At 48.5% G+C, this 57,671-nt stretch carries 52 protein-coding genes, 3 rRNA genes and 1 riboswitch (1 of these 56 running past the window's edge); of the genes, 51 read left to right on the plus strand and 4 right to left on the minus strand.

What is annotated here, in order from left to right; all coding sequences use genetic code 11:
- The 6 genes from dnaA (at window position 1) to gyrB (ending at window position 6,320) form a co-directional block, all read left to right on the plus strand.
- On the plus strand, window positions 1-1,347 hold the full coding sequence (gene dnaA / locus NST83_RS00005; protein WP_137060982.1) for a chromosomal replication initiator protein DnaA: 1,347 nt from the start codon (window positions 1-3) through the stop codon (window positions 1,345-1,347).
- Window positions 1,348-1,533: 186 nt separating this feature from the next.
- Complete coding sequence (dnaN, locus tag NST83_RS00010; protein ID WP_342416138.1) at window positions 1,534-2,676, plus strand: DNA polymerase III subunit beta; 1,143 nt, start codon at window positions 1,534-1,536, stop codon at window positions 2,674-2,676.
- A 46-nt stretch (window positions 2,677-2,722) separates the two neighbouring features.
- Window positions 2,723-2,941 carry a S4 domain-containing protein YaaA gene (yaaA, locus tag NST83_RS00015; RefSeq protein WP_014279009.1) on the plus strand — a complete coding sequence of 73 codons (219 nt, stop codon included), beginning with the start codon at window positions 2,723-2,725 and terminating at the stop codon, window positions 2,939-2,941.
- Between the two features lie 54 nt (window positions 2,942-2,995).
- Complete coding sequence (recF, locus tag NST83_RS00020) at window positions 2,996-4,111, plus strand: DNA replication/repair protein RecF (RefSeq protein ID WP_342416139.1); 1,116 nt, start codon at window positions 2,996-2,998, stop codon at window positions 4,109-4,111.
- 16 nt (window positions 4,112-4,127) lie between these two features.
- The gene (locus tag NST83_RS00025) at window positions 4,128-4,379 is read left to right on the plus strand and encodes an extracellular matrix/biofilm biosynthesis regulator RemA family protein (RefSeq protein WP_007433255.1); all 252 of its coding nucleotides are present in this window, start codon (window positions 4,128-4,130) and stop codon (window positions 4,377-4,379) included.
- A 30-nt stretch (window positions 4,380-4,409) separates the two neighbouring features.
- A complete protein-coding gene (gyrB, locus tag NST83_RS00030) occupies window positions 4,410-6,320 on the plus strand; it encodes a DNA topoisomerase (ATP-hydrolyzing) subunit B (protein ID WP_342416140.1) in 1,911 nt (636 codons plus the stop codon).
- A 107-nt stretch (window positions 6,321-6,427) separates the two neighbouring features.
- On the opposite strand, the gene NST83_RS00035 is transcribed toward gyrB, so the two are convergent.
- Entirely contained in the window at window positions 6,428-7,255 is an 828-nt protein-coding gene (locus NST83_RS00035) for a YheC/YheD family protein (RefSeq protein WP_342416141.1), read from the minus strand.
- A 467-nt stretch (window positions 7,256-7,722) separates the two neighbouring features.
- On the opposite strand from NST83_RS00035, the gene gyrA reads away from it, so the two are divergent.
- The 6 genes from gyrA to NST83_RS00065 all read left to right on the plus strand — a co-directional run bounded on the left by gyrA (window position 7,723) and on the right by NST83_RS00065 (window position 17,709).
- Entirely contained in the window at window positions 7,723-10,299 is a 2,577-nt protein-coding gene (gyrA, locus tag NST83_RS00040) for a DNA gyrase subunit A (RefSeq protein WP_342416142.1), read from the plus strand.
- A 215-nt stretch (window positions 10,300-10,514) separates the two neighbouring features.
- A complete protein-coding gene (locus tag NST83_RS00045) occupies window positions 10,515-11,603 on the plus strand; it encodes an HD-GYP domain-containing protein (RefSeq protein WP_342416143.1) in 1,089 nt (362 codons plus the stop codon).
- Between the two features lie 366 nt (window positions 11,604-11,969).
- Window positions 11,970-13,527 (plus strand): 16S ribosomal RNA (locus tag NST83_RS00050).
- A 339-nt stretch (window positions 13,528-13,866) separates the two neighbouring features.
- A 23S ribosomal RNA gene (locus NST83_RS00055) occupies window positions 13,867-16,796 on the plus strand.
- A 147-nt stretch (window positions 16,797-16,943) separates the two neighbouring features.
- Window positions 16,944-17,060, plus strand: a 5S ribosomal RNA gene (gene rrf, locus NST83_RS00060).
- The 16S, 23S and 5S rRNA genes sit together here, the layout of an rRNA operon.
- 229 nt (window positions 17,061-17,289) lie before the next feature.
- A complete protein-coding gene (locus NST83_RS00065; RefSeq protein WP_025682455.1) occupies window positions 17,290-17,709 on the plus strand; it encodes a hypothetical protein in 420 nt (139 codons plus the stop codon).
- 392 nt (window positions 17,710-18,101) lie between these two features.
- On the opposite strand, the gene NST83_RS00070 is transcribed toward NST83_RS00065, so the two are convergent.
- Window positions 18,102-18,626 carry a hypothetical protein gene (locus NST83_RS00070; protein ID WP_137061079.1) on the minus strand — a complete coding sequence of 175 codons (525 nt, stop codon included), beginning with the start codon at window positions 18,624-18,626 and terminating at the stop codon, window positions 18,102-18,104.
- Window positions 18,627-19,029: 403 nt separating this feature from the next.
- Here NST83_RS00070 and NST83_RS00075 point away from each other — a divergent pair, with 403 nt between their 5' ends.
- The 10 genes from NST83_RS00075 (at window position 19,030) to rsmI (ending at window position 26,953) form a co-directional block, all read left to right on the plus strand.
- Window positions 19,030-19,215 (plus strand): sigma factor G inhibitor Gin, encoded by a 186-nt coding sequence (locus tag NST83_RS00075; protein WP_137061080.1) that lies wholly within the window; start codon window positions 19,030-19,032, stop codon window positions 19,213-19,215.
- Window positions 19,216-19,360: 145 nt separating this feature from the next.
- A complete protein-coding gene (locus NST83_RS00080) occupies window positions 19,361-20,944 on the plus strand; it encodes an amino acid decarboxylase (RefSeq protein ID WP_342416144.1) in 1,584 nt (527 codons plus the stop codon).
- A 101-nt stretch (window positions 20,945-21,045) separates the two neighbouring features.
- Window positions 21,046-21,693: a dTMP kinase gene (gene tmk, locus NST83_RS00085; RefSeq protein WP_137061082.1), complete on the plus strand. Its 648-nt coding sequence runs from the start codon at window positions 21,046-21,048 to the stop codon at window positions 21,691-21,693.
- A gap of 74 nt (window positions 21,694-21,767) precedes the next feature.
- Window positions 21,768-22,097, plus strand: coding sequence for a cyclic-di-AMP receptor (locus NST83_RS00090; protein ID WP_007427998.1), 330 nt, complete (start codon window positions 21,768-21,770; stop codon window positions 22,095-22,097).
- 201 nt (window positions 22,098-22,298) lie between these two features.
- A complete protein-coding gene (locus tag NST83_RS00095; protein ID WP_137061083.1) occupies window positions 22,299-22,742 on the plus strand; it encodes a YaaR family protein in 444 nt (147 codons plus the stop codon).
- A gap of 152 nt (window positions 22,743-22,894) precedes the next feature.
- Window positions 22,895-23,890, plus strand: coding sequence for a DNA polymerase III subunit delta' (gene holB, locus NST83_RS00100; RefSeq protein ID WP_137061084.1), 996 nt, complete (start codon window positions 22,895-22,897; stop codon window positions 23,888-23,890).
- Between the two features lie 137 nt (window positions 23,891-24,027).
- Window positions 24,028-24,828, plus strand: coding sequence for a stage 0 sporulation family protein (locus NST83_RS00105; RefSeq protein WP_014279023.1), 801 nt, complete (start codon window positions 24,028-24,030; stop codon window positions 24,826-24,828).
- Window positions 24,829-24,855: 27 nt separating this feature from the next.
- Window positions 24,856-25,230: a DNA replication initiation control protein YabA gene (gene yabA / locus NST83_RS00110; protein ID WP_342416145.1), complete on the plus strand. Its 375-nt coding sequence runs from the start codon at window positions 24,856-24,858 to the stop codon at window positions 25,228-25,230.
- Window positions 25,231-25,319: 89 nt separating this feature from the next.
- Complete coding sequence (locus NST83_RS00115; RefSeq protein WP_134911748.1) at window positions 25,320-26,075, plus strand: tRNA1(Val) (adenine(37)-N6)-methyltransferase; 756 nt, start codon at window positions 25,320-25,322, stop codon at window positions 26,073-26,075.
- Entirely contained in the window at window positions 26,072-26,953 is an 882-nt protein-coding gene (gene rsmI, locus NST83_RS00120; protein WP_342416146.1) for a 16S rRNA (cytidine(1402)-2'-O)-methyltransferase, read from the plus strand. The genes NST83_RS00115 and rsmI overlap by 4 nt, the downstream gene beginning before the upstream one ends.
- A 124-nt stretch (window positions 26,954-27,077) precedes the next feature.
- Here the strand turns inward: rsmI and NST83_RS00125 are convergent, their stop codons facing one another.
- Window positions 27,078-27,332, minus strand: coding sequence for an AbrB/MazE/SpoVT family DNA-binding domain-containing protein (locus tag NST83_RS00125; RefSeq protein WP_007428005.1), 255 nt, complete (start codon window positions 27,330-27,332; stop codon window positions 27,078-27,080).
- A 330-nt stretch (window positions 27,333-27,662) separates the two neighbouring features.
- Between NST83_RS00125 and NST83_RS00130 the strand changes: the two genes are divergently transcribed.
- The 13 genes from NST83_RS00130 to NST83_RS00190 all read left to right on the plus strand — a co-directional run bounded on the left by NST83_RS00130 (window position 27,663) and on the right by NST83_RS00190 (window position 40,359).
- Window positions 27,663-28,946, plus strand: coding sequence for an HD domain-containing protein (locus tag NST83_RS00130; RefSeq protein WP_137061087.1), 1,284 nt, complete (start codon window positions 27,663-27,665; stop codon window positions 28,944-28,946).
- 41 nt (window positions 28,947-28,987) lie between these two features.
- The gene (locus tag NST83_RS00135; protein WP_137061088.1) at window positions 28,988-29,758 is read left to right on the plus strand and encodes a TatD family hydrolase; all 771 of its coding nucleotides are present in this window, start codon (window positions 28,988-28,990) and stop codon (window positions 29,756-29,758) included.
- 201 nt (window positions 29,759-29,959) lie between these two features.
- Window positions 29,960-30,242, plus strand: a riboswitch (cyclic di-AMP (ydaO/yuaA leader).
- Window positions 30,243-30,511: 269 nt separating this feature from the next.
- Window positions 30,512-31,660, plus strand: coding sequence for a G5 domain-containing protein (locus NST83_RS00140; protein WP_342416147.1), 1,149 nt, complete (start codon window positions 30,512-30,514; stop codon window positions 31,658-31,660).
- Window positions 31,661-31,807: 147 nt separating this feature from the next.
- Window positions 31,808-32,353, plus strand: a complete 546-nt coding sequence (gene rnmV, locus NST83_RS00145) for a ribonuclease M5 (RefSeq protein WP_137061091.1) — start codon at window positions 31,808-31,810, stop codon at window positions 32,351-32,353.
- Between the two features lie 7 nt (window positions 32,354-32,360).
- Entirely contained in the window at window positions 32,361-33,245 is an 885-nt protein-coding gene (rsmA, locus tag NST83_RS00150) for a 16S rRNA (adenine(1518)-N(6)/adenine(1519)-N(6))-dimethyltransferase RsmA (RefSeq protein WP_342417839.1), read from the plus strand.
- Window positions 33,246-33,395: 150 nt separating this feature from the next.
- Window positions 33,396-34,292, plus strand: a complete 897-nt coding sequence (yabG, locus tag NST83_RS00155; RefSeq protein ID WP_342417840.1) for a sporulation peptidase YabG — start codon at window positions 33,396-33,398, stop codon at window positions 34,290-34,292.
- A 201-nt stretch (window positions 34,293-34,493) separates the two neighbouring features.
- Window positions 34,494-34,772 carry a Veg family protein gene (locus tag NST83_RS00160; protein ID WP_137061092.1) on the plus strand — a complete coding sequence of 93 codons (279 nt, stop codon included), beginning with the start codon at window positions 34,494-34,496 and terminating at the stop codon, window positions 34,770-34,772.
- 165 nt (window positions 34,773-34,937) lie between these two features.
- Window positions 34,938-35,117, plus strand: coding sequence for a small, acid-soluble spore protein, alpha/beta type (locus NST83_RS00165; protein ID WP_007428013.1), 180 nt, complete (start codon window positions 34,938-34,940; stop codon window positions 35,115-35,117).
- A 156-nt stretch (window positions 35,118-35,273) separates the two neighbouring features.
- Window positions 35,274-36,128: a 4-(cytidine 5'-diphospho)-2-C-methyl-D-erythritol kinase gene (gene ispE, locus NST83_RS00170; protein WP_342416148.1), complete on the plus strand. Its 855-nt coding sequence runs from the start codon at window positions 35,274-35,276 to the stop codon at window positions 36,126-36,128.
- 185 nt (window positions 36,129-36,313) lie between these two features.
- Window positions 36,314-37,153: a pur operon repressor gene (gene purR, locus NST83_RS00175; RefSeq protein WP_137061094.1), complete on the plus strand. Its 840-nt coding sequence runs from the start codon at window positions 36,314-36,316 to the stop codon at window positions 37,151-37,153.
- 162 nt (window positions 37,154-37,315) lie between these two features.
- Complete coding sequence (gene spoVG, locus NST83_RS00180; protein ID WP_007428016.1) at window positions 37,316-37,603, plus strand: septation regulator SpoVG; 288 nt, start codon at window positions 37,316-37,318, stop codon at window positions 37,601-37,603.
- Between the two features lie 345 nt (window positions 37,604-37,948).
- The gene (gene glmU / locus NST83_RS00185) at window positions 37,949-39,346 is read left to right on the plus strand and encodes a bifunctional UDP-N-acetylglucosamine diphosphorylase/glucosamine-1-phosphate N-acetyltransferase GlmU (protein WP_342416149.1); all 1,398 of its coding nucleotides are present in this window, start codon (window positions 37,949-37,951) and stop codon (window positions 39,344-39,346) included.
- 59 nt (window positions 39,347-39,405) lie between these two features.
- Window positions 39,406-40,359, plus strand: a complete 954-nt coding sequence (locus NST83_RS00190) for a ribose-phosphate diphosphokinase (protein WP_014279037.1) — start codon at window positions 39,406-39,408, stop codon at window positions 40,357-40,359.
- Window positions 40,360-40,428: 69 nt separating this feature from the next.
- Here NST83_RS00190 and NST83_RS00195 read toward each other — a convergent pair whose 3' ends face one another.
- Entirely contained in the window at window positions 40,429-40,629 is a 201-nt protein-coding gene (locus NST83_RS00195) for a hypothetical protein (RefSeq protein WP_342416150.1), read from the minus strand.
- A gap of 75 nt (window positions 40,630-40,704) precedes the next feature.
- Between NST83_RS00195 and pth the strand changes: the two genes are divergently transcribed.
- The 16 genes from pth to NST83_RS00275 all read left to right on the plus strand — a co-directional run.
- Window positions 40,705-41,265: an aminoacyl-tRNA hydrolase gene (pth, locus tag NST83_RS00200; protein WP_137061097.1), complete on the plus strand. Its 561-nt coding sequence runs from the start codon at window positions 40,705-40,707 to the stop codon at window positions 41,263-41,265.
- Between the two features lie 87 nt (window positions 41,266-41,352).
- The gene (locus NST83_RS00205; protein WP_137061098.1) at window positions 41,353-41,583 is read left to right on the plus strand and encodes an anti-sigma-F factor Fin family protein; all 231 of its coding nucleotides are present in this window, start codon (window positions 41,353-41,355) and stop codon (window positions 41,581-41,583) included.
- A gap of 134 nt (window positions 41,584-41,717) precedes the next feature.
- Window positions 41,718-45,245: a transcription-repair coupling factor gene (mfd, locus tag NST83_RS00210; protein WP_342416151.1), complete on the plus strand. Its 3,528-nt coding sequence runs from the start codon at window positions 41,718-41,720 to the stop codon at window positions 45,243-45,245.
- Window positions 45,229-46,347, plus strand: a complete 1,119-nt coding sequence (locus tag NST83_RS00215) for a peptidylprolyl isomerase (protein WP_342416152.1) — start codon at window positions 45,229-45,231, stop codon at window positions 46,345-46,347. Before mfd ends, NST83_RS00215 begins: the two co-directional genes overlap by 17 nt.
- Window positions 46,348-46,514: 167 nt before the next feature.
- The gene (spoVT, locus tag NST83_RS00220) at window positions 46,515-47,057 is read left to right on the plus strand and encodes a stage V sporulation protein T (RefSeq protein ID WP_137061100.1); all 543 of its coding nucleotides are present in this window, start codon (window positions 46,515-46,517) and stop codon (window positions 47,055-47,057) included.
- 139 nt (window positions 47,058-47,196) lie between these two features.
- Complete coding sequence (locus tag NST83_RS00225) at window positions 47,197-49,002, plus strand: polysaccharide biosynthesis protein (protein WP_342416153.1); 1,806 nt, start codon at window positions 47,197-47,199, stop codon at window positions 49,000-49,002.
- A gap of 169 nt (window positions 49,003-49,171) precedes the next feature.
- On the plus strand, window positions 49,172-50,671 hold the full coding sequence (gene mazG, locus NST83_RS00230; RefSeq protein ID WP_342417841.1) for a nucleoside triphosphate pyrophosphohydrolase: 1,500 nt from the start codon (window positions 49,172-49,174) through the stop codon (window positions 50,669-50,671).
- A gap of 302 nt (window positions 50,672-50,973) precedes the next feature.
- Complete coding sequence (locus tag NST83_RS00235; RefSeq protein WP_007428028.1) at window positions 50,974-51,246, plus strand: HU family DNA-binding protein; 273 nt, start codon at window positions 50,974-50,976, stop codon at window positions 51,244-51,246.
- A complete protein-coding gene (locus tag NST83_RS00240) occupies window positions 51,246-51,524 on the plus strand; it encodes an RNA-binding S4 domain-containing protein (protein WP_014599342.1) in 279 nt (92 codons plus the stop codon). The genes NST83_RS00235 and NST83_RS00240 overlap by 1 nt, the downstream gene beginning before the upstream one ends.
- Window positions 51,525-51,672: 148 nt before the next feature.
- Window positions 51,673-51,957: a sporulation protein YabP gene (yabP, locus tag NST83_RS00245; protein ID WP_342416154.1), complete on the plus strand. Its 285-nt coding sequence runs from the start codon at window positions 51,673-51,675 to the stop codon at window positions 51,955-51,957.
- Window positions 51,954-52,532, plus strand: coding sequence for a spore cortex biosynthesis protein YabQ (yabQ, locus tag NST83_RS00250; protein ID WP_137061103.1), 579 nt, complete (start codon window positions 51,954-51,956; stop codon window positions 52,530-52,532). The genes yabP and yabQ overlap by 4 nt, the downstream gene beginning before the upstream one ends.
- A gap of 4 nt (window positions 52,533-52,536) precedes the next feature.
- A complete protein-coding gene (locus tag NST83_RS00255; RefSeq protein ID WP_044646042.1) occupies window positions 52,537-52,866 on the plus strand; it encodes a septum formation initiator family protein in 330 nt (109 codons plus the stop codon).
- A gap of 123 nt (window positions 52,867-52,989) precedes the next feature.
- Window positions 52,990-53,514, plus strand: a complete 525-nt coding sequence (locus NST83_RS00260; RefSeq protein ID WP_014279051.1) for a S1 domain-containing RNA-binding protein — start codon at window positions 52,990-52,992, stop codon at window positions 53,512-53,514.
- 513 nt (window positions 53,515-54,027) lie between these two features.
- The gene (gene spoIIE / locus NST83_RS00265) at window positions 54,028-56,535 is read left to right on the plus strand and encodes a stage II sporulation protein E (protein ID WP_342416155.1); all 2,508 of its coding nucleotides are present in this window, start codon (window positions 54,028-54,030) and stop codon (window positions 56,533-56,535) included.
- A 125-nt stretch (window positions 56,536-56,660) separates the two neighbouring features.
- On the plus strand, window positions 56,661-57,410 hold the full coding sequence (locus NST83_RS00270) for a VWA domain-containing protein (protein WP_134911730.1): 750 nt from the start codon (window positions 56,661-56,663) through the stop codon (window positions 57,408-57,410).
- A protein-coding gene (locus tag NST83_RS00275) for a serine/threonine protein kinase (RefSeq protein WP_342417842.1) crosses the window boundary here: on the plus strand, window positions 57,394-57,671 show its beginning. The gene runs 664 nt beyond the window's last position; only the first 278 of its 942 coding nucleotides appear in the window; its start codon is at window positions 57,394-57,396; its stop codon lies beyond the right edge, outside the window. The genes NST83_RS00270 and NST83_RS00275 overlap by 17 nt, the downstream gene beginning before the upstream one ends.

Consider the following 57,671-nt stretch of genomic DNA (forward strand, 5'->3'; position numbering starts at 1 on the left):
GTGGACAGCCATACCTCTGAACTATGGCAGCAAATTCTATCCATCATACAAACCAAGCTGAGTAAGCCGAGTTACGACACTTGGTTTAAGGCTACCAAGGCAGCGAAACTGAATGACCACTCCATTGTGATTTCTGCACCGACAACTTTTGCCGTGGAATGGCTTGAAAGCCGCTATACCAAGCTAGTCGGGGCAACGGTTTATGAAATTTTGGGCAAGCAGCTGGAGGTCAAGTTCGTCATTGAAGAGAACAAGCCCGCCGAGTTCGATCTCCAGCAACAACCTCAGCAGCAGCCGGTCATACATGAAGAAGCCGTGTCCCATATGCTGAATCCCAAATATACATTCGATACGTTCGTCATCGGATCGGGGAACCGTTTTGCCCATGCAGCATCGCTGGCCGTCGCCGAGGCGCCGGCCAAAGCTTACAACCCGCTGTTTCTGTACGGCGGCGTAGGTCTGGGCAAAACGCATCTGATGCACGCCATCGGGCATTATATTTTGGAGCACAACCCGGCCAGCAAGGTGGTATATTTGTCATCTGAGAAGTTTACTAACGAATTTATTAATGCCATCCGGGACAACCGTGGTGAAAGCTTCCGGAACAAATATCGTAATATTGATATTTTGCTCATCGATGATATTCAGTTTATTGCAGGCAAGGAGTCGACGCAGGAGGAATTTTTTCACACGTTCAATGCGCTTCATGAGGAACGCAAACAAATTATTATATCAAGCGATCGTCCGCCTAAAGAGATCCCAACGCTGGAGGAACGGCTGCGTTCCCGCTTTGAGTGGGGATTGATTACGGATATTCAGCCGCCGGATCTGGAAACGCGAATTGCAATTCTTCGGAAAAAGGCGCGAGCGGAAAACCTGGATATTCCCAATGAGGCCATGATGTATATCGCCAACCAGATTGATACGAACATCCGTGAGCTGGAAGGGGCGCTGATTCGCGTCGTTGCCTATTCCTCGCTGACCAATCAGGATGTGACAAGTCATCTCGCGGCCGAGGCGTTAAAGGATATTATTCCTTCCAGTCGTCCCAAAATGATTACCATTCAGGATATACAGCATCAAGTCGGGGAATTTTACAATCTGCGCCTGGAGGATTTCAAAGCACGCAAGCGGACAAAGGCGGTGGCTTTTCCACGGCAGATCGCTATGTACCTGTCCCGTGAGCTAACCGACTATTCTTTGCCGAAAATTGGAGAAGCCTTCGGTGGACGCGACCATACAACCGTCATTCATGCGCACGAAAAAATCTCCAAATCCATTCAAGTGGATCAGGAGCTGTTCAAAGTTATCAACAGCCTAATTGAAAAAATCAAAAATCCAACCTGAACAAGTTCAGAGCCTATACACAACTTATACACATGTGGATAGGCTTGATTTTATTAGGCTTGCAGCGACTTATCCACATATTCAGTGCGCCTATTACTATTACTAATAGATTTTAAAGATATACATCACCTAAATAAGGCCCGCGTCAACGCGTGCTTGAAGGATTAAAACCCGTAGGAGGAACTTATGAAGATCAGCATTTTGAAAAACGTATTGAACGAGGCTATACAACATGTATCCAAGGCCATATCAAGTCGGACCACGATTCCAATTTTGAGTGGTATTAAGCTGGATGTGAATCATCAGGGAGTAACGTTGACTGCCAGTGATACCGACATCTCCATTCAATCCTTTATTCCTATGGAGGATGGTGACCAAACTGTCGTTCAAGTTGAACAACCGGGAAGTGTTGTACTGCCAGCCAAGTTCTTTGTCGAAATTATCAAGAAGCTGCCGTCTCAGGAGATCCGTATGGAGGTAAAAGACCATTTCCAAACCTTCATCTCATCCGGTGCAACCGAAATTCAGATGGTGGGTCTGGACCCTGAGGAATTCCCGGTGCTTCCAAGCATTGAAGAAAATCAGGTCATCTCTGTACCAGGCGATTTGCTCAAGAACATGATTAAGCAGACCGTTTTCTCCATTTCCACCCACGAAACGACACCTATTTTGACAGGGGTATTGTGGAATTTGGCTGAGGACGAATTGAAATTTGTAGCAACGGACCGCCACCGCCTCGCCACCCGAAGCGCCCGTTTGGAAACGTCTGAAGGCTTGCGTTTCAGCAATGTTGTCATTGCAGGTAAAACGTTGAACGAACTGAGCAAAATTATTCCGGATCAAAATATACTTGTGGATATCGTCGTAGCAGACAACCAGGTATTATTCAAAATTGACCGGGTTCTGTTTTATTCCCGCATTTTGGACGGAACGTATCCGGATACTTCTAGAATTATTCCAACCTCCTACAAAACAGAACTGATTGTGGATACAAAAAGTTTGAGCGAATCCATCGACCGTGCTTATTTGCTGTCCCGTGAGGAAAAAACGAATATTGTAAAAATGCAGTCGCTGGAAAACGGCGGCTTGGAGATTTCCTCCAGCTCCTCTGAGCTGGGTAAAGTACGCGAGGAAGTCACAGTCTCCAAATTTGAGGGAGAGCCGCTCAAAATCTCGTTCAATTCGAAATATATGCTTGATGTGCTGAAGGTGATTGACAGCGAGCAACTGACGATTGCTTTTACCGGCATTATGAGCCCCATCATTTTAAAACCGGCGGACTCCAGCAATGCGCTGTACATCATCCTGCCATATCGCACCACCAACTAACGTCTAGCGTCACCCACCCGAGAACAAGCGAAAGGATGAACAAGCCTTGAAACGGATATCTATACAGACCGAATACATCAAGCTCGATCAATTTTTAAAATTAGCCGATTGTGTTTCTACAGGAGGAATGGCCAAAGCTCTGTTGCAGGAGGGGCAAGTTCGTGTCAACGGTGAGCCGGAAGAACGACGCGGAAGAAAACTGTACCCGGGCGATACCGTAGAAGTAGAGGACAACGGAAGTTTCGAGATCACGGCAGGAGCATGATCGCCTGGTCGGCAAGGACTCCTTTTAGGTGCGGAGTAACAAGGGGGACCCTATGTGTTTGTGAACAACATTGTTTTGCAGCAATATCGGAACTATGAACAGCTGGAGCTGAATGAATTTGGGCCCGTTAATTTGCTGATCGGACAAAATGCGCAGGGCAAAACGAATCTGGTAGAGGCGATTTTTGTCCTGGCTTTGACCAAAAGCCACCGGACGTCGCGCGACAAGGAGTTGATCTCTTTCGGGGCTACCTCGACTCACATTGCTGCGGATGTAGATAAGAAATACGGAAAAATCAGGCTGGATCTGTCGTTATCCACACAAGGAAAAAAAGCGAAGATCAACGGATTGGAGCAGCGAAAGCTAAGCGACTTTATCGGTTCGCTGAATGTCGTTATGTTTGCACCTGAGGATTTGGAAATCGTCAAGGGAACGCCGGGGGTTCGCCGCCGGTTTCTTGACATGGAAATTGGACAGGTTGCTCCAGGATATCTGTACCATTTGCAGCAATACCAGAAAGTGCTGGTCCAGCGTAACAATCTGCTCAAGCAAGCTTGGGGCAAAGATATGGCTTCCGTACAGCTCATGCTGGAGGTTTGGAATGAGCAACTTGTTGAGCACGGTGTTAAAATTGTTAAAAAGCGGAAACAATTTATAACAAAGCTGCAAAAGTGGGCTCAGGCCATTCATGAAGGGATCACTGGAGGAGCTGAAGAGTTAAAATTGACCTATGTTCCCTCCTTCAGCGAGCCGGAGGAAGAAGATGAAGCTGTCTTATTGGAGCGATTTATGATAAAGTTATCCCAAATGAGGGAACAGGAAATCCGCCGTGGTATGACTTTGGCAGGACCCCATCGTGATGATTTGGCCTTTGCCATTAACGGCAGGGAAGTGCATACGTATGGCTCTCAGGGGCAGCAGCGGACGACTGCCCTGTCCTTGAAGCTGGCTGAAATTGAATTAATCCATGAGGAAATTGGTGAATATCCTGTCCTGCTGCTGGATGATGTTCTATCCGAACTGGACCCCTACCGTCAGACCCAACTGATCGAGACCTTCCAGAGCAAGGTGCAGACCTTTATCACGGCAACCGGTATTGAGACCTTGAATGCAGAACGGCTCAAGGATGCCAGTATTTACCACGTCCACGACGGGCATGTGGAACACTAAGGAGTGAGTGACCGCTATGTATATTCATCTGGGTGGAGAAAAAATCATCCGCTCGTCAGAGCTTGTGGCTATTTTCGATATCTCGATTGAAAAATCCTCTAAAATCTCCAAGCAGTACGTGAACCACGCCCAACAGCAAAAGCATGTCGAGATGATTGGTGAAGAGGAAGCCAAGTCCATCGTGGTGACTCAAAATACGGTGTATTATTCCCCCATCTCCTCAACAACTCTCAAAAAGCGGGCAAACCAGTTTGTTGCCAATGCTTAACCATAGAATCTATAGAAGTAGGTGAAAGGCATGTCTATGAATCAACCGTCTTATGATGCGGGTGAGATTCAGGTCCTGGAGGGCCTGGAGGCGGTTCGGAAACGTCCCGGGATGTATATCGGTTCCACCAGTGCCAAAGGGCTCCATCATCTGGTCTGGGAAGTTGTGGACAACAGCATTGACGAAGCGCTGGCAGGCTATTGTGACAGCATTCAAGTTGTCGTTCACGAAGATAACAGCGTCACCGTTACAGATAACGGACGCGGTATTCCGGTAAGCGAACACGCCAAAATGAAAAAATCTGCGCTGGAAGTAGTCATGACTGTACTTCACGCAGGTGGTAAATTCGGAGGTGGGGGGTACAAGGTATCCGGCGGTCTGCACGGCGTTGGTGTATCCGTAGTGAACGCCCTCTCCAGCAAAATGATCGTTCACGTTAAACGGGATGGACATGTGTATGAGCAGGAGTACCATCGTGGTGCTCCGCAGTATGATGTCAGAGTCATTGGCGATACGGACGAAACCGGTACCCAAACGACGTTTTACCCGGACGATCAAATTTTTACAGAAACGACTGTATATGACTATGATACGCTCCAAACGCGGATTCGTGAGCTGGCTTTCCTGAACAAAGGAATTGCGATTAGCCTGACTGATGAACGGACTGGCGCCAGTGATACGTTCCACTACGAGGGCGGAATCAGTGAATACGTACAATTTCTGAATCAGAAAAGAGAAGCGCTTCATGAGCAACCGATCTATGTCGAAGGCTCACGCGATATGATTCAAGTCGAAGTTGCGCTGCAATATAACGACAGCTATACCGAAAATATTTATTCTTTCGCCAACAACATCAACACCCATGAAGGCGGCACCCACGAATCTGGCTTCAAGAGCGCATTGACCCGGATCATTAACGATTATGCACGCAAAAATGGCTTTATCAAGGACAACACGGCCAACTTGACGGGTGACGATGTGCGTGAAGGACTGACAGCGATTATCTCCGTCAAAATCCCGGAACCACAGTTTGAAGGTCAGACCAAAACGAAGCTGGGTAACAGTGAGGTACGCGGGATTGTCGAATCCCTGTTCGCAGAGAAACTTCAGGAATTTCTGGAGGAAAATCCGTCTGTCTCGCGCCGCGTTGTTGATAAATCATTACAAGCAGCCCGTGCTCGTGAGGCTGCACGGAAAGCGCGTGAGCTGACTCGTCGTAAAAGTGCGCTGGAAATCAGCTCTCTCCCAGGTAAGCTGGCAGACTGTTCTTCCAAGGATGCGTCGATTAGCGAACTGTACATCGTTGAAGGCGATTCAGCGGGCGGATCGGCCAAGCAAGGCCGTGATCGTCACTTTCAGGCTATTTTGCCTATTCGCGGTAAAATCCTGAATGTCGAGAAGGCACGTTTGGATCGTATTTTGTCCAGTGATGAAATTCGGTCAATGGTAACGGCTATGGGAACGGGGATTGGCGACGATTTTGATATTGCTAAAGCTCGTTATCACAAGGTCATTATCATGACCGATGCGGACGTCGATGGAGCCCATATTCGGACGCTATTGCTGACATTTTTCTATCGGTACTTGCGTAAAATTATTGACGCCGGTTATGTCTATATTGCTCAGCCGCCGCTGTTTAAGGTAGAGCGCAATAAGGTCGTACGTTATGCAAACTCTGAAGCCGAACGTGATGCTATCATCAGTGAATTCGGAGAAAATGCGAAGTACAACGTACAGCGTTATAAAGGCCTGGGTGAAATGAACGCAACCCAGTTGTGGGAAACGACAATGGACCCTGAGAGCCGTACAATGCTTCAAGTTACCATCAGTGATGCCATGCTGGCTGATACGATGTTCGATACCCTAATGGGCGATAATGTTGAACCGCGTCGCGACTTTATTCAGGAGCACGCCAAGTACGTGAAAAATCTTGATGTTTAATACATGATGTGATTTTAGAAAGAATTCACCAAGGGGCGCTCAGATGGAGCGTCCCTTGTCTTGTCATTAACCCGTCGGAGAAAATTTGAATATTTAATTTCAAAGCTTTACGCCTTTTTCTTAGTGCGTGCAGGCTTACCCGTGGATGCTGTATAACGGCCGTAGCCTACAGCATACCTGAATATTTTATGATATAGGCTTTTGTTGGGCAGGGAAGAGAACACCTTAATGGCTGGCCTCGTATTCACTTCCAAAATCCACGGATAGATTTGCTGATCCAGTCCTATATCCAAACCAATTTCCTTCAAGCGGGGATACCTCTTTTGCAACTGCCAAGCTACCCGCTCGCCCATTTTCGATAGCTTTTGCTCCAGCCGTACCGCTTCCTTTACATCCAGATATGGAGCTACCAGTTCATTGAAAAAGCGTGTTGTGCCTCCGCTGTGATGATTGGTGACGACTTTGTCGGGAGCAGCAACACGCCCTATGATGAGCGTCGTTTCCCATTGCTTTCTTAAGTTCATCTGCGTTAATACTCGTAGATCAAAGGGTCGTGCATCATGATGAAGAAGGGGGATTCCTCGTTGAATTAGATAGGGACGCTTCCGTATGCGGTGAGAAACTGCTTTATGCAGGTCTTCCAGATTTTCGAAGGTATGGGTCTCTACCTCATAACGGAGGATGTACCACGTTCTTTCTCCGATAATTCCCTCTTCATTCGGCGGAAGTGGTTCAGTGAGTCTCTCTGCCCGCATAACCCCTTTCCCATAAGTACCGTTATCCGGCTTAATATAGACGGTTCCGTACAATGCCAGCATTTCATTCAAATGCTCCATTGCATACAAACGTGTTTCCGGTACATAAGCGGACAACATTGAATTGGGGAGAATGATATTTGTTTTGGTCCACTTACTGGATACTCGTTGAATAGACAAGTATTCTCATCCCTTTCTTTTGGAAATGTAAGCTACGTTCATGGAAATTACAACGCTTGAACAAAACAAGGGAAACTAAAGGACAAGTGCGTAAAACAATGATATAATAGAGAAATACGGCGTTTTTTCGGAATTGTGCTCAGTTAACCCTGACCGTATACGTATTGTATGTGGAAAAGGCCTTCAGGGTGGGGGCTAATCCCCAGTTCGGGGGAATTTGTCATAATCATGACCTGTGAGTTGTATGATGGGTAGCCATCTGCTGCTCATAGCAGGGCAATCACTGAGAGTTTTACGCTGTAAAGCGGACAGATGCGTTTAATTGTGCTCTTTTTGTGAAAGTAATATAATTATACAGATGAGGATTTCAGCCAAAATCCTGCGCACAGAGCGGAGTATATAGGCAGTGTCTTGTTAGGCTTTTCACATAGAGAGCAATGTATTGAAGGATGAGAAGGAGGACCAGCATGGCGGATCAAAAAAACTCGCAAATCATCAACAGGGATATCGGAGTGGAAATGCGCGAATCCTTTATGGATTATGCCATGAGTATTATTGTTAGCCGTGCCTTGCCTGATGTGCGGGACGGACTGAAGCCGGTACACCGACGTATTTTGTTTGCGATGTCCGAGCTAGGCATGTCGCCAGACAAGCCATACAAAAAATCGGCAAGAATCGTCGGTGAAGTTATCGGTAAATATCACCCTCATGGTGATACGGCCGTATACGATACGATGGTTCGGATGGCGCAGGATTTTTCCTTGCGTTATATGCTGGTGGACGGACACGGTAACTTTGGCTCCGTTGATGGAGATATGGCGGCTGCGATGCGTTACACGGAAGCACGATTGTCGAAGATCGCGATGGAAATGCTGCGTGATCTGAACAAAGAGACCGTTGATTTTATGCCGAACTACGATGGGGAGGAGAACGAGCCGGTCGTGTTGCCTGCACGTTATCCTAACTTGCTGGTGAACGGTGTCGGCGGGATTGCGGTCGGAATGGCTACTAATATTCCTCCGCATAACTTAGGAGAGGTTATTGACGGTGTACAAGCACTGATTGAGAACCCTGACATTACACCGATGGAACTGATGGATTATATTCAAGGGCCGGATTTCCCGACAGCAGGCTATATCTTGGGACGCTCGGGCATTCGTCAGGCATACCAGACCGGCCGCGGATCTGTAACTATGCGTGCGAAGACCACCATAGAAGAGATTGGCAATAAAGCACGGATTATCGTGCATGAGCTGCCTTACCAAGTAAATAAGGCTCGTTTGGTCGAAAAAGTTGCTGAATTAGTACGTGACAAACGTATTGAGGGTATCACCGATCTGCGGGATGAATCAGACCGTACGGGCATGCGTGTCGTTATGGAGTTGCGCAGGGATGTGAACCCGAACGTTGTTCTGAACAATTTGTTCAAGCATACGGCAATGCAGTCCACTTTCGGTATCAATATGCTCGCAATTGTAAATAACGAGCCGAAGATTCTGAACCTGAAAGATGTCTTGTATCATTACCTCAAGCATCAGGTTGAAGTCATTCGTCGTCGTACAGAATTTGATCTAAAAAAAGCCGAGGCCAGAGCACACATTCTGGAAGGCTTGCGCACTGCCCTTGACCATCTGGACGAGGTCATTGCATTAATTCGTTCCTCACAGACCGCAGAAGCAGCACGTGAAGGATTGATTGAACGGTTCTCGCTGTCTCACGAGCAGGCTCAGGCCATTCTGGATATGCGTCTGCAACGCCTGACTGGCTTGGAACGTGAGAAGATCGAGAACGAATACAATGAGTTGTTGCAAAAGATTGCGGAATACCGCGAAATTTTGGCCAACGAGCATCTGGTGCTTAACATTATCAGCGAAGAGCTTAATGAGCTAAGAGGGCGTTTCGCAGATGAACGCCGTACTGAAATTACAGTGGGTGAAGAGAGTATTCTGGACGAGGATCTTATTCCGCGTGAGGATGTTATCATTACTGTAACCCATACCGGATATATTAAGCGTCTTCCCGTGACTACTTATCGTAGTCAAAAACGTGGCGGTCGTGGTGTAGTGGGGATGGATACCAAGGATGAGGATTTCGTAGAGCATCTGTTCATTACGAATTCACATCATCATTTGTTATTCTTCACCGACAAGGGGAAAGTATATCGGATTAAGGCCTATGAGATTCCTGATCTGAGCAGGACAGCCCGGGGGACACCGATCATTAACCTGATTCAAATTGAGCAGGGTGAGTCGATCAATGCGGTCATTCCAATTGAGGAATTTGTAGAGGACAGCTACCTGTTCTTTGCTACTCAGCAAGGGATTATCAAGAAGACACCGCTCGATAACTACGCTAATATCCGTAAGGGCGGCTTGATTGCTATCAACCTGCGTGAGGATGATGCCCTGATCGAAGTGAAGCTGACCGATGGACAGCAGGAAATGATCATTGGTACGGCGCAAGGTATGTCTATTCGCTTCCCTGAGAGTGATGTACGTTCCATGGGTCGTAGTGCTACTGGGGTTAAAGGTATTACTCTCGACAAGAGTGACGCTGTAATAGGCATGGATATTGTTGATACTAGCCTGGATATCCTGATCGTAACGGCCAAAGGATATGGCAAACGTACGCCTGTAGTGGATTACCGTATTCAAAGCCGTGGAGGTAAGGGGATCAAGACGATTAACGTCACAGATAAAAATGGTCCAGTTGTCGGCCTCAAGGTTGTAAAAACCGAAGAGGATCTAATGATCATTACAGCCAGCGGAACTTTGATTCGGACCAGCATGGAAGAAATTTCGACGATGGGTCGGAATACACAAGGGGTAAGGTTGATCAACATCCGCGAAGATGATTCAGTTGCTACCGTTTGTCGTGCGAACAAGAATGAGGAGCAAGATGAATTGCTAGATGAACTGCTTGATGAGCAGAATCCTAACCTAGAAGTTGGTGAGGGTGCATCTCCATCAACAGATGATTCAGCCCTTGGGACGGATGTAGAAGGAACACAAGGTAACGATTCGGAGCCTTCTGAAGACGCATAACAATCCACCGATATAAACAGTGGTATTGGTTTCTAAATGACGGGGAAGACTCCTTGGCCATTGGTCAGGGAGTCTTTTTCTATTGCCGAAAAATGAATACAGCAAGTATGCTACAAATCATATAAAATGAATGTACAGGAGCAAGTTCAAGTAATATAATGACATAATAAAAACTGACAGCTAGAGCTGCTGCTATGAGAACAGAGAGGTTGACCATGACAACAGTTTCCGTATCCGAATTAAAAGCAGGACTAAGATTGCAAAGCGACGTATTTACTGAAATGGGCAGCTTGCTGCTTCCGAAGGGCCGTATTCTGCTACCGCGTGATTTGGAGATTTTACAAGCGTTCCTGATCCAGCAAGTAGAAGTAGGGCCTGATGGTTTGGAAAAAGCTGGTGAAGATCATGCTACTGCCCGAGTTGGAGCGCCTGAATCGCAATTCCCTTCGCTAGAGGAGCGAGATGAGTCCGTTTTATTTCAGGAAGAGTACGACAAAATGGTGATGCTCGTGAAAAATGCGTTCCAATCGGTACTCGTATCTAATTTATCCATATATGAGTTGCGGGGGCAGCTGGAAGCCTTGCTGGTATACATCCAGCGCTATAATGTAATGACATATTCTCCGCGTGCCATGATTGAAGTTGATTATATTTTTCATAATGCGGTCCTAACCTCTCTGACCTCGTATTCTATTGCTCAATGGATTGGCTTGCCCCAAAAGGACTGGATGCAGGTTGCTTTTGCCGGATTACTCCATGATATTGGGAATGCTAAAATGGACCCGGACATTCTGTACAAGCCTTCTACATTAACGTGGGAGGAGCAGGAAGAAATTCGACAGCATACCTCATTAGGCTACCAATTACTCAAAAATGTGAAGGCCATTAATGAAGGAGTACGTCTGGCAGCTCTTCAGCATCATGAGAAAGTGGATGGTACCGGATATCCATTGCGACTCAAAGGGGAGCAAATTCATATTTACGCTAAAATCGTTGGAGTGGCTGATGTATTCCATGCCATGACGCTGGAGAAGACCTACCGACCAGCACAATCCCCGTATCTGGTACTGGAGCAAATCAAATCGGAATCCTTTGGTAAGCTGGACCCGGGTGTTGTACAGGTTTTCATCCAAAAGCTTACTCAATTCAATAACGGAACCAAGGTGCGTCTCAATGATAGCCGTACAGGGGAAATCATATTTGCCGATCGAGACCATCCGACACGTCCGTTGGTGCAGGTAAACGGAGAAATCGTTAACTTAATGCTTCAAAGAGAGCTTTATATTGAGTGTATTGTTACTTAAGTATTTTTTTTTGAAAAAACAGTTGCACAATATAATAAAAGTATGATATATTATTTCTTGTCGCTTCTAGTGTTATCAAATAAGAGCGAAAAACACTTTTAAAAAAAGTGTTGACACAACTGAGAGAAACATGATATACTATAAAAGTTGCTGAGGGGATGAAATAAACCCTGAAGCAGACGCGAAATGTTTGATCTTTGAAAACTGAACAACGAGTGAGTACGGATTTTGCTTGCAAAATCCAACGCTGAAATTTTGGTACATGCCGTCAGGCTGTATAAAATGGAAGCGAACAATGAGATATTTTATCTCGTCAGTTTCAAAATGAGCAAATCGCTCTTTCTATAAACCAGCTTCGGTTGGTCTTTAATGGAGAGTTTGATCCTGGCTCAGGACGAACGCTGGCGGCGTGCCTAATACATGCAAGTCGAGCGGGGTTGTTTGAGAAGCTTGCTTCTCAAACAACCTAGCGGCGGACGGGTGAGTAACACGTAGGCAACCTGCCCCTCAGACTGGGATAACTACCGGAAACGGTAGCTAATACCGGATACATCCTTTCCCTGCATGGGGAGAGGAGGAAAGACGGAGTAATCTGTCACTGATGGATGGGCCTGCGGCGCATTAGCTAGTTGGTGGGGTAAAGGCCTACCAAGGCGACGATGCGTAGCCGACCTGAGAGGGTGATCGGCCACACTGGGACTGAGACACGGCCCAGACTCCTACGGGAGGCAGCAGTAGGGAATCTTCCGCAATGGGCGAAAGCCTGACGGAGCAACGCCGCGTGAGTGATGAAGGTTTTCGGATCGTAAAGCTCTGTTGCCAGGGAAGAACGTCTTGTAGAGTAACTGCTACAAGAGTGACGGTACCTGAGAAGAAAGCCCCGGCTAACTACGTGCCAGCAGCCGCGGTAATACGTAGGGGGCAAGCGTTGTCCGGAATTATTGGGCGTAAAGCGCGCGCAGGCGGCTCTTTAAGTCTGGTGTTTAATCCCGAGGCTCAACTTCGGGTCGCACTGGAAACTGGGGAGCTTGAGTGCAGAAGAGGAGAGTGGAATTCCACGTGTAGCGGTGAAATGCGTAGATATGTGGAGGAACACCAGTGGCGAAGGCGACTCTCTGGGCTGTAACTGACGCTGAGGCGCGAAAGCGTGGGGAGCAAACAGGATTAGATACCCTGGTAGTCCACGCCGTAAACGATGAATGCTAGGTGTTAGGGGTTTCGATACCCTTGGTGCCGAAGTTAACACATTAAGCATTCCGCCTGGGGAGTACGGTCGCAAGACTGAAACTCAAAGGAATTGACGGGGACCCGCACAAGCAGTGGAGTATGTGGTTTAATTCGAAGCAACGCGAAGAACCTTACCAGGTCTTGACATCCCCCTGACCGGTCTAGAGATAGACCTTTCCTTCGGGACAGGGGAGACAGGTGGTGCATGGTTGTCGTCAGCTCGTGTCGTGAGATGTTGGGTTAAGTCCCGCAACGAGCGCAACCCTTATGCTTAGTTGCCAGCAGGTCAAGCTGGGCACTCTAAGCAGACTGCCGGTGACAAACCGGAGGAAGGTGGGGATGACGTCAAATCATCATGCCCCTTATGACCTGGGCTACACACGTACTACAATGGCCGGTACAACGGGAAGCGAAAGAGCGATCTGGAGCGAATCCTAGAAAAGCCGGTCTCAGTTCGGATTGCAGGCTGCAACTCGCCTGCATGAAGTCGGAATTGCTAGTAATCGCGGATCAGCATGCCGCGGTGAATACGTTCCCGGGTCTTGTACACACCGCCCGTCACACCACGAGAGTTTACAACACCCGAAGTCGGTGGGGTAACCCGCAAGGGAGCCAGCCGCCGAAGGTGGGGTAGATGATTGGGGTGAAGTCGTAACAAGGTAGCCGTATCGGAAGGTGCGGCTGGATCACCTCCTTTCTATGGAGAATCGTTTCCTGCAACGGAAACATTCAAATATGAAGCGTAAGCTTCAAACACTTACTCACTCGTTGCTCAGTTTTGAGAGCTCAAACTCTCTAGCTTCGACGAATGTTTCATTCACACATCCGTGTGGAACCGAAATATTCATCGGGTTTCGCTTCTTTGAAGCGAATTGCACCTTGAAAACTGGATACCGAAACGAAATTGCGTTTTAGAATATTCCTTTACGCTGATCTTGTGTAAACAAGTGAAATAAAGGTAGCTGCCTTGAATTTCATTCACACATTCGTGTGGAACCGAAATTCAAAGCAAATCGCATTTACGAAGTAAATGCTAGGTTAAGCTACAAAGAGCACACGGAGGATGCCTAGGCGCCAGGAGCCGACGAAGGACGTGGCGAACAACGATAAAGCCTCGGGGAGCTGTAAGCAAGCTTTGATCCGGGGATGTCCGAATGGGGAAACCCGGCTGTCTTCATCGACAGTCACTTTCTGCTGAATACATAGGCAGAACAGAGGCATACCAGGGGAACTGAAACATCTAAGTACCCTGAGGAAGAGAAAACAATAGTGATTCCGTCAGTAGCGGCGAGCGAACGCGGATTAGCCCAAACCAAGGAGCTTGCTCCTTGGGGTTGTGGGACGTCTCACATGGAGTTACAAAGGAACCGGTTAGATGAAGAGGTCTGGAAAGGCCCGCCAGAGAAGGTAAAAGCCCTGTAGTTCAAAACCTGTTCCCTCCGAGACGGATCCCGAGTAGTGCGGGGCACGTGAAACCCCGTATGAATCCGGCAGGACCATCTGCCAAGGCTAAATACTCCCTGGCGACCGATAGTGAAGCAGTACCGTGAGGGAAAGGTGAAAAGCACCCCGGAAGGGGAGTGAAATAGATCCTGAAACCGTGTGCTTACAAGAAGTCAGAGCCCGATCTATGGGTGATGGCGTGCCTTTTGTAGAATGAACCGGCGAGTTACGTTCCCGTGCAAGGTTAAGGTGAAAAACTGTAGCCGTAGCGAAAGCGAGTCTGAATAGGGCGACTTGAGTACGTGGACGTAGACCCGAAACCGGGTGATCTACCCCTGTCCAGGGTGAAGGTGCGGTAACACGCACTGGAGGCCCGAACCCACGCATGTTGAAAAATGCGGGGATGAGGTGGGGGTAGCGGAGAAATTCCAATCGAACCCGGAGATAGCTGGTTCTCCCCGAAATAGCTTTAGGGCTAGCCTCGGAATAAGAGTCGTGGAGGTAGAGCACTGATTGGGTGCGGGGCCCGCAAGGGTTACCAAGCTCAGTCAAACTCCGAATGCCATAGACTTGGTTCCGGGAGTCAGACAGTGAGTGCTAAGATCCATTGTCGAAAGGGAAACAGCCCAGACCATCAGCTAAGGTCCCCAAGTGTGTGTTAAGTGGGAAAGGATGTGGAGTTGCACAGACAACCAGGATGTTGGCTTAGAAGCAGCCACCATTGAAAGAGTGCGTAATAGCTCACTGGTCGAGTGACTCTGCGCCGAAAATGTAACGGGGCTAAACACGCCACCGAAGCTATGGCTTGATACTTAGGTATCAGGGGTAGGGGAGCGTTGAATGCGGGTTGAAGGTGTACCGTAAGGAGCGCTGGACTGCATTCAAGTGAGAATGCCGGTATGAGTAACGAAAAGATCTGTGAGAATCAGATCCGCCGAAAGCCTAAGGGTTCCTGAGGAAGGTTCGTCCGCTCAGGGTAAGTCGGGACCTAAGGCGAGGCCGAAAGGCGTAGTCGAAGGACAACAGGTCGAAATTCCTGTACCACCGTAATCCGTTATGAGCGATGGGGTGACGCAGTAGGGTAGTGACGCGGACTGATGGATGTCCGTCTAAGCAGTGAGGCTGGTGTGTAGGCAAATCCGCACATCGTAAGGCTGGGCTGTGATGGGGAGCGAAAATTACAGTAGCGAAGGTCATGATCTCAGACTGCCAAGAAAAGCCTCTAGCCAGGAGAAGGTGCCCGTACCGCAAACCGACACAGGTAGGCGAGAAGAGAATTCTAAGGCGCGCGGAAGAACTCTCGTTAAGGAACTCGGCAAAATGACCCCGTAACTTCGGGAGAAGGGGTGCCTCGGTAGGGTGAATAGCCCGAGGGGGCCGCAGTGAAAAGGCCCAAGCGACTGTTTAGCAAAAACACAGGTCTGTGCGAAGCCGCAAGGCGAAGTATACGGGCTGACGCCTGCCCGGTGCTGGAAGGTTAAGGGGAGTGGTAAGTCCTTTTAGGGCGAAGCTATGAACCGAAGCCCCAGTAAACGGCGGCCGTAACTATAACGGTCCTAAGGTAGCGAAATTCCTTGTCAGGTAAATTCTGACCCGCACGAATGGCGTAACGACTTGGGCGCTGTCTCAACGAGAGATCCGGTGAAATTTTAATACCTGTGAAGATGCAGGTTACCCGCGACAAGACGGAAAGACCCCATGGAGCTTTACTGCAGCTTGATATTGAATTTGGGTACGATCTGTACAGGATAGGTGGGAGCCTGAGAGACTTGAGCGCCAGCTTGAGAGGAGGCATCCTTGGGATACCACCCTGATCGTATCTAGGTTCTAACTTGGTACCGTGATCCGGTACGAGGACAGTGTCAGGTGGGCAGTTTGACTGGGGCGGTCGCCTCCTAAAGAGTAACGGAGGCGCCCCAAGGTTCCCTCAGAATGGTTGGAAATCATTCGAAGAGTGCAAAGGCAGAAGGGAGCTTGACTGCGAGACCTACAAGTCGAGCAGGGACGAAAGTCGGGCTTAGTGATCCGGTGGTACCGCATGGAAGGGCCATCGCTCAACGGATAAAAGCTACCCTGGGGATAACAGGCTTATCTCCCCCAAGAGTCCACATCGACGGGGAGGTTTGGCACCTCGATGTCGGCTCATCGCATCCTGGGGCTGAAGTAGGTCCCAAGGGTTGGGCTGTTCGCCCATTAAAGCGGTACGCGAGCTGGGTTCAGAACGTCGTGAGACAGTTCGGTCCCTATCTGTCGTGGGCGTAGGAAATTTGAGAGGAGCTGTCCTTAGTACGAGAGGACCGGGATGGACGTACCGCTGGTGTACCAGTTGTTCCGCCAGGAGCACCGCTGGGTAGCTATGTACGGAAGGGATAAGCGCTGAAAGCATCTAAGCGTGAAGCCCCCCTCAAGATGAGATTTCCCAGTATGTAAGACCCCTTGAAGACGACGAGGTAGATAGGTTGGGGGTGGAAGTGCAGTAATGCATGAAGCTGACCAATACTAATCGGTCGAGGGCTTATCCTAAAGTATAGAACGCAATGGAGTTTCGGATCCAGTTTTCAGGGTGTAAGCTTTGTATAGTATAAGCTCAAGTAGCTTATATGAGACAAGCGAACACACAGCATTTGGCGATGCTGATTCCTGAAAAAGAATTTACGATGTAAATTCATGTTTGGTGGCGATAGCGGAGGGGTTCCACACGTACCCATCCCGAACACGACCGTTAAGCCCTCCAGCGCCGATGGTACTTGGACCGCAGGGTCCTGGGAGAGTAGGACGTCGCCAAGCAAAAGAAAAAAGGATCATAATCTCTTGGAGATTATGATCCTTTTTTGCGTACGTATATTTTAGAAATGCTCTTGCCAAAGGAAGGTAACATTTTTGTTACGGAATGTTAGTGGGAACCCGGTATAATATAGGTACTGAATCCCATATACACACGCTGCGTTCTTGCAGAATTATGCAAATTCTCAAATAGGGTTTGTATAGTGAATCAAGCTGGTAAGGAGGGGAGATCATGCGGCGAAATAAATGGCTTGCTCTATTGGTGCTATTCAGTGTCGCTGTCGCGATTCTTACCGGGTGCGGGACAGAGGAACCTTCTTGGACATCGTTTGAGGGTGCAGCGAACGAAAAGACGTTTCCGGTCCCTAAAGAAGCGAGTAAAACTGATCGGGCCAGCAGTAACTCAGACATGGACTATGTACGCTATGCATTACCGGCTTTGAAGGAAAGTGATAGCTTGCCTGCCCCCTATCTGGAGGAAATTGCAGCCTGGGGCTGGACAGAAGAACCGAATCTATCGACTTTTAATCAGAAAGTATTCCTGAAAAATAAACATATGGTGCACTTGTCTGTGCATGATGGTTCTTTTACTGTATTGGTCCCGAAGGATGGTAAGGCTGCTGCGAAAAGCAAAAGTGTAGATCTTAATTAGTGATTTCACGGTTCTCAACCCGGATACAGCGGGCTGCGGACATAGGGACTCCTTTAAGTAAGTCACAGGCGACCTAAAATGTAAAAGATAAGATGCTAAGTATAATGAATGATAAAGCATAAGGAAGCACTCGAAACTGCTGTTGTTAAGTAGATGGGGCTTCCTTTTCTATATTGATTGGTATATTAGTTAACCTATCTATGAGGTCAGGGGTAAGGAATGAGGATCAGACAATCCAACAAGAGTGTTAAAGGGTAGTGTGGAATGGGGAGGAAGATAAAAAGGAACAACCTTATGGGGTTGCTCCTTTTTTGAATATGCGGTTCTAGTTCATTGGAGATATGCCAGATCAGGTATAAGCTTCTAACTATATGGATAGATGAATGGCTAGTCTACTGCTGATAATATGAGGCATCTTCATCGGTGAACTTCAACATGCCATCTTTCCTTTCGCCTGTAAGACGGCTCAGGATGTATAGGCGCGGTGCAATAAGCCACAGATGCCAAAAGAGCAAGGATACAGTAAAGGCTGGTGGAGACCAGAGAATGAATACAGCCGACAAGCAGATGCCGATCCATAGCGTATGTATATGCACACGGCGAAAGAGGCCGTAGCCTATGTACTGGTCTGTCATATAACCCAGCCAAGGCAGCTTGCGGTGAAATGCCCAGCGCTTGCGGAAGGCTGTTTTGCTTATGAACAGTACAGATCGGGAGATCACGAAGTGTACCCATAAGGTCAGGAAGAAAGCTAGAACAAACAAAAACAGGCTAGTCCATGAAAAGGCAAGAAGCAGGAAAAGAAGCATAATTACAGGCAACGAGATGTGACTCCATATCAGCTGACGTGGAATACTGATTTTTTTAATGAGCTTGTAGTGATAGTAGGTAGCTTTGGTTCCGGTTTCCTCTGTCATGCAAACAGTCCTTTCATTAATCTACTGCATCACAAGTGACTTCTCAACCGCCCACAGCCGGAAAAAGGGACGGTACTGCGCTCATGCGGCTCTGACAAGCACTACATTGCTTGGGTAAGGCTATAGAATGATCGGCTTCTAGTGTGAGCCAACCTATTCTATAATTACAGGGAAAAGCTATCACGAATGAAGTATGAAACGGCTCCAATGAAAGGGTATCCATGTGTAGGAGCTTTTCTTATTATATCGGCATAGAAGGCTGTTTTTTAAACATGTGAGTACAAACACCATAAGGGCTCACATGGAATATATATAGAGTATATCGTCGAGCTGGGCTATGAAAAGGTTTAAAATAGTAGAAAGTGCCCATACTAATAGTAAAAGAAACAAGGGTGGGATGGATATGCATGATCAAGGCGGCCACCGCTGCATTATATGCGGACAACACAAGCATGAAGGCATCTTTATCGTTTCCGAGTTCATCTGCGATGCGTGTGAAGCTGAAATGGTACGTACGGATGCGACAGACGCCAAATATCATTTTTTTATTGATCAACTAAAGCAAATTTGGATACAGAAAAATGCATAATATCCTTTGTCAGCTAGTCTTTAAAGGGTTAGTATTCCAAGGCCTGTCAGTACGGGCTTTTTTTTCTGTGAGTAAAAGTAGGATTCCGCTTGATTTTACGATAAAATAGGGTAGATATAAAGCTTTGTTTCGGAAGGATTGCAGAATGATGGGGAAAAAGTCTTCGCATGCACCATTAATGGAAGCTCTATTACGTTACCGGGCTCAAGGCAATGCTTCTTATCATGTGCCTGGCCACAAAAATGGACAAGTATATGAAAATGAAGATATTGCATTTCTCTTGAAAGAAGTAATGTCTATTGATGCGACCGAAATTACCGGACTGGACGATTTGCATCATCCTGAGGATGTGATCCGTGAGGGCCAGGAGCTGGCGGCGATGTGCTTCGGTGCAGAGGAAAGCTTTTGGCTGATTGGAGGAAGTACAGTCGGTAATTTGGCAATGATTTTGACTGTGTGTACGGAACCGGGGGATTTACTGCTGGTACAGAGAAATGTACACAAGTCGGTCCTGAATGGTCTTATGCTGTCCGGGGCTGCTGCGGTGTTCTTGGAGCCGGAAATAGATACGACCAGCGGGCTTGCGGTTGCTCCATCAGCAAATACGATACAAACCGCATTAAAAGCCTGTCCTTCCGCCAAAGGGGTATTGATTACGCTGCCTAACTACTATGGGATGGGTTATGATCTGACAGCAACGGCTAAAGCCTGTCATGCGGCCCATGTGCCTTTGTTGGTGGATGAGGCGCATGGTGCCCATTACGGGCTGCATCCCCGTTTGCCGGCTTCTGCTTTGTCCTGTGGAGCTGATGTGGTCGTCCAATCGACACATAAGATGCTTCCAGCCATGACTATGGGGGCCATGCTGCATGTGCAGGGAAGACGAATCAACCGAGAACTGCTTCGTCAGCGGCTGGCTATGGTGCAAAGCTCCAGCCCTTCGTATCCACTAATGGCTTCGCTTGATTTGGCAAGGCGGCATATTGCGGTTCATGGGGCGGATGCCTTTACGGAAGGTTTGGCTGCAGCAGATGCTTTTAGAAAAGGTCTGAAGCAGCTTCCACGCTTTCGTCTTGTAGAGCCTATTCAGCAGGCGCCTCAGGGGAATGAAGCCCAAGAGGGCATTACAGAGCGCTTGAAGAGGGACAGAGAGACCATAGGTGGCTATTCGACCCATGACCCTTTTAAAATAGTGCTGTACGATGCATTTGGTGTACTGGATGGCTTTGGCTTAAAGCGTGAGTTGGAAGCGTATGGCTGTATTCCGGAGATGAGTGACGAAAAATATGTTGTTTTATTGTTTACGTTAGGCTCTACGATAAGAGATGCTAATCACCTGTTGCAGGCTCTTGTGCATATAAATAAAGATATACAGTTTAAGGAGACGGCTGGTGGTCCGGGTTCCATGCAGAAGGAGCAATATGGGCCGGATTTGGATTTTTCCACGTGGAACAATGATATGACGAAGGTTTACTCTAGTCCGGTGCAGTTTGGACTTCAACCAGTTCAATCTGATCAGATGGAAGTAGTATCTGTGGAGGACTCCGCTGGCAGGGTGGCTGCGGAAATGATTATCCCGTATCCTCCAGGTATTCCACTGCTATACGCAGGAGAAATGATTACGGAACCGATTGCTCAACGATTGAGAAGACTCCGTGATTTGGGAGCCAAATGGCAGGGGGCATCAGATGAAAGGTTGCTTACAATTCGGGTATTCCGTTTAAAATAAAGATTAGATGTTAGAGCATAACAAATAAATAAGACTGAATAAAAGAAGCATATGAGCCTGTAGGTGACTCTTATTTTTCAGGCTGGAAAGCAGGGAATGGCATGAATCGCAAAGGAATTTTTATTACGCTGGAGGGGGGAGACGGCTCCGGTAAAACAACGATGATTCAACGGCTGGCCAAGTTTATGGAGGAAGAAGGCTATCCAGTTGTCACGACGAGAGAACCAGGTGGGATAGAAATTTCGGAAAAGATCCGCTCTATCATTTTGGACCCTGCCCATACCAGTATGGATGCTCGGACAGAGGCGCTTCTGTATGCCGCGGCCAGGCGTCAGCATCTGGTGGAGAAGGTAAAGCCGGCTATTGAAAAAGGAGCTATCGTATTATGTGATCGTTTTGTGGATAGCAGCTTGGTCTATCAAGGGTTTGCAAGAGGGATCGGGATAGAGGAAGTAGCTTCGATTAATCGTTTTGCGGTGGATGATTGGGAGCCTGATGCTACATTTTATCTGGATATCGAACCTGAATTGGGATTGGCTAGAATTCATGCGTCCCGGGGAGAGGGAATGGATCGCCTCGATATGGAGAGTATATCTTTTCACCACAAAGTACGAGAGGCGTATCTGGAGCTGGCCCGCAAATTTCCGGAGCGAATTACGATTGTCGATGCATCTCCCGCAACGGAGCAGGTAGAGCAAGTTTTGAAGGATTTGCTGAAAAAGCGATTTATTCAAAACTTTAGCATGTAATTGTCGAGGGATATACGGTAAAATTGAGCTAGGGACTAGCTTGTTCCTAATACGGCTTGAAGGAGGAATACAGGATGAAGCTGATTATTGCGATTGTGCAGGATAAGGATAGTAACAGATTATCCAGCGGACTGGTGAAAGCTAATTTCCGTGCTACCAAGTTGGCGAGTACAGGCGGATTTCTGCGAGCAGGGAATACGACGTTTATGATTGGTGTCGATGACAATCAGGTGGACTCGTTGATGAATGTCATTCGCAGCAGTTGCAAGGTACGTGAACAGCTGGTCACACCCGTTACTCCTATGAGCGGGACGACGGACTCTTATCTGCCTTTGCCTGTTGAAGTACAGGTGGGTGGAGCAACGGTGTTCGTGATGCCTGTAGACCGTTTTGAGCACTTCTGAATCTACACAAAAGGACCTATTCTGCCGATATGATAGGGGAATTACCTGTTTCTTGCCTGTATCATGGGTATAAGGAACAGATCCACTATAACGGTAGCGCCAAGGCGCAGTCCCTGGAAAGCCGCTATGTTCCTCCAGTTCTATGTTGAGCTGTTCATTAAAAGGGAAAAGCGGAAGTATTCGGGGGGAAAGCAGGTTTATATGAAAATAAATCCGGGCTATCGCCCTTTACAGAGTACGTTGTCTACAAATGAAATGAATGCGAAGCCGATTCAGTCCAAGAGTTTTTCCGATGTTATGCATCAAAATGGGCAGCAGGCTTCGCAGGAGGAATTGAACCGTCGCTTCAAGGAAATTCAGATGCAGGGGGACCGTCTGGCACGCTCTATGACGATTCGTGAGCTGAAGGCCTATAAGACGCTGGTTAAACGGTTCCTGGAGGATACGGTTCGGCGCGGTGTGTCTATGAAGGACACAAAGGGCTGGGATCGCCGGGGACGCAGCAAGCGGTATAAGCTGATTGATGAAGTGGATGAGCTGTTGCTCAAGATGGCAGATGATCTGCTCGAAACCGAGCAAGGCAAGATTGAGCTTTTGCAAGGAGTCGGTGAAATTAGAGGGCTGCTGATTAATCTCTCGTTTTAAATGTAGACTTCTGCCATAAACGAATACAAACGGGCTGTTGCCACGAAGGAATAATCTGCTTGCTGATGATGCTGGCAGATTATTTTTGACTATGTTCATATAGGTAACGCCAGTGTGAATATGAAAAATAGCAGCAGAATAGGTGAGGAAATATGTCTTTCCAAAATATAATAGGTCAGGAAATAGCTAAAAAAATGCTGCAAAGCGCGCTTCGGAATGAGGCGGTCAACCATGCCTATGTATTTAGCGGGCCGCCGGGGAGCGGGCAGATGAAGATGGCGCAGACCTTTGCCAAGGCATTATTTTGTGAGCGAATGACGGATGATGCATGTGGTGAATGTTTGTCCTGTCGTAAGGTAGAGCATGGTAACCACCCGGATCTGTTTATCGTAGAGCCGGATGGGGCTACGATTAAAATTGACCAGATTCGCGGGCTTCAGCGCATATTCTCTTACAGATCAGAAAGTTCCAATCCAAAGGTATATATTATTCAACAGGCGGATACCATGACAGTGCAAGCGGCAAACAGCCTGCTTAAATTTCTGGAGGAGCCTCAGGTGCCTGTGGTGGGCATACTCATTTCTGAAAATGGACAGGCACTACTGCCTACGATCCAATCACGGACACAGCAGGTTCCTTTTCATGCTTTGCAGCCTGAAGTGATGATGCAGGCCTTAATCGGGGAAGGCTATACAGCAGGACCTGTCCGGTCAGCAGTTCACATTGCCTCGGGACTGGAATCATGTAGAGAAATTCTCCAGCAGAATTGGTTTGCAGAAATTAGAAACGTAGTGTTACAATTAGTGAAGGAGTCCATGAGCCGGGGAAGCTCGTCCATTATTCTCGCTCAACAGAAGATTTTTAAAACTGGACTTTCTGAACACCTGGATATTCTGTTTCATCTGTTTCATTTGTGGTTCAAGGATATGCTTCATTTCCGTTACGGAAGGCACGAAAGCATTGTTTTCATAGATCATTTGGAGTCCGTCTCCAAATTGGCAATCACCCGCAGCACGGAACAATGGGTCTCTTATATGGATTTGGCCGCGAATTGCAGGAAGAAGCTCCGTTTTCACGTCAATGGTCAATTGTGCGTAGAGCAGCTTCTGATTGGGTTGTCCGATACAAGCGGTTCCATCACCGGCTAACAGGAAGGCGCGCTTGTTCCACTCAGCACAATCCGCGACGCCAGGTTCCCGGTTTGTGCGACAGTGAGACTTCAATTGCGGCCATTCGTACTTGTCGGCTTCAAATGAGGTTTAGTGGCATACAAGGGGGTTAATTTTTGTATAGTGTAGTGGGTGTCCGTTTCAAGAAGGCGGGCAAGACTTATTATTTTGATCCGCTGGACCTTCCGGTGGAGAAAGAAAACTGCGTTATTGTAGAAACCGCACGCGGTATTGAATATGGCAAGGTTGTGGTGGGAAAAAAAGAAGTAAATGATTCGGACGTTGTCCTACCTTTAAAGAAAGTCATCCGTATTGCCGGAGATGATGACGCTCTTGTTGTAGAAGAGAATAAACTGGCGGCCAAGGATGCATTTGGTACGTGTTTAAATAAAATCAAAGACCATGGCCTTAAAATGAAGCTGGTAGACGTGGAATTTACATTTGACCGCAATAAGATCATTTTTTATTTTACGGCAGAGGGCCGCGTGGATTTTCGGGAGCTTGTAAAGGATTTAGCCAGTATTTTTCGTACACGGATTGAGCTGCGGCAGATCGGAGTACGGGATGAGGCTAAAATGCTGGGCGGGATCGGTCCTTGCGGACGTATTCTGTGTTGCTCTTCGTGGCTGGGAGATTTTGAACCGGTATCCATTAAGATGGCGAAGGATCAGAGCTTGTCGCTGAATCCGACGAAGATTTCCGGGTTGTGTGGAAGATTGATGTGCTGTCTCAAGTTTGAACATGATAACTACGAGAGTATGAAGGAAGAATTGCCGCAGGTTGGCAAGATGGTCGTCACCTCTCTCGGAGAAGGCAAAGTCGTAGGCGTAAATGCTGGCCATCGCACAGTACATGTTCAACTGTTTGAGATTAGCAAGGTCAAGGAACTTCCAATGGACGATGTAGTCGTCAAGTAAACCATTAGGTTGCTTCGGGGTGGAAACTTGGATAAATTAAATGTTTTTGCGCGTATTCACGAAATGGAAACCCAAATGGGACAGTTGCATAGCGATCTGGGTGAATTGAAACTGGCAGTAAAAGAGCTGCTGGAGGAAAATCAACGACTAACGATTGAAAACGAACAGGTGCGCAAGATGCTCAAACGTGAAACCTCCAGAGAAGAAAAAGCGGTAAAGAAGCCGAAGCTTTCTCCTCCGATCGTCATTAAGGATGAAGAGGAAACGGGTGAGGTTGTGGGCGAAGGCCACGACAATCTGGCAAGGCTGTATCATGAAGGATTTCATATATGCAACGTGTATTACGGACATTTGCGAACGGAAGGCGATTGCCTTTTCTGTCTGTCATTTTTGAATAAATAAAAACAAGCCGTAGGAGCAAGGTGCCTACGGCTTTTTTGTAAGGAAGTATGGGTTCAGAACGATTTGGGGTAAAAAGATGGGAGAGCGCTATGTACGAAAATGAACAGAAGTCCGAACGAATTGACGATCTATTGTCGCATAATCTGCGTATTATCCAAAGTGATGAGGTGTTCAGCTTCTCCATGGATGCGGTTTTGCTAGCGCGGTTTGCCGGTATTCCGCAACGTGGGAAGATTTTGGATCTGTGTACAGGCAACGGGGTCGTCCCCCTGCTGCTAACGACACGAACCAAAGCGGCTATCGAAGGAATTGAAATTCAACCGCGCTTGGCAGATATGGCTAGACGCAGCGTCAGCCTGAATGGACTGGAGGCAGCGATTCAGATTCGGGAAGGGGACCTGCGCGAGCTGGTTCAAATCACGGGGCATGGTGTATATGATGCAATTACGGTAAATCCCCCCTATATGCCGCTAAACGGTAGCGATATTAAGCTAAACCCTCATCAGGCGATTGCACGTCATGAGGTGCATTGTACGCTGGAAGAGGTCATTCAGGCATGTACCCGGCTTGTCCGTAATGGCGGAAAAGTGTCCATGGTTCATCGTCCGCAGCGGCTGGGTGAGATTATAACCCTGATGCGTGCTAACAGACTGGAGCCGAAACGGATTCGGTTTGTCCACCCACGGGCTCATATGGAGGCGAATATGGTGCTCATCGAGGCGCTATGTGATGGTAAGCCGGAGGTTCGTCTGTTGCCGCCGCTCATTGTATATCAGGAGAATGGGAATTATACTCAGGAAATAAGGGATATCTATGGAGAAGTAAGCAAGGGGGATTTACTGTGAAGGCAGCGGTGCAAAAAAGTTTTATAACCGGCGGAGAAGAACGGGGCAAGCTGTATCTCGTTGCTACACCGATTGGTAATCTGGACGATATGACCTTTAGGGCGATTAACACCTTAAAATCGTGCAGTATTATAGCAGCAGAGGATACGCGGCAGACGCGCAAACTGCTCACACATTTTGATATTACGCCGGAAATGCTATTCAGCTATCATGAACATAATAAAGCTGCCAGTGGGCCTGAGCTGATACGTTATATAATAGAAGGAAAAAATTTGGCACTGGTCAGCGATGCAGGTCTGCCGGCCATTTCGGACCCGGGTTCGGATCTGGTCAAGCTGGCGCTGGAGGCGGGGGTTAGCGTTATTCCCATTCCCGGTGCGAACGCAGCACTGTCTGCTTTGATTGCCTCCGGACTGGATACGGAAAGATTTACATTTGCCGGATTCCCTCCACGGGAGAAAAAGGATCTGGAGAGGCTGCTACAGTCGTTTCAGGTATCTCATGGCACGATCCTGTTTTATGAATCCCCTCATCGTATTGTGCGGACGTTGACGGTATTGAAGGAAACACTGGGAGAACGCAGAGTGGTGCTTGCACGTGAGTTGACCAAGCTACATGAGGAATGGGTACGAGGAACGGCGGAGCAATGTCTTGCCAGACTGGAGGAGCATCCACCGCTTGGTGAATATTGCCTGGTAGTTGAAGGAAAAAACGAAGCAGAAGAGGAAGAGGAGCGACAGGCATGGTGGCAGTCCTTATCATTGGAGGCCCACGTTGCGCATTATGAGACAGAAGGGCTGACACGCAAGGACGCTATGAAGCGTACAGCTACCGATCGCTCCATTTCCAAAAGGGATGTATATAACGCCCTTTTATAAAAACTTCCTTAAACAAAAAAGGGCCTTCCAACGGTTGGGTTCAAACCGTGGAAGGCAACAAGGAGTATATATGAAAAAGGTTAGAATTAACAATCTCTCATAAGTCTATTATATACTAAAAATCTTAGTTTGTCACAGGTGTTGGAATTTCTGAGATGCAATCTTGGCAAACAATTTTTCCTTTGAAGTAAATTACGTTCTCGGCGTTTCCGCAGAAAATACAAGCAGGCTCGTATTTTTTGAGCATAATGCGTTCGCCATCAACATAAATTTCCAAAGCGTCTTTTTCGCCAATACCCAATGTGCGGCGCAATTCGATTGGAATAACAACACGTCCGAGCTCGTCAACTTTTCTTACAATACCAGTGGATTTCATCATAATAAATCAGGCTCCTCTCGCCTTTAAAATAATATAAGTGTCATGATTCGACAAATTCTTCTCTTTTCTGATATTTACTATACCAACGATTCCCAAAACAGTCAACCTTAAAAATTTGCTAACAGGTTAATTATGCAAAAGTATTTAGAATAAAGAGCATGATGCGTGTGAATTACCTTATTTTATTGACGGTTTTAGCCATTTGTCGATTTGGAAATGTCGAAAAGTCGTAATTCGACATATTACGACAAATTATGTCGAATGAAGGAGATCGTTTAGGATTTTATTGTATCTTAATCCATTATTCAGAATATTAAAGGAGCTGATATCTTGCACCAGCCACTTAGTGAAGAAAAAGTTTTTAAGGACCCGGTACATAACTATATCCATGTTCAGGATACAGTGATATGGCGTCTGATCAATACTCCAGAGTTTCAACGCTTGCGCCGCATTCGGCAGTTGGGTACATCCTATCTTACGTTTCATGGAGCGGAGCATAGTCGTTTTTCGCATTCGCTAGGTGTGTACGAGATTACACGGCGTATTATTTCCCAATTTGAACGCGGCGAATTTTCCGATTGGCCGAAGGAAGAAGGTTTAGTCGCGCTGTGTGCGGCTTTGTTGCACGATGTGGGGCATGGTCCGTTTTCCCATTCCATTGAAGAAGCCTTTCATATGAACCACGAGGATTGGACATGCCGGATTGTATTGGGGAATACAGAGATTAATGCTGTGCTGCGGCAAGTCGATGAGGAGCTTCCGACGAAGGTGGCTGCGGTCATTGCCAAAACGTATGACAAGCCGATTGTCGTTAACCTGATCACAAGCCCATTGGATGCGGACCGTATGGATTATTTGCTGCGGGATGCTCACTCAACAGGCGTCAATTATGGCACCATTGATCTGGATCGTATTTTACGGCTACTGCGTCCTCATAATGGAAGAATTGTAGTGAAGGAGTCAGGGATGCATGCGGTGGAGGATTATCTAATGTCGCGCTATCAGATGTATTGGCAAATTTATTTTCATCCTGTGACGCGCAGCTCGGAAATTTTATTGCGTAAAATTTTCAAGCGGGCGAAGGAGCTGTTTAGGAACGGATATGAGTTTAGTTTTCTGCTGGAACCATTGCCGGATCTCTTTCGGGGAGAGCTTACGGTGGAACAATATTTGATGCTCGACGAGTCTTTGATTCAGACAGTATTCAGTCAATGGAAACGGGAAAAGGATGAGATTTTAAGTGATTTGAGCACCCGTTTTATGGATCGCAAGCTGTATAAATATGTAGAGATTGAAAATATGGATACAGATACCATTGACGACATTCGGACAGCGCTGAAGCAGGTTGGTTTGCATCCCGAATATGATCTGGAAATTGATTTTCCGACGGATCTTCCTTATGATGTGTTTCGTCAGGGTGGGTCGACGGATAACCAGATTTTACTCCTTGGACGTAAAGGAGAGGTGAGAGAAATTTCCGAAGTATCGGAAATTGTGCGCTCCATTAGCGGTATTCACCGAGGTAAATATCACATGTACTATCCCCAAAACAAATTGGATGGGGTAAAGGACAAGCTTCCTGCCGAAATAAGGAATTATTTTGTCAAACAATAGACAAATATATGCTAATAAAAGTAAAAAAGGAGACAAAAGCTTTGAATTTATTTGACACTCATACTCATTTGGATGCCCCGCAATTTGACGAAGATCGGGAAGAAGTAATAGCACGTGCTGTCGAAGCGGGAGTAACCCGCATGATTAATATCGGATTTAACCGTGAGACCATTCCGTCTACCATGAATTTGGTCGAAACGTATGATTTTATTTATGCGGCGATTGGATGGCACCCACAGGATGCGATTACGATGCAGGAGGGAGATCTGGAATGGATTGCATCGTTATGCAGTCATAAGAAAGTCGTGGCGATCGGGGAGATTGGTCTGGATTATTATTGGGACACATCACCCAAGGATGTACAGCATCGGGTGCTACGCAACCAGATTGGACTGGCTCGTGAGCTGAACATGCCAATTGTCATCCATAACCGGGATGCGCATGAAGATATTGTTAAGATTTTGCGTGAAGAAAAAGCGAGTGAGGTTGGCGGAGTCATGCATTCCTTTTCGGGAAGCTGGGAGACGGCTAAAATGGTGCTGGATATGGGCTTTCATCTCTCTTTTGGCGGGCCGATAACGTTCAAAAATGCCAAGCAGCCAAAGGAGGTACTCGCACAGGTGCCGCTGGACCGTCTGCTCATTGAAACGGACGCTCCCTATCTAACACCTCATCCGTTCCGCGGGAAGCGAAATGAGTCCGCACATGTGGGACTGGTCGCAGAGGCGGCTGCCCAAATCAAGGGGATTACGTTGGAGGAATTAGTGTCCATAACGACCCAAAATGCCTTGGAACGATTTGACATTAAGTGAAAAAGGGAAGAAATCAATCAAAATAAAGAGATAGACGAAGCTAATCATGAATTTGTTGCAGGAAACTCAAGAATATTACAATATTTTAACCGAATATTTTGAAAAATGTACTTGAAACCTGCTTTACAACATGCATAGAAACAGGATATCATCTTTTCAGTGAATTGTTGTTTGAGTGTAAACATCAACAGTTCATTTCATGAACCAGTCTCGCTGAGTCCCTTTTACAGGGAACGGGGGAACCGATATGGCTTACAGTACGTCCGGCGTATGGGCAAGAAGGGAACGTCTCTTCCGCCAGCCGGCTCGACCGAAATTCTTTTCCCGGATGGGATTGAACAGGTGGAGGGGCCGTATTTCGATTTCTTTCTGGGTCTTCGGGGTGAATGTGAAGGCAACCGCCATGAGCGGTTGACCCAAGCTAGGGCGTCTCTCTACGTCCGAACCCGACAGCTAACCCCGTAAGCGTAACAAGAGAGAAGCCATCTCGTGCATGATTTTTCCGCATATTCGCACATGCCGGAAGCCACGAAAGAGCTCTCTAAGTCTCTTTTCTGGCTTTTTTTGTTGTGAATAAAAGAAAATCTGTCATCATACTGTGATTAAACAGGGGAGGACAGCATGCCGCGAAGACGGGTACATGGTGCAGGACAGTCGCATTACGGGCTTGTCTTGTAGAAAATCTGTTATAGTCACGTCAATCTCAACTATGTCTTACTCCAGACGGCGGGCTATGTAAGGAGGACGGAGGAAATGGGCATTTTCCAAAAAGAGGAGACCCATGAGTCACGCTCATCCAGCATGTCTTACGTATTGCGTTGGAAGCAGGAAAATGTGCGCCAGGCTGCTTTGGTTGCTATTTTTCTAATCTCACTAACGATTATGATTTCAATTCTGGTGTACACTGAGTCTAAAAAACAGGTCTTTTTTGTCATCGACGGTAAGGCATCTGCGGTAGAAACTCGGCAATCCCAGCTCCAAGATTTGCTCAAAGAGCATTCGATTTCGCTTCAGCCGCATGATACGGTATCAATGCCGCTGAACGGAGCAGTACAGGATGGGGATCGCGTTGTCATCAAACGTGCCAATCAGGTCAAAGTATCCTTAGCCAATAAGACGAAAAAGTTGTACACAACAGAAAATACAGTAGAGGGCGCCATTCGCACCTCGGGCTATAAATTATCGTCAAATGATAAAGTTTATCCTGCTCTAGATGCTCCTGTTTCGTCTAACATGGACATAAAAATCGTCCGTGTGAAGAAACAGCAGGTCGAACAGAAGCAACAGGTACCTTATCAGGTCATCAAAACGGCCGATCCAAGTCTCTATAAAGGCGATAATCGGGTTATCCAAAGCGGTAAAAAAGGTGTTGTGGTCCAGCATGTTCAAAAGGTATACCATGACGGAAAATTGGTATCCAAGCAGCTGGTAAACAAGGAAGTCGCGCAGAATCGTGTGGATAAGGTGATTGCAGTAGGAACGAAGAAAAAGCCGGTCGTTCTGGCTGCTTCCGTTGGTCCTGAAGATGCCATTAAGTCTACACGGGTTAGTTCAGGCAATGCTGTCCGTAAAGCAGGTGTGAATTTTAATTACAGCAAAGTGTTACAAAACGTCTCCATGACGGCGTATTCGTCACAGGAGCCAGGTATCGGTACACGTACTGCATCCGGCTCACGTGTCACGGAAGGACGCACCATCGCTGTCGATCCGAATGTGATTCCAATCGGCTGGTGGGTGTATATTGAAGGGGTGGGCTTCCGCCGTGCGGAGGATACCGGTGGCGCGATTAAAGGCCACAAAATCGATGTGTATTATGAGAGTTTGAGTCAAGCCAATCAGTTTGGTCGGAAGCACGGTAAAACCGTCTACGTGATTGGACCCGAGAAGCCTGAAATGAACTAAAAACGTGTTGTATATGTTAAGGGCAATGCGATAGTATTAACATCATAGTTATACCATGCTAAGAAGAGGATATCCTCTTCTTATTTTGTTTTCAAAAGCAGGGAAAGATGAATATAGCTTACTGTGTAGCAGTGGAGGGAAACGCAAATGATCAAGGAAGTGATCGTGGTAGAGGGTCGGGATGATACGGTGGCTATTCGTCGTGCTGTCGAAGCGGATACGATAGAAACGGGCGGCTCAGCCATTAATAAAATGACGCTGCGCAAAATTGCGCTGGCGCAGGAGCGGCGGGGTGTCATTATTTTGACCGATCCCGATCATGCAGGGGAGCGTATCCGCAAAATTATCGCCTCCAAGGTGCCCGGCTGCAAGCAGGCCTTTATACCAGAGGCAGAAGCGACGCGCAAAGGGGATATTGGCGTGGAGAATGCCTCGCCTGAAGCGATCAGACATGCTCTCGCACGGGTGCATACGACGGTGGAAGGGGCCGATCCGCTAATCGATTGGGCGGACCTGATTGACGCCGGACTGATCACCCACCCGAATGCTGCTGCACGACGTATGGCTTTGGGTAATGTGCTGGGTATTGGTTACTGTAACGGTAAGCAGCTACATAAACGGCTCGCTGTGTTCCAGATCAGCCGTGAGGAGTTTGCCGGTGCGCTGGCACAAATTGAAAGTGAAGGAATGTGATATCCGTATGACAGGGATTCAAGATATAGCAACACCGCGGCGCACGAAGGAAATTATTCAGCGGCACGGGTTTTCGTTCAAAAAGAGTTTGGGACAAAATTTTTTGATTGATCAAAATATTCTGAACAAGATTGTGAATGCTGCGGGATTGGACGACACGAAGGGCGCCCTTGAGATCGGTCCGGGGATTGGCGCTTTGACCGAGAAGCTGGCGCAATCGGCCAAGGTAGTTACAGCTGTCGAGATTGACCAGCGACTTCTGCCTATTCTCGAAGAGGTGCTGGCCCCTTATGAGCATGTGAAGGTACGCCATGGGGATGTGCTGAAGCTGGATTTACGAGAGGTGTTTGCTTCGGATTTTGCCGAGGTCAGTAAAGTGAGCGTCGTCGCTAATCTGCCGTACTACGTCACTACACCGATTCTGATGAGGCTGCTGGAAGACAAGCTCCCTCTGGAGAATATTGTCGTCATGATCCAAAAGGAAGTGGCTGAGCGTATGGCTGCGTCTCCTGGGACGAAGGATTACGGCAGTTTGAGTATTGCAGTGCAATATTACAGCGAACCCGAATTGGTCTGCATCGTACCGAATACGGTATTTATCCCTCAGCCGAATGTAGAATCGGCGGTCATCCGTTTGCGTGTACGGGAAGTGCCTCCGGTAGAGGTGGTGGACGAGCAGCATTTCTTCGAAGTCGTACATGCTTCATTTGCCCAACGTCGCAAGACGATTTCGAATAACCTGAAAAGCCGCTTCTTTACCAAAGAGAACAGGGATACGCTGGAGCCGTTGCTGCTTCAGGCAGGCATAGAGCCTTCCCGTCGGGGCGAGACGCTGAGTATCGAGGAATTTGCGCGTCTGAGCGCTTTGTTGCTGGATGCTGGCATTTCCTGACCTGACGCACCAGCTACCGCTTAGCAGCAGTCAGGGTCAGGGGAGAGGCTATGTAGCACCGTTGTTGCTGGCATGCATAAGCTTCTGAGCATGGATAAGGAACCAAACTGTGCATTCACCCATACGATATGGGAGGGGTGATACAGTGTGATGATTTTAGGAGACTTGGTCGTTCGAAAATCGTACGGCGGAGATGTCACGTTTCGCGTTGAGGACATCCAGCGGGATAAAGCGATCATTAAAGGGACGGAATTTCGGCTGCTTGCCGATTCCCCTGTGAACGATCTGGTCAAGGTGCCTGCAGACCAGATTAGCGGGAAGACTCGGCAGGCCCATATTAAGGCGGATGAATCTCTCAATCTGTTGCAGCAGGCACGGCAGAAGCAAGCAGCCCGTAGTCAGGCGACTTTGATGGGGGAGTGGAGTGATCCGGTGGAGTCGACGTATTTTGAAATGCCCGGCAAGGTACTTCATCTGGATGGGGACCCCGGCTACTTGAAAAAATGTCTCAACTTATATGAGCAGCTTCGCGTTCCAGCAGAGGGACATCATGTTCACGAATCAGCTATGGCCGACACGTTGTATCGGCTGCTTCCCCGTATTCGCCCGGATATCGTAGTCATTACCGGACATGACGGGGTATTGAAGCAGCCCCAGCCTTATGATTTATATAGCCTGAAAAGCTATAAAAATTCACAAAATTTTGTGGCGGCGATCCAGGTAGCGAGACAATATGAACGTCATCTGGATTCATTGACGATTGTGGCGGGAGCGTGTCAGTCCCATTTTGAAGCGCTGCTGCGTGCAGGAGCGAACTTTGCCAGCTCACCAGGGCGTATCCTGATTCACGCGCTGGACCCGGTATATGTGGCTGCCAAGGCTGCTTTTACGTCGATCCGTGATACAGTCAACATGGGCGACTTGTTTCATCAGACAATCAGTGGCAGCCGTGGCGTAGGCGGTATCGAAACCCGGGGAAGCTATCGAATCGGTCTGCCAAAGCTGGAAAATTTGTCGACTCTGAAAGTAACGCCTTCCGCAATCTAAGGTTTGAACCTGTTGAATAGGATTTGTCTGGATAAAAAGCCTCTGGTTACAGGGGCTTTTTGGAATTTTAATACACATTATTCCTGTTCGCAAAAAATTAAATTGACAACTTATTTTTCGTGTTGATATAATATTTAGCTTGATTTGACATTGTCTCTAAAATTCGTTATAATGGACAAGGAAAGAGGTGGTCGTTAGGCAATGGCTAAAAATACGCTGTTGGAAATCAAACGCAGTCTCGACGCACATGTAGGGCAAAAAATTTTGCTGCGGGCTAACGGCGGACGCCGTAAGACCGTCGAACGAACTGGTGTCTTGGAAGAAACGTACCCTTCTGTTTTTATCGTCAAGCTGGATCAGGAGCAACAAACGTTCAAACGTGTCTCCTATAGCTATGCTGACATCCTTACCGAGTCGGTGGAAGTTACCGTATTTGATCCCGACTCCCATACAAGTGTCGAATATTTTGACACACCTTAATTGATTTTTGTAATCTATACCGGCTTTGCAGGTTTAACGGCGGCTTCGTCATTTCAAATGACGAGGCCGTTTTTGTATATTATGGGGCAGGATGAAGCATCGCGTCTTTGCGCATACTAAGGCGGGAATGATCTTCCTTATTCCACTGCCGAAGGAGGCGTATGCATGAGTCGGAGAAGACGAAGTGTCATGTCGGAAGAGCTTAAGTATGAGCTGGCTAAGGATCTTGGATTTTACGACACGGTTAAGGAAGAGGGCTGGGGAGGCATTAAAGCCAAGGATGCGGGGAATATGGTCAAGCGGGCCATTCAGCTTGCAGAGCAGGCAGCTTCCCGCAAATCGTAGCCATCGTAAGTGCTTCGGTAGTTCCGATGAAAAAGCGGGGATCTCCGGTTTATACTGGGTGATCTCCGCTTTTTTGAACCTCATGACTTGACACGCTGAGTCTGATATAATATGTTAAGCTGTCTTGAAGGGAAAAGTTGAAGGTGGGTGAACGCCTTGAAAATATACGAAAAAGCTCCGGCAAAAATCAATTTAATGCTTGATGTATTACGCAAACGGGATGATGGTTATCACGAGGTTGAAATGATTATGACCATGGTCGATCTGTCTGATCGCTTGACAATGTCCGAGCTACCGCGTGATACGATTATTATTTCAAGCCAAGCCGGATACATACCGCTAGATGAGAAAAATCTGGCTTTTCAGGCCGCGCGTCTGATTAAGGAACGTTATGATGTCTCTACGGGCGTGCATATTCATCTGGACAAGCACATTCCGGTAGCCGCAGGATTGGCAGGCGGAAGCAGTGATGCCGCGGCAGCGCTGCGTGGACTGAACAAGCTGTGGAAGCTTGGCATCTCGGATGCTGAATTAAGAGTACTGGGCGCAGAGCTTGGCTCTGACGTGCCCTTCTGTATTACAGGCGGTACGGCTTTAGCGAGCGGACGAGGGGAATTGCTTAAGCCACTTCCGAATCCACCCCAATGCTGGGTCATTCTTGCGAAGCCGCCGATTAATGTATCGACGGCTGAAGTGTATGGGCGCGTCAAAGCCGATCAGATCACGCATCATCCGTCTGCCCGGCAGATGGAGCAAGCGATCCGTAACGCTTCTTTTACCGATGTATGTAATGCGCTCGGGAATGTACTGGAGGATGTCACACTCAAGCTGTACCCGGAGGTGGAGCATCTTAAAAACTCCATGATCCGACTGGGAGCCGATGGGGTGCTGATGTCAGGCAGTGGTCCTACGGTGTTTGGGCTGGTGTCGAAGGAAGCTAAAGTGCCACGTATCTATAACGGACTCAGAGGATTCTGCAAGGATGTGTACGCAGTACGACTTCTGACCTGATTTTGGTTATTTATTTCTAATTTTAGTGGTATTTGTTGTACAAATACGTACGAAGATGATATATTTACTATTAAATATTCGGATTTTACTATATCACTTACATTCCGCCAGCAGCCGGCCAGTCCGCCGGTGCTTTTACTGTACGAAGCGGGCGGCAGGAGAAGAATAGATCGCGAGGAATTGTTGTGAAAAAACTTAAAAGAAGCTCACGATTGGTGGAAATGACACAATTTTTGCTGTCACGGCCGCACACGCTGGTGCCTCTTACGCATTTTGCGGATCGTTATGGGGCGGCTAAATCGTCTATAAGCGAAGACCTGGCCATTATCAAAGAAGTATTCGAGGATGAAGGCATTGGTGAGCTTCTGACGCTAGCGGGAGCTGCAGGAGGCGTCAAGCTGATCCCAAGACTGTCCAGGCAGCATGCACTCACATTTGCGAAGGATCTGTGTGCGCAGCTGGAGCAGCCGGATCGCATCTTACCTGGAGGGTATCTGTATCTGTCGGATCTGCTGGGTCAACCGGCGATGATGAATGAGGCCGGCAAAATATTCGCTACCGCTTTTGCCAACAGACAGATTGATGTAGTCATGACGGTGGAAACTAAAGGAATTCCGCTTGCTTATGCAACTGGAGCACAACTGAACTTGCCGGTTGTCCTCGTACGGCGTGATCATCAGGTAACGGAGGGCTCGGCAGTGAGTATTAATTACGTCTCGGGATCACAAAAGAGCCTGCATACGATGTCATTGTCCAGACGTGCCATGCGCGAGAAATCGCGTGTACTCATCGTGGATGATTTTATGAAGGCAGGCGGTACGATTCAGGGGATGGTCAACTTGCTGGCTGAATTTGATGCTGAGGTAGCTGGAGTAGGTGTGCTGGTAGAATCGGGCGAGGTGGAGAACGAAGAGCGCTTGCTGCACGATTATATTTCACTGGCGAATCTGACCGCGGTCGATTCCCGAAGCAAGCAGATTACAGTCAGGCTGGGAAATTATTTTGATGAATCTACAGGACAGTAAAATGTCACAATTCATCAAAATATCCCTAAATATGTCGAAAAGAAATCTTTTCAAAAAAATTACCTGAATTTAGGATACATTTGTCCAAAAAAAGAAGGAATTCGAAATGCTGTGTGGAATGTATACACCAAGTCCTATTTGGAAAAAGGTGGTGAAACACACATGCAGATTACGGATGTTAGACTCCGCCGAGTGAACTCAGAAGGAAGAATGAAGGCGATTGCATCCATTACGATTGATAACGAGTTTGTTGTTCATGACATTCGTGTTATCGACGGTAATAACGGGATGTTCGTGGCTATGCCTAGCAAACGAACCCCGGACGGAGAGTTTCGCGATATCGCTCATCCGATATCTTCAGGAACCCGTGAGAAAATTCAGGCTGCTGTACTGACTGAGTACGAACGCGCCGCGGTGGATGAAGAAGTAGCTATTGAAGAAGGCGCTTAATTCGTCTAAAACAAGATTGGGGTACAAAAGAAAAGAGGGCCACAAACTGTGGCTCTCTTTTCTTTTTGTCTGGAATGAGATATATTCTTTAATGAGTTAACAGTCAGTTTTAAGGCAACTTGGAGCCATCCGGGCTGCCGAAGCGACTTTTTCATAAGACAGGGATCAAGCAGCAATGGGTCCCAGGGATGAATGTCCAGCACAAGCTGGCCTGAAAAAATAGCCATTAACTAAAGGTTCGCCGTTATTTTTCAGGAGGATTGTGAAAAGTTAAGCAAAAATCTGATCTGGAAATTAACGTTTTAGCCAAAGGGAAATTGTTATTTTCAGGATAGGAGGTTGGACTTGTTGGAAAGGTTGGCAGTCATTCTTGCCGCAGGGCAGGGAAAACGTATGAAATCCAAATTATATAAAGTTCTGCATCCGGTATGCGGGAAACCGATGGTCGGTCATGTACTCGACACGGTTCGTGAGATCGGGGTGTCCCGCAGCGTAGTCATTGTGGGTCACGGTGCGGAAGCGGTACAGTCCTATTTGGGACCGTCGGCAGAATACGCGCTTCAGGCAGAGCAGTTGGGAACGGGGCATGCTGTCAAGCAGGCCAAAGACTTGCTCGGTCAGGAGAAAGGTACGACCATCGTCATCTGTGGAGACACCCCCTTGATTACAGCGGAAACGCTGGAGGGCTTGGTGCAGCTACATGAGAATCGTGGAGCGTCCGCAACGATTCTGACCGCTGAGCTGGACGACCCTAAGGGATATGGTCGGGTCATCCGTGATGCTGCGGGAGCAGTGCTCAAGATCGTGGAGCAGAAGGATTGCTCACCTGAGGAAGACGCTGTTCGGGAAATCAACACGGGAACGTACTGCTTTGATAATGCCAAGCTGTTCGCAGCGTTGGACAAAGTAACCAACACCAATGCACAGCAGGAATACTACCTGACAGATGTCATTGGTATTTTGCATGGCGAAGGCGAGAAGGTTGAGGCATATTTAACAGATGATGTGTCGGAATCCATCGGTGTGAACGACAGGATCGCTTTATCAGTGGCTGAGGGATACATGAGAGAACGCATTGTGCGCAAGCATATGCTGAATGGTGTGACCGTCATTGATCCATCCTCTACCTACATCGAGAGTGAGGTTGTCATTGGTTCCGATACAGTGTTGAACCCGAACACGTGGCTGCGCGGTCAAACGCAAATCGGCGAAGATTGTGTGATTGGTCCGCAGACTGAAATTCAGGATACCATTATTCATTCGGGCGCAACGGTGAAGCATTCGGTGTTGAATGAAGCTGAAGTAGGCAGCAGCACATCTGTAGGCCCGTTTGCCTATCTGCGTCCAGGTGCGAAGCTGGGCGAGCATGTGAAGATTGGTGATTTTGTTGAGGTGAAGAATGCGACCATTGGTGATCATTCCAAGGTGTCTCATTTGAGCTATGTCGGTGATGCCAAGGTGGGTACAAACGTTAATATCGGTTGCGGGGCAATAACGGTTAATTATGATGGTTATAATAAATCTATTACAGAAATTGAAGATGATGCCTTTATTGGCAGCAATGTGAACCTGATCGCCCCAATTAAGATCGGAAAAGGTGCTTATGTCGTAGCAGGCTCCACCGTAACACATGCTGTCCCTGATAACGATCTGGCCATTGCCAGACCGCGTCAAGAGAACAAAGCCGGATATGCGGATAAAATCCGCGCGCGTGCCAAAGCGAAGAAGAAAAGATCGGAATAACCGTAATCAGCAAGCTGTTGGATCTGTAATGAATGAATCAGCACGGAGGGTTTCTATAAATGACTTATTGCGATTCCAAACTCAAAATATTTACTTGTAACTCCAATCCGAAGTTGGCCCACCAGATTGCGGACTACATCGGAATTCCAATGGGGGAATCCCATACCACATCGTTTAGTGACGGTGAAATCCAAATCAAGCTGTCTGAAAGTGTGCGCGGTTGCCACGTATACATTGTGCAGTCGACTTGTCTGCCAGTTAACGACAACTTGATGGAGTTACTGGTTATGATTGATGCACTCAAGCGGGCTTCCGCCAAAAGCATTAATGTCGTTATGCCATATTACGGCTATGCCCGTCAGGATCGGAAAGCACGTTCACGTGATCCGATCACAGCGAAGCTTGTCGCTAACCTGATTGAAAAAGCGGGTGCTCACCGCGTAATCAGTATGGATTTGCATGCGATGCAAATTCAGGGATTCTTTGATATTCCGGTGGACCATATGTTCGGCGCGCCAATTCTGGCCCAGTATTTCCGTTCGAAGCAGATTGAAAATCCGGTTGTCGTTTCCCCTGACCACGGCGGTGTTGTGCGTGCGCGGAAGTTAGCGGATTTCCTGAATGCTCCGCTGGCTATTATCGACAAACGTCGCCCTGAGCCGAATGTAAGTGAAGTAATGAACATCATCGGGAATATTGAGGGTAAAACCGCTATTCTGATTGATGACATTATTGATACGGCGGGAACCATCGTGCTGGGCGCGAATGCGCTCAAGGAAGGCGGCGTAACGGACGTGTACGCGTGCTGTACGCATGCAGTGCTCTCCGGGCCAGCTATGGAAAGACTGGAGAATTCACCGTTAAAAGAGGTGGTCGTGACGGATACCATTCCGATCGTTCACCCCAATCCGACAAGCAAGCTGAAGGTATTATCTGTGGCTCCATTAATGGGAGAAGCCATTATCCGTGTGCATGAGGAATTGTCAATCAGCAAACTGTTTGAAATCGAATAAGCGCTGGCTCATTAAAAAAAGGGGTTGCCTCTTCCAACTGGAAAAGGTAACCCCTATCAGCATGTCAGGCTAAAAGCCCGGTCTGGATATAAAGGTGAAGCGCTGGCGATTGTATAGCGTGTCCTCCATTTCGACAAAATGCTCGTTAAAACGCGCAATGATGCCAATCTGGATATGTACATCCCCGTCGTAGACCTGGACAGGAACCGAATGTTTTAAATGATAAAGAAAATGGCTGTCATATAAGAGGATATCACCCTGATTGAGCATACTAGCACGCACCTTCCTGTTCAGTATAACTATTTTACCAAAAAATCAAGACTTCGAAAGAGGGTGTCATGGTTTATGAAGTGGATTGTAGGATTGGGCAACCCCGGTCCCCAATACGAAAAAACGAGACATAATGTTGGATTTATGGCGCTGGATGCTCTGGCGGCCCGCCATAACATCCAGATTAACCAAAGTAAATGCAAGGCGTTGATTGGAGAAGGACACATTGACGGCGTAAAAACCGTGCTGATCAAGCCGATGACCTATATGAATCTCTCGGGCGAATCTTTGCGTGCTTATATGGACTATTACAAAGCGGATATAGATGATTTGGTCGTAGTTTATGATGATCTGGATACAGAGGTCGGCAAAATAAGACTCCGGTATCAAGGCAGTGCAGGCGGTCATAACGGGATCAAGTCGATTATCCAGCATACGGGCACACAATCCTTTAATCGGGTTCGTATGGGCATTTCCCGCCCTGAGCCTGGCTACGCCATCGTGGACTATGTTCTGGGAACCTTTCCGAAGAAGGAGAAGGAGTTGCTTGCTGGAATGATAGAGGACACGTGCGATGCTTTGGAATATAGCTTGGGTCATCCTTTTGAACGGACCATGGCTGAATTCAATAAGTAAGGTCTGGAACAGGCAGGATGGGCTTAAATGGAAGTTTGTTGGACATACTGAAAGGTATAGAAAACTTTCAGGAGGCATATACATTACATGATTGTAAATTATGTATGCAGACATTGTCGAACTTTCTTGGGACGGATTGATTCCGATGCAATAACCGAAGAAAGGCTGGGCTTCCATTCCTTGACCCCTGCCGAGCGTAGAGATATAATAGCGTATAATTCGGGCGGTGAAGTGACCGTTAAAGTCATTTGCGAGCACTGCAACCAGGCACTGGAAAATAATCCGGAGCTGAGTCTGCTCGTAAATCCGCTCCAATAACAGGTATTCAACTGGTCTCATATACCAGCTTGAGAGGTGAAGCGGTAATCCCGCTTATGGAGCCTTGGCAGCATTGCTGAGGCTTCTTTTTCAGTTTACATGCAACTATTTATAAGCATAAAGGGGTGCCTTTTTTGTTACAAGCACTTATTCAGGCTTTTACCAAGGATGCTGATTATGCATCCATCGCAGCAGGTATTTCATCAGGCATGAAGGAGCAGCTCATATCTGGCTTATCGGGCTCTTCTCGCCAGGTACTGATGGCCGCGCTTGCGGAAGATACCGGACGACCGATCATGGTCATGACGCACAATATGTTTGCCGCTCAAAAAATAGCAGATGATTTGCAGGAAGCGCTTCCTCCTGAACGGGTTTTGTTGTACCCCTCGAATGAGCTGGTGGCTGCTGAGGCCGCCATTTCCAGCCCGGAGACGCTATCCCAACGAATTGAAGTATTGATACGATGTGCCCAGGGATTTCGTGGGATTGTTGTCGTGCCGTTTTCTGGTGTCCGGCGTTTGCTGCCGCTTCCAGAGACATGGCGTGAAGCTCGAATCGAGCTGAAAGAAGGCGAAACGATTCAACTGGAGTCGTTCTTGCTGCATATGGTCGAGATGGGGTACCAGCGGGTGGAGCGTGTAGAATCACGTGGAGAGATGAGTGTCCGTGGCGGGATTATCGATTTTTATCCGATGACAACCCGTTGGGGTTACCGCGTGGAGCTGTTCGATGAAGAGATTGACTCCATTCGTATGTTCGACCCGCAAGATCAGCGTTCGGTGGAAAAGGTACAGGAAGTTACCGTAACGCCATGCAAGGAAGTCATAGCGGATAGCGCTCGTATGGATCAGGCGGCAGATGCCGCTGCGATTCTGTTGGAGGAGCAGCTCGGTAAAATGACAGACCGTCAGGCCAAGCTGCATCTGAAAGAGGAGATTCACCGCGAAATTGAACTGCTGCGGGAGCATGTGTATTTTGACGAAATCTATAAATATATCTCGCTGTTGTATCCCGAACGCAAAACCTTGGCAGATTACATGCCAGAAGATACCATTCTGATTATTGACGAGCCGGCGCGGATGCTGGAAACAGCCAAGCAGCTTGAACGGGATGAGTCCGAATGGAATCTGCATTTGCTTCAAAACGGTAAAACGTTACCGCAGCTAGAGCTATCAGATAACTCGGACAATCTGCTGTATAACCGGAGATTTCAGACGTTGTTCCTGTCGATCTTTCTCCGTCAGGTTCCGCATACGCAGCCGCAAAATATTTTGAATTTCATCTGCCGGGGCATGCAGGATTTCCACGGCCAAATGAATGTGCTCAAGGCGGAAATGGATCGATGGCGCAAGGCGGGCACGCAGGTTATGATGCTGGCGAGTGGAGACGAGCGGCTGGATCGGATGCGCCGGGTGCTTCACGATTACGGTATTGATGAGCCGACGATGGCTATTGGCAATTTGCAAAGCGGTTTTGAGATGCCATCTATTCATCTGGCGGTGATTACCGAGGGCGAAATGTTCTCGCAAAAGCAGCGTAAAGCACGCAAGCAGGGCCGCCATGTGGACAACGCGGAACGGATTAAGAGCTATAGCGAGCTGAAGGTGGGCGACTATGTCGTACACCAGAATCACGGGATCGGGAAGTACATGGGGATCGGCACGTTGGAGGTTGGCGGTATCCACAAGGATTACATGCACATTCTCTATGCGGGCGGCGATAAGCTGTCTGTGCCGATTGAGCAGATTGACCTGATTCAGAAGTATGTCGGCTCAGAGGACAAGGAACCTAAGATTTACAAGCTGGGCGGTAATGAATGGACACGTGTGAAGAGCAAGGTTCGCAGCTCGGTTCAGGACATTGCTGACGACTTGATCAAGCTGTATGCTGAACGGCAGTCAGCGCCGGGTTTTGCTTTTGAAAAGGATTCACCAGAGCAGCAGGAGTTCGAGGATATGTTCCCGTATGAAGAGACACGTGACCAGATTCGGGCGATTGAAGAGATCAAGAAGGATATGGAGCAAAGCCGTCCGATGGATCGTTTGCTGTGCGGTGATGTAGGCTACGGCAAAACAGAGGTCGCCATTCGTGCTGCGTTTAAGTCGGCTATTGAGGGCAAGCAGGTGGCCGTGTTAGTTCCAACGACGATCTTGGCACAGCAGCATTATGAGACGTTTCGTGAGCGCTTTTCCGGGTATCCGTTCAACATTCAGGTGTTGAGCCGTTTCCGTTCGCGCAAGGAGCAGAATGAGACGATTAAAGGGGTTCGTCAGGGGACCGTCGATATTGTCATAGGCACCCATCGCCTGCTATCGCAGGATCTGGTGTTTAAGGATCTGGGGATGCTCATTGTCGATGAGGAGCAGCGGTTTGGCGTGACGCACAAGGAAAAGCTGAAAAAGCTGAAAACGAATGTGGACGTGCTGACGTTAACGGCTACGCCTATTCCGCGTACGCTGCACATGTCTATGCTCGGGGTTCGCGATTTGTCGGTCATTGAGACACCGCCGGAAAATCGTTTTCCGGTGCAGACTTATGTTGTCGAGCACAGCCAAACATTGGTGCGTGAGGCGATTGAACGCGAGATGGCACGTGGAGGACAGGTGTACTACCTGTATAATCGCGTACAGGGTATTCAGGAAATGGCTGCCGAGATCAATGCGCTCGTGCCGGATGCCAAGGTGGGCGTAGGTCACGGCCAGATGTCCGAATCCGAGCTGGAGAAGACGATTTTGGACTTCCTGGACGGTGAATATGATGTACTGGTCAGCACCAGCATTATTGAGACCGGGGTGGATATTCCGAATGTGAATACACTCATCGTGCATGATGCCGATAAAATGGGGCTGTCCCAGCTTTATCAGCTGCGTGGGCGTGTAGGCCGTTCCAACCGGATTGCCTATGCCTACTTTACGTACCAACGGGATAAGGTGCTGACGGAAGTGGCAGAGAAGCGTCTTCAGTCGATCAAGGAGTTTACGGAGCTGGGCTCCGGGTTCAAGATCGCGATGCGCGATTTGTCGATTCGCGGAGCGGGGAATTTGCTTGGTGCAGAGCAGCACGGATTCATTGCATCCGTCGGTTTTGATCTTTACTCGCAAATGCTGGCTGAGGAAATTAATAAGCGCAAGGTCAGCGTGCTTGGAGAAGAGGATCTGTCGAATCGAAATTGGAGTACGTCCATTGATTTGGGCGTGGATGCTTACCTGCCGGGAGATTATATTTATGACAGTATTCAGAAGATTGAGATTTATAAAAAGGTTGCGGCAGTCAGCACGTTTGACGAGGCAATGGAGCTGGAGGATGAATTGGTCGATCGGTTTGGCGATCTGCCGGAGGCTGTGCTTCATTTGCTGGCTGTGGCCCGTCTCAAGGTATATGGGCGTATGTATGGCATTGAGTCCATTGTCCAGCGGGATGACAACATCGTGTTGAAATTCCACGAAGGGCGCCAGCAGGCGGTACAGACCGCCAAACTTGCGGAGATTGGCAATCGCTTTGAAAGACGTGTACAATTTGAACAGGGCACTCCTATGAGCGCACGCATCAAAGGCAGAGGTCTGGATGATCCACAGATACTAGAGCTGCTGGAGCAATTTTTGAGTGCACTAAAAGATGCATTCACATTGAAGGAGGAACTGCAAAATGTCACAACCAAATAAAAGAAAACCTTGGAGAATGCTATCGGTGGCCATTGCCGCGGTGCTGGCTATATCGGTGCTGGCGGCATGTACGAAGCAAGCCGAGGAGAGTAAGGTCAAGGACCAACCGAAGGACAGCAGTAAGGTTGTCGTAACCTACACTGGCGGAACCATTACGGAAAATGAGTTTAACCAGGAAATCAGTATGATGAAATTCCTGTATCCGGAATATGGAGCGATGCTTGCTTCGGATCAGGTGCGGGAGCAAATTGCCAAGCAAGAAGTGGTGTACAAGCTTCTGGCTGAAAAAGCAGACGATAAGTCCAAGGAACAGGGCGCCAAAGAAGGAACCGAACAACTGGAGCAGTATAAAAAGTCGGTTGGAGATGCTAAATTCAAGACATTTTTAAGTGATCAAAAACTGACTGAGCAGGGTGTGAAGGATTACTTTACCCGTGTGATGACGGTGATCAACAGTGAGACGAACAAAGTGACGGACGATCAGCTGAAACAGGAATTTGAGAAAAACAAAGATCAATTCACGACAGCAACCGTGCGTCATGTACTGATTAATTTCCAGGATCCAAAAACGAAAAAAGAACGCAAGAAGGAAGATGCTCTCAAGCTGGCCAAAGAAGTAAAGGCGAAGCTGGATGGCGGAGCTGATTTTGCGACAATTGCCAAGAAATACTCAGAAGATCCGGGTTCGGCCTCCAATGGCGGTTTGTATGAGAATGCATCCGTAGCTCAATGGGTGCCTGCATTCAAGGAAGCAGCCGAGAAACAGCCGATCAATAAAATCGGAGATCCGGTAGAAACAGAATATGGATATCACATTATCAAGGTGGAATCCCGCAATGAGCCTACGTTTGATAAATTGAAGGACAACGAGAAGGCTGCTTTGAAAAACAAGCTGGCTGGTGAAAGTATTCAAAACTTTACCGAAAAAGATTTGGCCAAACTTAATTTGAAATTCAACCTGCCGAAGGCACCTGCTACGCAAGAGAAAAGCGGCACCACACCGGGCGCTGGCAGCACTGCTACGCCTGAAGGCACTACAGGTGGCACCACTGGTACCAAAGCAGGAACAGCCAAGGACGGAGCTACAACCGAAGGTAAATAACTGAACATGCATAAGGAATTGGGAACAGATGAATACTATGGTCAGATATCACCATAAACACCATGACCGTGACGTTCTTCGTGACCGCTTCCGGGGGAGCGGAAGCGTCTTTCGATACCGTCAGTAGTTTACTAAATTCTTCTTGAGAAAGTGGGGCAACATGTGAAATGAAAGCTACTGGTATAGTTCGCCGTATTGATGATCTGGGGCGGGTAGTTATTCCTAAGGAAATTCGCCGCACCTTGAGAATTCGTGAAGGAGATCCGCTTGAAATTTTTGTGGATCGTGACGGAGAAGTCATTTTGAAAAAGTATTCGCCTATCGGTGAACTTGGTGATTTCGCCAAAGAATACGCTGAGTCCCTGTTTGAAAGCACAGGCCATATTACGATGATTACCGACCGGGACACCATTATTACGGTGGCTGGAGGCTCCAAAAAAGAGTTTCTGGACAAGCCGATCGGCAGCATTATCGAAGGTAGTATGGAGAACCGCAAAACGGTACTGGAAACAGCCAGCGGCTCCTATGAGCTGACCCGAGACCACGAAGAAACACTCTCGTCCTTTGTGGCGGCTCCCATTGTTTCGGGTGGTGATCCTATTGGTTCCGTTGTGCTACTGAACAAGGACGAAAACGTGAAAATGGCCGAAATGGAGATCAAAATGGCTGAAACAGCCGCTGGTTTTCTCGGCAAACAAATGGAACAGTAATCCCCCGTTCCGCCCTGTAGGACGTACTGAATGGCGAAAGCCTTTAGTCGTCTTGCGGGGCTTTTTTTCTTTCCTGATAAAGAGGCGGTATAATAGGACTCGTGAAAGATGCATATTTCAGGTAGGAGTGGAACGGACGATGCAGGAAAATCGCGCCGCTTCGCGGCTGCTGCGGGGTGCTGTCATTTTGACACTGGCGGCGGTTGCAAGCAAGCTGATCGGCACATTGCAAAAAATTCCGCTGCAAAATATCGGCGGTGACGGTGTTTTCGGTATTTATAATACGGTTTATCCTTTTTATACGCTGTTGATTACTATTGCCGCTGCTGGATTTCCGGCAGCGATATCCAAATTTGTAGCTGAGTATGAGGCGGTGGGAAACCGGGCGGCAGGGCAACGAGTAGCCCTGTTGTCCTCGCTTGTATTGGGCATGTTTGGTGTGATTCTGGGCGTGCTGATGTATACGTGCGCACCACTGATCGGACAGTGGATCGACAATGGTCATGTCATTCCCTCGGTGAGGGCGGCGTCCTTTGCCTTTTTGTTCGTGCCGGTTATGGCAGGGCTAAGGGGATATTTTCAGGGTCTGCAAAATATGATCCCGACCGCTGTCTCCCAAGTGACGGAGCAGACGGTACGTGTGGGTGTGATGATCATGCTGTTGCTGCTTATGCTGTCGCAAGGAGCGGGACCCGATATGATCGCTGCCGGGGCTGTTTTTGGTTCTGCGGCTGGCGGGGCAGGGGGTCTGGTCGTCATGTTGCTATTTTGGCGCAACCAGAGGAAGAAGCTCAAAAGGCAAGAGAGGTCCTATGAGCAGGCTTTGCAGGTTGCTGGGAAGACAGAACAGATGGGCATACAGGAGACTGCGTCTGGAAGTTTTGGCGTCATAGAGAGAACGACGGACGATTTGGCGAGTGACAGTCGTGCTGTCGTATCAGGTGTGCTAGAGAGTGCATCCGGGACAGTACAGGAGCGGGCTGGAGAAGCCCACCGGACGGAGAGCTACGGTGCTTTGCTAAAAGCATTGCTTCGTTATGCCCTGCCTGTTTGCCTGGGAGCGCTGGCGGTTCCGCTGATTAGCTTGGTGGACACGTTTACCGTGCCTCGCTTGTTAAAGCAGGAGGGTTTGGATGATACGGGGGTTATGGTGGCCTTCGGTGTCTATAACCGAGGTCTGCCCCTTGTACAGCTGGTGATGATGTTTGCCACTACGCTGTCGGCATTATTCATTCCGTCGCTGGCGGAAGCCAGGGTAACTGGCGGCACGGAGCTGGCGCGCCGCCAGTGTGAGCAATCGCTGCGCTGGTTCTGGCTGCTGGGACTAGCCGCCGCGACAGGCTTAATTGTGCTGGCGGTGCCCGTCAATGTGATGCTGTACGCGGACGACACTGGCAGCGGAGTCATGCGCTGGATGGCGCTGACCGCCGTAGGCGGCACGCTCAGCATCATCTCGGCGGCGCTGCTGCAAGGGCTGGGCGCAGTTCGCGCCCCAGCCTTGGCGATGCTCGCCGCAGCCGCAGCCAAAGCGCTGCTGAACTGGCTGCTCGTGCCGCAATTGGGCACGGCTGGCGCAGCCATCGCGGGAGCCGCCGCATATCTGCTGGCGGCGGCGATCAACATCGCGCTGCTCGCCCGCCTGGCGGGGCTGCGCTGGAGCTGGTCCGCCAGCGTGCTCAAGCCGGCGGCACTGCTTGTCGCCTTGGCCTGCGCAGCTGCGGCGGCGATGTGGGGCACCAGCGCGGCGCTGGGTGCCTTGGGGTGGGCCGCCGGAGGCCGTGCCACGGCGGCGGCGGAAAGCCTGCTGGGCGTAGCCGCAGGCGCCGTGGTGTTCGTGATCGGCCTCACACGCTTGAGGCTGATCACGGAGGCCGAGCTTGCGGCGGTGCCCAAGCTCGGCCGCCCGCTGGCAGCCGTGCTGCGCAGACTGCGCGTGCTGGCGTAGCCTTGTGGCTATGCCGCTTGCGGTTGCGCGGTGGGGACAGTCGCAGCCATTTTATGAGCCTGTATATACTTTGTGGTATAGTAGTGCCAAAGCAAAGGAAGCGGAAGCAGGCAACGCACCGTACATTTACGGAGTGTGTGCCATGTTTCTGCGGAACGGAGGATTGAACATGAGCGCAATACTAACAGTCGTAGGACTAGGCTCGGGAGACCCGGATCAGCTTACGATAGGGACATTGAATAGAATGCGGGGCGCTTCGGCGCTGTATCTGCGGACGAAGGAGCACCCGGCAGTTCAAGTGCTGGATGAATTTGAAGTGGCCTTCGAGTCGTTTGACACCGTGTATGAGACCAAGGAATCTTTTCCAGAGGTATACGAGGAAATTACCAGTCAGTTGATAGCAGCGGCCGTTAAAGCTGTGGATGGAAGTGAAATCGTCTATGCGGTTCCGGGTCACCCGATGGTTGCGGAGGCGGCGGTGCAATTGCTCAAAGAGCGCTGTCCTGTGCATGATATTCAACTGAACATCCTTGGCGGCGAAAGTTTTCTGGATGAAGCTTTTGTGCGTCTTGGCTTTGACCCGATTGAAGGTTTCCAGTTGTTGGACGCAGGTACGCTGGATACGAGCTGGCTTCAGCCTCAGTTGCACACGTTGATCGGACAGGTATATGACACGTTTACGGCTTCGGATGTGAAGCTGTGTTTAATGGAGCGCTATCCTGATGACTATGAGGTCTATGTAGGTCATGCGCTTGGCGTGGAGGGCGAGGAAGTGGTGCATAAAGTGCCACTGTACGAGCTGGATCGGGTGGAGGGCTACGGAAACCTGTCTCTGGTGTACATACCGCGCAGTGAGGATGATGCGCTGAAACGGCGCTCCTTTGACCGTCTGCATGAGATTGTTGATATTTTACGCAGTCCGGAAGGTTGTCCATGGGACCGCGAACAGACGCATCAGTCGATCCGCAAAAATCTGATCGAGGAAACCTATGAAGTCATCGAAACGATAGATGAGGACGACCCTGATCACATGAAGGAAGAGCTGGGCGATCTACTGCTGCAAATTTTGCTGCATGCCCAGATGGAAGAAGAAGTTGGAACCTTCAATGTGTATGATGTGATTCAAGGGCTGAATGACAAGCTGATATTCCGCCATCCGCATGTGTTTGGAGACAATCAGGCGAATGATGCGGAAGAGGCGCTGCAAAACTGGGAACAGATGAAAGCCGAGGAAAAGCGGATGAAAGGCACAGCGTCAGCACAGCCTTCCGTACTGGATGGGGTTCCGCGCGATTTGCCTGCTCTCATGAAGTCGTACAAGCTCCAGAAAAAGGCGGCGAAAGTAGGCTTTAACTGGGATGGCATTGAAGGCGTATTCGACAAAATGGACGAAGAATTGGCAGAGCTGAAGGAAGCGGTCCGCGAGGGACATTCCGTGGAGGCGCAGTTGCTGGAGTTGGGCGACGTGCTATTCGTTGCTGTGAACGCGGCCCGTTTTATGGGAGTTGATCCAGAAGAGGCGCTGTCCGCCACAAACCGCAAATTTATCGACCGATTCCAGTACATTGAGAAAAGATTACGTGAGCAGGGACGAAGTCCCGAGGACAGTAGTGTGGACGAGATGGAGATATACTGGCAGGAAGCGAAAAAAATTCTTGGCGGGTCTTAGGCCGTAAAGGGAGCAAATGCCCGTGTGAAGCGTATCCGTTTGAGGAGACTTGCCAACGGGGAGGCTTTTGTAGTAGGATGTTGGCTTAACTGGGGTCGAATTAAAAAACGACTGCCATTGCAGGATTTTTAAGGCCAAGCCAGAATAACTTGTAGTAATTCTGAAAATAACTGTAGTCTACGGGCAACCGTACACCAGTTGTGTTCAGAGCGGCTTCAGCCGCAGTTTGACCTCACGTCTGTCCCATTTTATGGACATGCCAGCGTGATGATTATTTTTTGAATTTGGGAGGCTTTTAACTTATGAACAAGACAGATCTGATCAACAATATTTCCAGCAAAAGCGGTTTGAGCAAACGTGACGTTGAAGCTGTATTGAATGGCGTACTTGGTGAAATTACAGATGCACTCGCTAGTGGCGACAAAGTGCAACTGATCGGGTTTGGTACTTTTGAAACGCGCAAGCGTTCCAGCCGTACAGGCCGCAATCCACAAACCGGCAACACGATTGAAATTCCAGAATCGACCGTTCCTGCTTTTAAAGCCGGTAATAAGCTTAAAGAAGCCGTCAACTAATGCGTCTTGATAAATTCTTGAAAGTCTCGCGGCTGATTAAGCGGCGTACGGTAGCCAAGGACGTCTCCGAACAAGGGAGAGTCGTGGTGAATGGACGCGAAGCCAAGCCGAGCAGTGCGGTCAAAGTGGGCGATGAAATCACCGTCCAGTTTGGCCAGAAGCTGGTGACTGTGCGAGTGGAACGGCTCGCCGACACTACACGCAAGGACGAGGCTGCAAGTATGTACACTTTAGTGAAGGAAGAGCCCATTGCCAGAGACAATGGTTTGAACTGGTAACTGGAATCTAACTTTCTAATATGCTGTACATTAAAGCATCCCTTCATATTCTCATGAAGGGGTGCTTTTTCTTATGCAGTTTCTTTCGTGCAGTTCTAAATCCTGTTGTCCCCTTCATAAGCTAAGAACAGAAGGAGGGGTACATGCCATGATTGAACAAGGGAAGCCCAAGAACCATGACCTGCGCATGCAAAGCCGAAAGCAGCTCGACATTTCAGGCGTCAGCAATGTGGAGAGCTTCGATAGTGAAGAGTTTCTGCTTCAGACCGAGCTGGGTCATCTCACCATTCGCGGACAGCATTTACATATCAAAAACCTCAGTCTGGAAGAGGGGCTGCTGTCTATTGAAGGTCTGATTACTTCCCTCATCTACCTGGAGCCCGGGGCCCCGGCCAAAAACGGAAAAAGCCTATTCGGCAAGCTCTTCAAATGAATCCTCACACACAATGGCTGACGCTGACGTGGATGCTGCTGTCGGGCATAGCTATGGGAGTGGTGTTCGACAGCTACCGGGTGCTGTCCATCCGCTTTCATTTTGCCCGTTGGAGCATTCATACGTTGGACGTGCTGTATTGGGTGGCCTCGGCCCTGTTTATTTTCCGTGTGCTGTACGCGAGTAATCGCGGGGAGCTGCGGTTTTATGTCTTTTTAGGACTACTTTTGGGGGTTTGGCTCTATTTTTGGGCCTTTAGTGTTACAACCCAACGTTTTGTGGTAATGTTATTAAAGATAGTCCGCAGACTGACGTTGATCGTGAACAGCATACTGCGCATCCTGATTGTTCTTCCGGTGTTGGCGCTGTATCGGCTGGTACGCAAGCTGGTCGGATGGACATGGGCACTTATTGTGTTCCTGGGAAGGATGCTGATATATATCCTGATACCGGTTTGGAAGCCCTTTGTTTGGCTGATCGGTCCGCTTAAAGCGCGTTGGAGGACTCCAGAATTGCTTGTAAAGCTCGGCATCAGACTGAAAAACACGGCAAAAAGATGGTTTGGAAGGAGGTAGTATCATGCGTAATTCGTCTGTAGATCGCCATTCATCTCCTACGTCCAAGTCCAACGCGGGCGGGCGCAGGCGAATCATGATTTGGTTGCTATCGCTTGCCGCCTTTGGTAGTTGGGCTATTTTTACCTTTTTTTCTCAAGGTATGATTATGGCTGATCGAAGTGAACAGCTCACCCAGAAGGAAAAACAGAAGCAAGCTGCTACACAAACGGAACAACAGCTCCAAACTGAAGTGAATCGTCTCAAGGATCCCGAGTATATCGGAGAAATTGCCAGAAGTAAGTACGGTCTTTACAAACCGGAAGAGACGCCGATCATCGGGGAGCAGAAATAGGCGCATCATCGGGTCATTGCTTAGTTGACCTTGGTTCCGCCATTTTGTATAATCAAATCACCACAGCGGGATTTTTTTGCAAAAAAATCGGTTGTATATTTTAAGGGAGGATCATTTTATTCTATGGCAATTGAAGTGGGCACCAAGTTAGAGGGCAAAGTGACAGGCATCACGCATTTTGGAGCATTTGTGGATTTGTCTGGAGGTGTCACGGGTCTCGTTCACATCTCGGAAATCGCCGATAACTACGTTAAGGATGTTAACGATCACCTGAAGATTAATGATGTCGTGACGGTGAAAGTCATTAATGTTGACAAAGACGGCAAAATCGGACTTTCCATTAAGCAAACGATTGACAAGCCGGCAAGTGAAGCCCGTCCGCCAAGAGCTCCAAGACCGGAGCGCACAGGAGGACCAGGTGGAGGCGACCGTTTCGGCGGTGGAGGTTCAGGTCCAAGTCAAGGACGCGGTGGTGGTGGCGGTGGTTTCAACCGCGATCGTGGAGGTCGTTCGTTCAAGCCTGCACCGGGTAAACCTTCATTTGAGGATAAAATGTCACGCTTCCTGAAAGATAGTGAGGAACGCATTTCGTCGCTGAAAAAGAACACCGAAGGTAAACGCGGAGGACGCGGCGCGAAGCGTGTTTAATTCACTTTGACAACCGTATCAACCATACACGGAAAACCGTACAGTCGAAAGACTGCTACGGTTTTTTTGCGTTCTGCCGACAATAGCTGAAATATGTAAAGGCTATGGGAGCGAGGGAGATCCGTCCGGCCGTAATCTTCCATGCATTTTATGATATTCAAGAATTGTTGAGCAAAAAGCAGAGCCATCAAGCTGAAAAGTGGACGTTTTTTTTGTCGTGTGGACATAATCGTCCGACAAACTCCAACGGTTTTCCGTCTATCTTCTGGGCTAATCGCTAGTCTAAGCGAAGGTGTGGGCGACAGGAAGAGGTCTTGTAAGGAGATGGCGCTCTTAATTACCATACGCTTCCAAGCGGACGTAGCTTGGCATTGGAGCCGATGCTCTGTGCTTTCGCGGAGAACGTTTTTTTGTCGGAAATTTCTTGGAATAAGACGTGAGTTTCTGACAAACTTTCTCAATCGTTCCGGTTTAAGATGGGAACATCAAATTGATGAATGGGGTGCCTGACGCATGATGGAGAAATGGAACGTGGTACATTTTCCAGGGTTGAAATCCAGAAAGTCCAAATCTAAAGAACGTACGGAAGGTTGGTCTTCCAGACTCAAGAAGCGGCTGGATTCACATAAAGCAGTGCAGTGGGTAACGGCGCAAAGATGGATGCTGCTATTGTCTGCTATGGGATTTCTACTGGGACGCGCCACCATTTTGGACGAGCTATCCCCTTTTGCTCTCGCTTATTTTGCAGTCATCATGTTCCTGCGGCGAGATCTGATGCTGCCTGTAGCTGTATCGGTCGTATTGGGCAGTCTGTTTGCCCCTTATCCATCGTTGTTCATGATTGGCGGCGAGCTGCTTGTATTCTATCTCCTGTATCGTGGGCTACGAACCTTTGATCGGCTGGAATTATCTTATGCTCCGCTTATGGTTTTCCTGTCTGTGTTTATGGTCAATTTATTTTACGCGGTGATGGCCCCGTCCTTCACATGGTATGACCTTGTCATCGTGGGAACGGATGCGGTGCTCAGCTTTATGCTGACACTCGTTTTTACGCAGGCCATTCCATTGTTTACGTATCGCAAAAAGACAAGCCAACTCAAAAACGAGGAAATTTTGTGTCTGATTATTTTACTGGCCTCTGTGATGACGGGAGCGGTAGGGTGGACGATTCACTCGCTGTCTGTCGATCATGTGCTATCTCGCTATTTGGTCTTGGTGTTCGCCTTGGTGGGGGGCGCTTCGCTGGGTGCTTCGGTCGGTGTGATTACCGGTTTAATTTTAAGCTTGGCCAATATGTCTGCGATTGTGCAGATGAGTTTGCTCGCTTTTGCCGGTTTGCTGGCAGGGATGCTGCGTGAAGGGCGAAAAGGCGCAGTGGCGCTAGGGATGTTGCTAGGTTCCTCCATTCTGACGATCTATTTGGACGGGACCGGGGACGTGCTGACATCAACCTGGGAGAGCTGCGCGGCGATTCTATTATTCTTAATGACCCCAAAAAGCTTCTTTAAAGCGGTTTCTACCTATGTTCCTGGTACGCAGGACCACGCCAAATCCCAGCATGAGTATGCCAAAAGGGTCCGTGATCTCACTGCCGAGCGGGTGACGAAATTTTCCCGCGTATTCAGTCAGCTATCCCGTAGCTTTCACCAGATATCTGCGAGTGAGAGTGCGAGATCGGATGGTGAAATTGAGCATTTTATGAACGCTGTGGCAGAGGGGACGTGTGCCTCCTGCTTCAAGTGCGAGCAGTGCTGGGACGGCAAGTTTATGCAGACCCATCAGTATATGACGGAAATGATGAGCGCGATTGAGGAGAATCCGGATTTGGAGTCAGAGCAGATGCCGCCGCAGTGGAGCAAGGCATGCGCCAAGACGGGCGCGGTGTTGCAAGTGATGAAGCAGCAATACAGCCTCTACCAGCATAATATGCAGTGGAAACGCCAAGTATACGACAGTCGTCAGCTTGTTGCTGACCAGCTATCCGGCGTATCACAGATTATGGAGGATTTGGCGCGGGAAATTCAGCGGGAAGGGCAAACCATGCATCGGCAGGAGGAGCAAATACGAGAGGCGCTTGATCGGCTGGGCTTATCCATACAATCTATTGAGATTATTAATCTGGATGCGGGCCAAGTCGAAATTGAGATTGTCCATGCTTATACAAGGGGATTTGACGAATGTCGGAAAATCATTGCTCCACTGCTGTCGGACATATTGGACGAGCATATTGCTGTGATGCGCGAAACGGCGGCAGATCGCCGCCAGGGATTGGCTACGGTCATGTTTGGCTCAGCCAAAACCTATGAAATTGCCACAGGAGTAGCAAGCGCTGCCAAAGGAGGGGATTTTTTCTCAGGGGACAGCTACAGCATGATGGAGCTGGGGAACGGGACCTTTGCGGTCTCTTTGAGCGATGGTATGGGCAACGGAGAGCGGGCGCAGCAAGAGAGCAGCGCGGCACTTCAAATTTTGGAGGAATTACTGCAATCCGGCATGGATGAGAAGCTGGCGATCAAGTCGGTCAACTCTGTTCTGATGCTGAGATCACCCGAGGAAATGTATGCTACGGTCGATATGGCGCTGATTGACCAGTATACGGCCCGGACGACATTCATGAAGATCGGGTCAACGCCGAGCTTTATTAAAAGAGGGGAGGAGGTCATTCCCGTATCTGCCAGTAATTTGCCGATTGGCATTATACAGGATATTGAAATTGATCTGGTGTCGCTTCAATTACAGCCGGGTGATATTTTGATCATGATCACAGATGGTATATACGACTCGCCGGGATATGCGGTAAACAAGGAAATATGGATGAAGCGCATGATTCAGGAAATTGAAAGCGATGACCCGCAGCAGTTGGCCGACTGTCTATTGGAAAGAGTTATTCGTTACCAGCAAAATCAAATCTATGATGACATGACAGTAGTTGTTAGCAAAATAGATCATTTCCGCCCGGAATGGGCCACGCTTCATGTACCGGGTATGAGCTGGATGGAGCGCCCGCGTACGGTTAGCTGAATAGACATTGCCCGGGAAATTCCACATCCTTTTTAAAAATCCGCGCTCTTCGTTTGAATCGTTCCAGATTCGGCAAAGATAGAATCTATCAGGATAGATTACGAGGAAGCGGAGGTCAAAAAGCTATGAAGCAAATTTTGATCATTACAGACGGATGCTCTAATGTGGGTGTCAGCCCAGTCATGGCGGCGGCTCAGGCTTTACAGGAAGGCATCACGGTGAACGTAGCAGGTGTCATAGATTACGGGACGATTGGCGAGCTTGGAAGTACAGAGATTCAGGAAATCGCTAAAGCGGGAGGGGGTTTCAGCCAAATCGTAGGCACGAAGCAGTTGGCACAGACCATGCAGATGATGACCCGTAAAACAGTGGTTCAAACGATTCAGCAGGCGGTTAATAGAGAGTTGACGCATATTTTGGGTGAGGGGGGCGCCCGACATATCGGTGAACTGCCGCCGGCCAAACGGGCCCAGGTGGTTGAGGTGATGGATGAACTGACAGAAACCAGCGCTTTGGAAATTGCCTTGCTTATTGATGCCAGTGCGAGCATGAAGCCCAAGCTGCCTGCTGTAGAAGACAGTATTCGGGATTTGCTGCTCAGTTTACAGTCCAGAAGCGGGCCTAGCCGTATTTCTGTATTTCATTTTCCTGGGGGACGGATGGGTGAAGATGCGGTAATGGATATGGGCTGGACCTCTGAACTTAGCCAGGTTAAGTCGATATTCGGCCGTTTGCGGATGAAGGGGGCGACACCAACAGGTCCAGCCATTTTACAAGTGATTGATTATTACCGATATGTTACACTAGGGGAACAGAAAGATATGGAAGAATCCTATGGCAAAGGAGAAGGGATGCTCGGTGACTACGTCGTCTGATCCCGTTCTTGCACCCGGAACGGTCATCAAGGGCAAGTGGAAGCGGAGCAGCTATGTCATTCAGCGTCTGCTGGGCCGTGGGGCGAACGGAACTGTATATTTGGTAAAAGAGGCACAGGCTGATCGACAATTTGCTCTGAAAATGGGGAAGAACACGCTTGATCTGCAATCGGAGATTAACGTGCTGACCACATTGCAGTCGCAGGGAACCCAATCTGCTCTCCAGCAAAACGGACATCCATCCTTTTTGTTCGAGGTAGA

This window comes from Paenibacillus sp. FSL R10-2782 (assembly GCF_038592985.1).
Lineage (GTDB): Bacteria > Bacillota > Bacilli > Paenibacillales > Paenibacillaceae > Paenibacillus > Paenibacillus terrae_C.

Coding starts and splice junctions, on each gene's coding strand:
- dnaN (WP_342416138.1), top strand. CDS start 1,534: ATGAAGATCAGCATTTTGAAAAACGTATTGAACGAGGCTATACAACAT.
- NST83_RS00025 (WP_007433255.1), top strand. CDS start 4,128: ATGTATATTCATCTGGGTGGAGAAAAAATCATCCGCTCGTCAGAGCTT.
- gyrB (WP_342416140.1), top strand. CDS start 4,410: ATGTCTATGAATCAACCGTCTTATGATGCGGGTGAGATTCAGGTCCTG.
- gyrA (WP_342416142.1), top strand. CDS start 7,723: ATGGCGGATCAAAAAAACTCGCAAATCATCAACAGGGATATCGGAGTG.
- NST83_RS00045 (WP_342416143.1), top strand. CDS start 10,515: ATGACAACAGTTTCCGTATCCGAATTAAAAGCAGGACTAAGATTGCAA.
- NST83_RS00065 (WP_025682455.1), top strand. CDS start 17,290: ATGCGGCGAAATAAATGGCTTGCTCTATTGGTGCTATTCAGTGTCGCT.
- NST83_RS00070 (WP_137061079.1), bottom strand. CDS start 18,626: ATGACAGAGGAAACCGGAACCAAAGCTACCTACTATCACTACAAGCTC.
- NST83_RS00075 (WP_137061080.1), top strand. CDS start 19,030: ATGCATGATCAAGGCGGCCACCGCTGCATTATATGCGGACAACACAAG.
- NST83_RS00080 (WP_342416144.1), top strand. CDS start 19,361: ATGATGGGGAAAAAGTCTTCGCATGCACCATTAATGGAAGCTCTATTA.
- tmk (WP_137061082.1), top strand. CDS start 21,046: ATGAATCGCAAAGGAATTTTTATTACGCTGGAGGGGGGAGACGGCTCC.
- NST83_RS00090 (WP_007427998.1), top strand. CDS start 21,768: ATGAAGCTGATTATTGCGATTGTGCAGGATAAGGATAGTAACAGATTA.
- NST83_RS00095 (WP_137061083.1), top strand. CDS start 22,299: ATGAAAATAAATCCGGGCTATCGCCCTTTACAGAGTACGTTGTCTACA.
- holB (WP_137061084.1), top strand. CDS start 22,895: ATGTCTTTCCAAAATATAATAGGTCAGGAAATAGCTAAAAAAATGCTG.
- NST83_RS00115 (WP_134911748.1), top strand. CDS start 25,320: ATGTACGAAAATGAACAGAAGTCCGAACGAATTGACGATCTATTGTCG.
- NST83_RS00125 (WP_007428005.1), bottom strand. CDS start 27,332: ATGATGAAATCCACTGGTATTGTAAGAAAAGTTGACGAGCTCGGACGT.
- NST83_RS00140 (WP_342416147.1), top strand. CDS start 30,512: ATGGGCATTTTCCAAAAAGAGGAGACCCATGAGTCACGCTCATCCAGC.
- rnmV (WP_137061091.1), top strand. CDS start 31,808: ATGATCAAGGAAGTGATCGTGGTAGAGGGTCGGGATGATACGGTGGCT.
- rsmA (WP_342417839.1), top strand. CDS start 32,361: ATGACAGGGATTCAAGATATAGCAACACCGCGGCGCACGAAGGAAATT.
- yabG (WP_342417840.1), top strand. CDS start 33,396: ATGATTTTAGGAGACTTGGTCGTTCGAAAATCGTACGGCGGAGATGTC.
- NST83_RS00160 (WP_137061092.1), top strand. CDS start 34,494: ATGGCTAAAAATACGCTGTTGGAAATCAAACGCAGTCTCGACGCACAT.
- NST83_RS00165 (WP_007428013.1), top strand. CDS start 34,938: ATGAGTCGGAGAAGACGAAGTGTCATGTCGGAAGAGCTTAAGTATGAG.
- spoVG (WP_007428016.1), top strand. CDS start 37,316: ATGCAGATTACGGATGTTAGACTCCGCCGAGTGAACTCAGAAGGAAGA.
- NST83_RS00190 (WP_014279037.1), top strand. CDS start 39,406: ATGACTTATTGCGATTCCAAACTCAAAATATTTACTTGTAACTCCAAT.
- NST83_RS00195 (WP_342416150.1), bottom strand. CDS start 40,629: ATGCTCAATCAGGGTGATATCCTCTTATATGACAGCCATTTTCTTTAT.
- pth (WP_137061097.1), top strand. CDS start 40,705: ATGAAGTGGATTGTAGGATTGGGCAACCCCGGTCCCCAATACGAAAAA.
- NST83_RS00205 (WP_137061098.1), top strand. CDS start 41,353: ATGATTGTAAATTATGTATGCAGACATTGTCGAACTTTCTTGGGACGG.
- NST83_RS00215 (WP_342416152.1), top strand. CDS start 45,229: ATGTCACAACCAAATAAAAGAAAACCTTGGAGAATGCTATCGGTGGCC.
- spoVT (WP_137061100.1), top strand. CDS start 46,515: ATGAAAGCTACTGGTATAGTTCGCCGTATTGATGATCTGGGGCGGGTA.
- NST83_RS00225 (WP_342416153.1), top strand. CDS start 47,197: ATGCAGGAAAATCGCGCCGCTTCGCGGCTGCTGCGGGGTGCTGTCATT.
- mazG (WP_342417841.1), top strand. CDS start 49,172: ATGAGCGCAATACTAACAGTCGTAGGACTAGGCTCGGGAGACCCGGAT.
- NST83_RS00235 (WP_007428028.1), top strand. CDS start 50,974: ATGAACAAGACAGATCTGATCAACAATATTTCCAGCAAAAGCGGTTTG.
- NST83_RS00240 (WP_014599342.1), top strand. CDS start 51,246: ATGCGTCTTGATAAATTCTTGAAAGTCTCGCGGCTGATTAAGCGGCGT.
- yabP (WP_342416154.1), top strand. CDS start 51,673: ATGATTGAACAAGGGAAGCCCAAGAACCATGACCTGCGCATGCAAAGC.
- yabQ (WP_137061103.1), top strand. CDS start 51,954: ATGAATCCTCACACACAATGGCTGACGCTGACGTGGATGCTGCTGTCG.
- NST83_RS00255 (WP_044646042.1), top strand. CDS start 52,537: ATGCGTAATTCGTCTGTAGATCGCCATTCATCTCCTACGTCCAAGTCC.
- NST83_RS00260 (WP_014279051.1), top strand. CDS start 52,990: ATGGCAATTGAAGTGGGCACCAAGTTAGAGGGCAAAGTGACAGGCATC.
- spoIIE (WP_342416155.1), top strand. CDS start 54,028: ATGATGGAGAAATGGAACGTGGTACATTTTCCAGGGTTGAAATCCAGA.
- NST83_RS00270 (WP_134911730.1), top strand. CDS start 56,661: ATGAAGCAAATTTTGATCATTACAGACGGATGCTCTAATGTGGGTGTC.